The sequence below is a fragment of the Paracoccus sp. 08 genome (genome assembly GCF_024105395.1).
Lineage (GTDB): Bacteria > Pseudomonadota > Alphaproteobacteria > Rhodobacterales > Rhodobacteraceae > Paracoccus > Paracoccus marcusii.
On sequence record NZ_WEKR01000004.1, the window covers coordinates 55,792 to 109,175 of the forward strand.

The window sequence follows — 53,384 nt, forward strand, 5'->3', positions numbered from 1 at the left end:
GCTGATCCCCCTGACCCGCGACGAGATCGCCGCCGCGCTGGACGACGACGAGGCGGCCGAGGGGCGCGCGATCGACATGCTGGTCGGCCGGCTGCGTCAGAAGACCGACCCGGCGCTGATCCGGACCGAACGCGGGCTGGGCTATGTGCTGTCGGCCGAGGTCGCGCGTGACGCTGACTGACCGCCTGTCGCTGCGGGTGGTGGCAAGCCTGTGGGTCGTGCTGGCGATGCTGGCGGGCGGCGGGTCGGTCTGGCTGTGGACCGCCAGCGACGCGGCCTGGGACGCGCATCTGAACCGCGCCTATATCGCCGGTCTTGCGCTGGCCGACAGCCTGGAGGCGGGCAGCGCCCTGCCCCAGGGCCTGTCTCAGGTCCAGCTGCGCGCCGCGCCCGACCTGCCGCCCGGCTGGCGGCAGACGGTGATCACCCTGACCGGCGGCGGCAGGCCCGACCTGTCGCAGGGCGCGCGGCTGTCGGTGCGCATCCAGTCGCCCGACCTGACCTATCCCGCGGCCGAGGTGCAATCCGTCGGCGGCGGCAGCCAGGCCGCGGGCCTGGCCTCGATCACCCGCACCCTGGCACGGTTCTGCAGCGAGCCGCGGCTGTTCGTCCAGCAGGACACCGGCCCATGGATCCGCGTGGACGGTGCGCCCGTCTGGGGCTGCCAGGCCGCGCCGCCCGACCGCCGCCTTCTGGCTGGCGCGCTGGCCCTGGGGGCGCTGGCCCTGCTGCTGGGCTGGGTGGCGGGGGTCGCGGGGGCGTTCACCGCCTTTGCGGCCGCGCTGTGCTATCACCGCGCCCGCACCGCCGCCCTGCCCGTCGGCGGCGTGATCGAGCTGCGCCAGACCGCCGAGGCCGTGAACGCCTATGTCGCCCAGGACCGCGCCGCGCTGGAGAATCGGGCCCTGGTCCTGTCGGGGGTCAGCCACGACCTGGGCACTCCCGCCACCCGTCTGCGCCTGCGCAGCGCGATGATCGAGGATGCCGCCCTTCGCGACCGCCTGGACCGCGACATCGACGAGATGACGACGATGATCGACGGCGTCCTGACCTATACTCGTGCCGAGATCGGGGCCGAACCGTTCCGCCAGCTGTCCCTGACATCTCTGGCCGAGGCGGTCGTGGCCGATTACCAGGACGTGGGCCTGCCCGTGACGCTGCGCCAGTCGTCGCTGCCCCCTGCCCGCGCCGGCACGCTGTTTTCACGAACCACCAGCCGTCCGACGGTGGACAGCCACGCCCTGCTGATGCGCGGCCAGCCCACCGCGCTGCGCCGCGCGTTGTCCAACCTCATCGACAACGCGTTGAAATACGGGCGCGAGGCGCAGGTGCTGACCGGCGGCGACGCGGACGAGGCCTGGATCTCGGTCACCGACCGCGGATCGGTCCTGACCGAGGACGACTTGGCGCGCCTGACAGGGGCCTTTCAGCGCGGAGAGAATGCCGGCACCGCCAGCGGCGTCGGGCTGGGCCTGGCCATCGTGTCGACCATCGCCGCGCAGCATGGCGGACGGCTGGAATTCCACCGCGCGCCGCAGGGTCTGGAGGCCCGCCTGGCACTGGCGCGCAGTTGGGCGTAAGAGGGGCCGACGGAACTCTTGCGAACAAAACCGCGTTTTGTTGGGGAATTCGCAAGAAAGGCTATCATCATGACCCGTGCAGACCGCATCACCCGCCTTGGCTGCGCCGGCGTCGTGGCGCTGCTCAGCGTCACGCCGGCGTTGTCGGCCAGCCCCAATCAGCCGGTTCAGGGCTGGAGCGCGATGCAGGGCATCGAGCCTGCCGCCCTGCTGGAGGACATCCAGACCATGCCGGTGTCGGAAATGGCCGTCGACGACCAGCCCTATTGCGCCGATGATGCGGAAATCGCCGCGACGCTGGAACAGGATTTCGCGGAACATCCCGTCGACATGACGGGCGTGCAGGGCACGCAGCTGTGGGGGTCCGATCAGCTGGGGACATGGACACTGGTCGCGCCGCGCGATGATCAGACCAGCTGCATCATCGCCAGCGGCATCGGCTTCAGTGATGACCGCAGCACGCAGGCCTATTTCCAGGTAGGAGGGTTGTAATCAGCCCACGCGACGCAGGAAGGCCCGTGTGCGGTCGTCCTGCGGATTGCCGAAGATCTGCGCAGGCGGCCCCTGTTCCACGATCCGCCCACCTTCCATGAAAACCACCCTGTCCGCAATTTCGCGGGCAAATTGCATTTCATGGGTCACGATCAGCATGGTCTGGCGTCCATCAGCAATGCGGCGGATCAGGTCCAGAACCTCGCCCACCCATTCGGGATCCAACGCGCTGGTCGGTTCGTCGAACAGCATCAGGTCCGCGTCCAGCGCCATCGCGCGACCGATGCCGACGCGCTGCTGCTGACCGCCGGACATGGCCGCCGGATAGCTGTCGCCCCGATCCGCCAAGCCGATCTGGGCCAGAATGTCATCCGCCCGCGCCCGCGCCTTGTCGGCGGGCCAGCCGCGCACGGTGGTCAGCCCCTCGGTGATGTTCCCGCGGGCGGTCTTGTTGGCGAACAGCGCATAGTTCTGGAACACGAACCCCGTCCGCCGCCGCAGGCCCAGGATCTGCGCCTTGGTCGCGCGTGCGGCATCGACCGTCACGTCGCCCATGCGGATCGTGCCCTGATCGGGCGTGTCCAGCCAGTTCAGGCAGCGCAGCAGGGTCGATTTTCCTGTCCCGGACGGCCCGATAATCGCCACGCGTTCCCCCGGCTCCAGGCACAGGTCGATGCCGTCCAAGACGGTGTTGTCGCCAAAGCGCTTGACGAGTCCGGTGATCTCGATCTGACAGCTCATCGCGCGACGGCCTTTCCAAGGCTGGATTCCAGCCGGCGCTGGCCGACCGACAGGGTTTCGACGATCACCCAATAGAACAGCGCGACCACCAGGAACGCCTCCAGGTACAGAAAGCTGCCTGCGGCCTCCTTCTGGGCGGCGCCCATCATCTCGGTCACCCCCAGGGTGAAGGCCAGCGAGGTGCTTTTGATCATGTCGATGAAATAGTTCATCAGCGTCGGCGCCGCGGTCCGTGCGGCCTGGGGCAGGATGATCCGGCGCAGAAGCTGTCCCTGGGTCATGCCGATGGAGGCTGCGGCCTCCCACTGGCTGCGGTCGACGCCCAGGATGGCGCCGCGGATGCTCTCGGCCATATAGGCCGAGAAATGCAGCGTCAGGCCGATGATCGCGGCGGTGACGCCGTCGATGCCGGTCATCGCCGGCACGATCTGGGGCAGGCCGAAATAGAACAGGAACAGCTGCACCAGCAGCGGCGTGCCGCGGAAGAAGCTGATGAACACCGCCACGATGCGGTCCAGGGCCGGCACGCGCAGCACGCGCACGATGGCCAGCGCCGACCCCAGGGTCAGCGCCGCCACCATCGCGACGATCGCCATGAACAGCGTCAGCGGCACATAGCCGGCGATGACCGGGACCAGGTCCCACATGTAGGCGGTGTCCAGAGGCCGCATGTTACTGCGACACGGGCTGCGTCACGTCGGCATCCAGCCATTTCTGAGAGATCTCGGCCAGGGTGCCGTTCTCCTTCAGGGTGGTGATGGCCGCGTCAACGCGGTCGCGCAGCGCCTGACCGGCCTCGTCGTTGCGGAAGGGCAGGGCGTTCCTGATCTCCGAGAAGGGCTCTCCGGCCAGTTCCAGCGGCAGCGGGCTCTGCGCGATCACCTGGGCCGAGGACACGCGGTCCATGACGAAGGCATCGACCCGGCCCAGCGCCGTGTCCTGTTCGATGTTGCTTTCATAGGTGCGGATGTTGATCTGGTCGGCATTGGGCAGTTCGCGCAGCAGCTGTTCGAAGTTCGACCCCAGGTTCACCGCGACCGTCTTGCCGTCCAGGCTGTCCGGCCCCTCGATCGCGGCCGGGTTGCCCTCGCGCGTGACGATCTGGGCGCCGTCATAGACATAGGGCTGGGTGAAGGCGAATGCCGCCTCGCGTTCGGGGGTGATGGTGATCTGGTTGGCGATGGTGTCGATGCGGTTCGATTCCAGCGCGCCGATCAGGCCCGAAAAGGACATCGTGACGAATTCGACCTCGTCGCCGGTCTCTTCGGCGATGGCATTCAGGAAATCCACCTCGAAGCCCTGCAGTTCATCCGCACGGGTGAAGGTGAAGGGGAAGTAGCCGCCGGACATGCCGACGCGGATCGTGTCGGCCGCGGCGGGCAGGGCGGTGGTCAGGGCAAGGGCGGCGGTCAGGACAAGCGTGCGCACGGGAAATCTCCATAGGTTCTTGGACGTTAACTGCGATCTGGCAATGCGATCCGCAAGCGGGGCGGCGGCAGAAAAGGACAAAGATGCGGCAGGCCGCAGCACCGCGGAACAAGCCCTGCTGGCGCAACGGCGGGCGGGGAACTTCGTTCCATGACGGGTCCGGGGACCGCGATCAAGCGCGCGAAGGCCGCGTCATCGCCTTGATCGTGGCGACATGGGCGGGTTCGGCGGCCAGGGCATCGGTGGCCAGGGCGCGCGCGGCGTCCATCAGGTCGGTCGCGGGCAGGATGCGGTCGACCAGGCCCCAGGCCAGCGCCTCGGGCGCGTCGATCCGGGCGCCGGCCATCAGGATCATCCGCGCCCGCGCGGGCCCCACCAGCGCCACCAGGCGCGCCGGGTCGCTTGGCTGCGGCAGAAAGCCCAGCCGCATCACCGGATAGAAGAACCTTGCATCGGGCACCGCCAGGCGGATGTCGCAGGCCAGCGCCATGCCGAAGGCGCCCCCGGCCAGCGACCCGTTCAGCGCGGCGACGGTCAGGCAGGGCAGGGCGGCCAGCGCGGCGGACAGATCCTCCCATTCGGGGGCCGTGGCCAGGCCGGCGCGGGCCTGGTCCAGGTCCGCGCCGGCCGAAAAGACCCGGCCCGCCCCGGTCAGGATCAGCGCCCGCGCGCCGCTGTCCAGGGCCTGCGCCACACCGGCGCGCAGGTCGCGCAGCATGTCGGCCGTCAGGGCGTTCGCCTTGTCGGGGCGGTCGATCGTCAGCAGGGACAGGCCGTCCCGGTGGTGGCTGCGGATCACGACTTGTTCCCTTTCCCTTTCGGCGGCACTGTGTCAGGAATCCCCCCGATTTCAGGTTTGCGAAAGGTATCCGCCATGAACCGTCCCCTTGCAACCTCGGCGCTTGCGCTGATCCTGGGCGCGGGCCCGGCCCTTGCAGACGTCACCCCCGCCGAAGTCTGGCAGAGCCTGCAGGACAGCTATGAACAGATGGGCTATGCGGTCCAGGTCGGGTCCGAGGATGCCTCGGACGAGGCGATCACCCTGACCGACGTGGTCCTGACCGTCGACGGAGAGGCCGATGCCCCGGACATGGTCCTGACCCTGCCCGAAATCGTGCTGACCGCGGTCGGCGACGGCACCGTGCGGTCTGTCGTGGGCGGCCAGATGACGCTGGAGAGCAGCGCCGTGCCCGAGGGCGACGACGAGGCCGTGGGCTTTTCCATGACCATGGACGCCCCCGGCAACGAGACGATCAGCTCGGGCACGCCCGAGGCGCTGACCCATGACGTGACCATGCCCACGCTGACCATGTCGGGCCGCGCGCTGGACGACCAGAACGAGGTTCCGCTGACCGCCACGCTGACCGGCGTCACCGGCAGCCAGACCGTCACCACCGCCGCCGACGGCGCCAGCACCCAGACCTTCGAGGGTCGCGCCGATGCGCTGGAGGCGCAGATCACCGCCTCGGGGCCGTCTCTTGCCGCCACAGATGCGCCTGAAACCGCGCCCGACGCCACCGAGGCACCCGACGCCCCGGCGGCCACCGCAGAGACCGACGATTTTCAGGCCATGATCACCATCGCCGACCTGACCATGCAGGGCGACGGCACCAGCCCTGCGGGCGAGGTCAACTTTGGCAGCCAGCCCACGCAGGCGCTGCAGGCGGGCTTTGGCGGCAAGGGCAGCTTTGCGATGGGCGCGACCAGCGGCAGCTTCACCGCCAGCACCCTGACCGCGGATGGCAGCCGCAACGATTCCGAAGGCAGCTTTCAGGCGGCAAGCGGCACGCTGGCCGTCGGCATCTCCAAGGACGGCCTGTCCTATGAAGGGGGGCTGACGGACATGACGACCAACCTGACCGCCACGGACATGCCCTTCCCGATCGCCTATGGCGCGGCGGAGAACCGGTTCCGGCTGGCCATGCCGATCGTGGCATCCGATCAGGAGCAGCCCTTTGCGCTGACCTATGTGCTGGACGGGCTGACGCTGGACGACGCGATCTGGCAGGCGCTGGACCCCGAGGCGGCGCTGCCGCGCGATCCGGCCAGCCTGACCATCGACCTGGAAGGGACGGCCCTGCTGACGCAGAACTTCATGGATCCCGACTTTCCGCAGCCGGTGGAGCCCGGTCCGGACGGCGCCGCGCCCATGCCCCTGCAGCCGCGCAGCCTGACCATCAAGGAACTGGCCATGGACGCCGTAGGCGCCACCGCCGACCTGTCCGGTGCGCTGACCTTCGGCGAGGATCCCAGCCAGCCCCTGGGCAAGGTCGAGGGCACGTTCGGCGGCATCAACGGCCTGCTGGACACGCTGGTCGCGATGGGTGTCGTGCCGCAGGAGCAGCTGATGGGTCCGCGCATGATGATGGCAATGTTCGCCCGCCCGGTCGAGGGCAACCCCGACCAGCTGCAGACCGAGATCGAGTTCCGCGAGGGTGGCGCGATCTTTGCCAACGGCCAGCAGATCCAGTGATCTGCATTCCTTGACAGCGGGCCGGGGCATCCGTCCCGGCCTGATCCTTTCGCCTGTGAGGCCCGCATGACCGACGCCGCCGACCCCCTTCGCCTTCAGCGCCTGTCCGAGGCGCTGATCGATGCTGCGCGCCGTGCCGGGGCCGACCAGGCCGACGCGCTGGCCGTCGACGGGCGGTCCGTCAGCATCGACATGCGGGCCCGCGCGCTGGAACAGGCCGAACGCGCCGAAGGGCTGGAGATCGGGCTGCGCGTGCTGGTGGGCGGGCGCCAGGCGGCGGTGTCGTCGTCCGACCACCGCGACGCCGCCATCGTCGAGATGGCCGCCCGCGCCGTCGCCATGGCGCGCGAGGCGCCGGTGGACGATCATCTGGGCCTGGCCGATCCCGGCCAGCTGGCGCGCCATCGCGACGCCGCCGGCCTGGAACTGGCCGAGGACGCGCCCGAACCCGAACCCCAGCACCTGCAGGACCTGGCGCAGCGCGCCGAGGCCGCGGCGCTGGACGTGGCGGGGATCTCTCAGGTCGAGGCGGCCAATGCCAGCTACAGCCAGCGGCGCATGTGGCTGGCCGCGTCGAACGGGTTTTCGGGCGGCTATGCCCGGACCGGGCATTCGCTGTCGGTCGTGGCGATCACCGGCGAGGGGCTGCGGATGGAGCGCGATTATGCGGGCGAATCCCGCACCTTCGCCACCGACCTGCCCACCCCCGAGGAGATCGGCGCCCTGGCCGCGGAACGCACGCTGGCCCGCGCAGGCGGGCGCAAGCCGCCGACGGGCGCCTATCCCATCCTTTATGACCGCCGCGTGTCGGCCTCGCTGATCGGCCATCTGCTGTCGGCGGTGAACGGGTCGTCCATCGCGCGCGGGGCCAGCTGGCTGCGGCGCGACCTGGGCCAACCCGTCCTGCCCGCCGGCATGGACCTGGCCGAGGATCCGCTGCGCCCGCGCTATCCCTCGTCGCGCCCCTTCGATGCCGAGGGACTGCCCACGCGGGCGCGGATGATCGTGGCCGACGGCGTGCTGCAGGGCTGGACGCTGGACCTGGCCACGGCGCGCAAGCTGGGCATGGACAGCACCGCATCGGCGGCGCGGGGGCTGGCCTCCAGCCCGTCCCCCAGCCACAGCAACATCATCCTGACGCCGGGGCGCGTCAGCCGCCAGGACCTGATCGAACGGATGGGCACCGGCCTGATCGTGACGTCGATGCTGGGGGCGTCGGTGAATGGCACCACGGGCGATTATTCCCGCGGCGCGGCCGGGTTCTGGGTTCAGGACGGCCGCATCGCCTGGCCGGTGAACGAATGCACCATCGCGGGCAACCTGCGCGACATGCTGATGACGCTGGAGGCCGCCGACGACGCCCTGCCGTGGCGCGGAACCGAGGTGCCCAGCCTGCTGGTCCGGGGCATGACCGTTGCCGGGGGCTGAGGCCGACCTGGACCTGCTGACCGCCGCCGCGCGGGACGCGGGGCGGATCGCCCTGCGGTTCTGGCGGCGCGATCCGCAGGCCTGGGACAAGGGCGGCGGCGCGGGCCCGGTCACCGAGGCCGACCTGGCGGTCAACGACGCCCTGCACACGACCCTGACCGCCGCGCGTCCCGATTACGGCTGGCTGTCCGAGGAATCCGAGGCCGACCCCGCCCGCCTTGACGCCGAACATTGCTTCATCATCGACCCGATCGACGGCACCCGCGCCTTCATCGACGGGCAGGACGGGTTTTCCCATTCGCTGGCCGTGGCACGGGGCGACCGGATCGTGGCCGCGGTCGTCCACCTGCCGGTGCTGGACCTGACCTATGCCGCCCATGTCGACGGCCCCGCCACGCTGAACGGCGCCCCCATCGCCCCGACCGATGCAGCGATCGAGGGCGCACGGGTGCTGACCTATCGCGCGGTGGCCGATGCGCCGAACTGGCACAGCGGCATGCCCGGATTTCGGCGCGAGTTCCGGTCTTCGCTGGCGTGGCGGCTGTGCCTTGCGGCCGAGGGACGGTTCGACGCGGCGCTGTCGCTGCGCGCGGCGTGGGAATGGGACATCGCCGCCGGGGCGCTGATCGCGGAACGCGCGGGCGCCCGCGTGAGCGACCGGCGGGGCCAGCCGATGCGGTTCAACAGCGAGGCCGCGCAGGTGGACGGGCTGATCGTGGCGGGCTCGCGCCTGCACGGCGCGCTGCTGGCCGCGCTGCGCTAGATCAGCCGTGATCCCGCGACCTGCAGCAGGCCCAGCCTGCGCAGGCTGTCCACCGGGTATCCGTCGCTGCCCATCAGGTCCAGGCTGAAATCCGGCTCCAGCCTGCGCAGGGCCAGCAGGGCGCGGACGGTGCCTTCCTCGTCGCGCTGCGCATAGCGCAGGCCGGCCAGAAAGCGCAGGGCAGGGCGGTTGTCGGGGGCAAAGCGGTGCACGGCCTCCAGGTGGCGGGTGGCGGCGGACAGATCGCCCGCGCGCATCATCGCCACCCCGATTCCCAAGTGCCAATTGGCGGGGTTCAGGCTGGACAGCGCCTGGTCCAGCCCGGCCCGCGCATGCGCCGCGGAATCGGCAAAGCGGTCGACACCTGCCAGCGCGCGGGAATGGGCCAGCCGCGCCAGGGGGTTGCCCGGATCGGCCAGCACGGCCTGGCGCGACAGGTCGAAGGCGATCTGATCGCGGTCCAGATAGGCCTCGACCACCGATTGCACGGCCAGGGCGGTGGCGTGGAAGGGCGCGGCCCGACGGGCGCGGGCGGCAAGCTCTGCCGCCTCGGCGATGGCCTGGCGGGGATCGGGGGTCAGGCGTTCAAAGGCGTGGGTCGTGCGGATCCAGGCGCGCAGCGACAAGGTCACCGCCGGGGTGATGCTGTCGCCCAGCTGCGCCAAGACCTGATCGGCACGCGCCAGACGGGACGCGGAAAAGCTGAACACGTCCGCGAACGAGATTCCCATCGCCGCCCCAAGCGCCCGCCCCTGGTCCAGCACCTGCAGCATCCCCAGGCAACAGCGCGCGGCCAGGTCGTCCAGCCGTCCGTCCAGGCCGGCCAGCGGCGCCGTCAGCCGCTGTGACCACATCACCCGGCCCGACGGCTGGTGGATCAGCCGCACCAGCAGGCTGAAGACGCCGCCCTGCACGTTGACCATTGACGATACCCGCACATAGGCCCCCCGCGGCGCAGCCCCCGGCGAAAGGACCGCGATGGGCAGCAGGTCTGCGGCCCTGCCCGCGGCCTCGGACAGGATCATCGTGGCAAGCACCATCGCGTCCTGCCCGATGGACACCGGATCGGACAGCAGCAGGTCGGGCAGCGCATCCGCCGTGGCGACCTGGGGCGTACGGGCGGCCGCGGTCTGGCGCGCATCGCGCAGCCAGTCCTCGAACTCCGGGTCGGGGATGTCCAGGTCGGCCGCGAATTCGGGCACCTGGCCGTCTGGACCGGGGCGGGCGGCCAGATCCACCTGCACCCGGTCGGGGTCCAGCCCGACCCAGCCCGGCCCCGTGACCAGCGCGTCGCGGGCGGGGCCAAGGCCCTGGCGGATCTCTCTCAGCAGCTGGCGCAGGCTGGCATTGCCGTGATCGGGGTCGCGGTCACTGAACAGCAGGTCCTGCAGCCGCGCCCGCGTGACGCGCAGGCCCCGGGCCGTGCCCAGTACCGCCAGCGCCCCCCGGGCCCGCATGCCCCGCGGCGTCAGACGGCGGTCGCCCGGGCCGGTCATCTCGACCGGACCGATCAGGTGCAGGGTCAGACGGTCCATGGCGTTGTCCCAAAAGGCGATTTGCAAAAGGTTATCCAATCACGGCTTCGTGTGATAGGTTAATCGGGTCACCCGTTCCTGTTTTCCCTGGTGCATCATGTCCCTGTTCCACGCCAAACATGCCAAGCATGCCAAGTCCGACGACATGCCGGACGGCCAGGGGGCGCTTTTGTCCCTTGCCCTGATGCGCACGCGCGATGCGATCGCGGGGACCGAGGATCCGCAGGGCCGGGGTGGTTCCCCCGCCATGCTGGCGCCGGGTGCGCGGCTGGCGCGGCTGGACCCGGACCACCGCGCCGCAATCCTGTTGGCGGAACTGTCCGAGGACCTGCCCCTGTCGGCCGATGACGGGGTCGCCGGTGCATCATCCGCCAGCCTGCTGTGCCGCCAGGCGGACGGAACCTGCGCCTCGCTGGTGCGGATCGACCGGCCCGATCTGGTGCAGTTCCGCGAGGCTGCCGCGATGGTCGGGCATTACGCCGAACTGCGCCCCGACCGCGCCCCCGAGATCGAGGTCCAGACCCACGGCCTGATGCCGTTCTTTGCCGCGATCCGCCTCCTGGAGGCGTCGCGAAACCCCGCCACGCTGGAGATGCTGGCCCGTGCGATGGACCTGACCACCGCCGCGGTCATGCGTCTCAAGCTTGCGTTGGCATGCCCGCGCCCCACGCAATTCAGCGACCTGATCCAGCCGATGATCGCCTGTCCCAGCCATCCCACCCTGCCCAGCGGTCATGCGACCCAGGCCTTTTGCCTGGCCACGCTGCTGACGCGGCTGGACGACCCACAGGCGCCGCCGCGGGCCGACGACCCGCTGTTCCGACTGGCCTGTCGCATCGCGGTGAACCGGACGGTGGCCGGCGTGCATTTCCCCGCCGACAGCGCCGCGGGGGCGGTGCTGGGGATGCAGCTGGCGCATTACATGCTGGCCCGCGCCGATCCGGCCGCGACCGCCCACGGGGCGCAGTTCGACGGGCGGCTCTATCACGACGGCGGGGCCGTGCGCGATTTCCACTATGGCATCCTGGCCGAGATGCTGGACGACGCCGATCCCGCCACAAGGCTGCGGGGACCTGCACTGACCCCGCGCCCCGCACCGTTATGGGCCACGCTGGTCGCGCGCGCCCGGGACGAACGGGCGGACCGGTGGAGCTGACAGCCGCATGGAGCACCCCGGGTCCCGCCCCGGCGGGGCTGTCGCCCGCGCTGGTGGAGTGGTGCCGGCGACACCGGGCGCCCCTGCCCACGTCGGCGCCCGACCTTCCCGCGCTGATGGCGCGGGCGTTCGGGCGGATGGATCGGTCCTGGTTCCTGCCATCCGCGGTCCTGCCCCCGGACGCGGTGAACCGTGACCCGGCCCATGTCGGCGCCGGTCCGCTGATGGCTTCGGGCGCGCTGCCGGACCCGGACCGGGGCTGCATCATCGCCGTCATCGACGATGCCATTCCGTTCGCACATCAGCACCTGCGCCTGCCGGGGGCGCTGTCGCGGGTGGCGTCGCTGTGGGTCCAGGATGCCCGCGTCGATCCCGACGGTCCGGGCCGCGACCTGCCATGGGGAATCGAGCTGCGGGGCGCCAGGCTCGGCGGCTGGCTGGCGGGACTGGAATCGGGCGCGATCGCGGCCGAGGATGCCGTCTATCGCAGGGCCGGGGTCGTGGCGATGGACCGCCGCACGACGCACAGCGCGGCCTTTGCCGCGGGTCACGGCGCGGCGGTGGCGCTGTTGGCCGCGGGCTTTGCGCCGGACGATCCGCGTGCCCGCGATCATCCGGTGATCGGCGTGACGCTGGCCCCCAAGGTGATCGCGGACACCTCGGCCACGCTGGCCCAGGACCCGCTGCTGGCCGCCATCGTCTTCGTCATCACCCGCGCCCGGATGCTGTGCCGCCAGGTCGAGGTCGCGCATGGCCTGCCCGTGGACAGCGTGCGCCTGCCCGTGGTGCTGAACCTCAGCCTGGGGCTGACGGCGGGGCCGCGCGACGGCACGGGCCTTCCGGAACGCTTTCTGGATGCGCTGGCGACCCATGCGTCCACCGGACTGGGGCCGGTGCATGCGGTGCTGCCCACCGGCAATCATCGCATGGCGCGCCTGCGCGCGACCCTGCGTCCCCAGGGCAGGATCGGATGGCAACCGCCGCCCGACGACGCGACCCAGACCCCGCTGGAGATCTGGGGGCCGGTCCGTCCCACGCGACCGGACTGGCCCATGCGGATCGGGCTGACGCCACCCGGCGGCACCGAGGCCCGGACCCGCTTTTGCGCCCCGAACCAGTCCAGCACGCTGCGCGACGGGCGGGGGCGCGACCTGGGGCGGGCGTTCTATCGGGTGATGCCGCATCCCGACGGCTGGCGCGAATGCATGACGCTGATCATGGCGCCAACCTGCCCCGCGGCCGCGGGCGACAGCTGGGCGCCGCCCGGCCGGTGGGGGCTGGCGCTGGTGCAGGGGGACGGCGATCACGCGGTGTCGGTCCAGCGTGACGACGTCCTGCGCGGTTTCCCGCGAGAGGCGCGGCAAAGCTGGCTGTCCCAGCCAGCCTATGCCGACATGGACGCCCGGGGGTTTCCCGTCCTGCTGGACCCGCGGGCTGCTGGCCCCGCGCGGGTGCAGCGGGCGGACACGGTGAACGCCTATGCGACGGGGCGGCACGGCCTGCGGGTAGGCGCGGTGGACCGGTGCGGGCGGGGGCTGGCCTATGCCTCGTTGATCGGGGCGGCGCAGGGCGGTGATCTCTTGGCCTGCGTAAACCGGTCACAAGGCCGGCCCGGAATGATCGTGCGCGGCCGCACCAGCGGCAGCTTTGCCGTGATGAGCGGCAGCTCGATGGCGGCCCCTCAGGCGACACGCTGGCTGGCCGGACACCTGGCCGACGGGGCGCGGCCCGACAGCCGCGCGGCGATCATCCGGCTGGCGCACGGGGCGACAGATGTTCCTGTGCCGGTCCTGCCGACCGAACCGCCGCGGGACTGATCCTTTCACGCCGCTTTCACGGCGGCATGCGAATCACGATGCACAGGACGAACGGATCGTCCGCACGGGGGACAGGCGATGAAGGACAAGGACACCGCGGAATTCCAGGACATGTTGGCCGCCCTGCGGATGCTGGGCGCGGACCCGGCGCCCGGCGCGTCGGTCGGGCGGGCGATGGCGCGGATGCAGACCACCGGCACCGCCGACCGGCCCAGTTGGGCCGCGCTTCAGCGGCTGGAGCGCGAGAACGAGCTGTTGATCGATCACGCGGAGATGCTGGCCTGCGCGCTTGGCGCCTGTCCGAACTGTTGGGGCACGCTTGAGGATTGCGAGGAATGCGGCGGCGTCGGGCGGCCCGGCGCCTTCAACCCGGACCGCACGTGCTTTGACCATTTCGTGCTGCCGGTCATCATCCGGGTGCTGGGCCACGGGCCCACCGAGACATCCGGCGCCTGATCCGCGCCGGAAGGGATACCTGCAGGGCCGTCTGTCGTGAGCGGTGTGGTGGTATTGGTGCCCGTCCTGCGGGTGGATCGGCGGAAGGCCGTCTGGGGCGGCCTTCCGCCGATCTTTTTCAGAACAGCGGCGGCAGATCGAACGGATCGGACGCGGCCGGACGCGTGGTGGCGATGGTCGCCCCCGGCCCCGACAGCGTCGCGATCTGCTGCGCCAGGATCGAGATCGCCTGGCTGGCCGCGGCCGCCGTCGCGGCCGGCCCCTGCGCGGTCATCGGAACGCGGATGTCAAAGCTGCGCGCGTGGTTCGTGCCGCCCCCCGAAAGGCCGTCGTCGGATACGAAATACCGCCCCGACAGGCGATAGGTGGTGTCGGCCTGCGCCAGGGCGCGTTCGACGCGCACCTCCAGGATGCGGGCGGGGGGCTGGGCCAAGGGCCAGGGCTCGCTGATGACGGTGGCGCCGGACACGTCGCTGATCGCGCGGGCCAGCGTCGTGGTAAAGGACCGGGCCGGGTCGTCCGCCCACAGGTTGTCCGAATTGGACCGCACCGCACCGTCGCCGGTCTGGAACGCGACCTCTTGGTCGGCGGCGTATTCGGGCAGGGACACGTCCTTGAGTTCCGCGGTGCCAAGGCGGTTGGGCACCTGGACCCCGGCCACCGGGGGGTCGATCAGGAAACGCCCGGTCTTTTCCGGATTGGAACAGGCGCCCAGCAGGGACGCCCCGATCAGGACGGCGATGGGCAGGGCAGGCAGGCGCAGGGCGCGGTGGGGCAGCATCATGTCTATCGTCCCAGAATGAAGGCGCGGGGGTTGCGTTCGATCAGCCGGGCGACCGAGCCGATGGAGGAGGTGGCACGCCGCAGCTCGCGCAGCGCCCCGATCAGTTCGTTGTTGAAGGCCGACCGGTCGCCATAGCTGGCGAACAGCGTGTCGGCCCGCGCCGCGGTGACCTGCAGGCGCTGCAGCAGGTCGGGCAGCTGCTGGACCGAGGCCGCGATCTGGTCGGCGGCCTGGCTGGCGCTGTCCAGCGCGCTGTTCAGGCTGCCCACGGCGTTTCCGTCGCGCAGGTCGTCCAGCAGGCCCGTGGCCGATTCCAGCACGTTGGACAGGTTGCGCGGCAGCTGTTCGGCATCCTCGCTGCCCAGCATGGCGCGCAGGTCGGCCAGGATTCCCTCAGCCTGCAGGCTGATCTCGGCAAAGCCGAATTCCTCGACCGAGGCGGCGGCGCTGTCGATCTGTTCGACCATCTCGGGGACGCCCACGGCGGCCTCGGACACGGCGGTGAAGGCGGCGGAGGCCTCGTCCAGCATCCGGGCCAGGGTCTGGCCGCTTTCGGCCTGCCGCAGGTCGCCCGTGATGGCGCTGATGTCGGCCAAGGCAACGCTGCCCCCCTCGATCGCCTCGCGCAGCGCACCGGGGATCGCGCGGGTATCCTGCGAGGTCGCCAGCGCGGTGATCCCGTCCAGCGTGTCGCGGGCCGAGGTCAGCAGCTCCTCGATGGGCAGGTTGCCGATGCGGTTGACCAGCCCCTGGGCGCTGGCAGTGAAATCGTCCAGATCGCCGGGCACCGACGGGATCAGCGGGTTCGGACCCGTTTCCAGGTCGATCGTCGCCGGGCCCGCATCGGGCATGTCGACCAGTTCGACCATCAAGGTGGTGCCCAGAAATCCGGCGCTGGCCACGCGCGCGCGCAGGCCGTCGCCGACCTCCTCGGTCAGCAGGGCCAGCGCGTCGTCGGCGGTCGATCCGTCCGGCAGGCCCATGCGCCGCGGAGAGATCACCATGCTGACCAGCTGGCGCGGCACGGTGTTGCCCTGCTCATCCTCGGTCAGGCTGACGGCCAGGTCGGTCACGCGACCGACGCGCAGGCCCTGGAACTGGACATCGGCGCCGGTGGACAGGCCCTCGACGCTGTCGTCGATCAGGATCCCCACGCGCAGCAGGCGGGTGTCGTCATCCTCGAACCGGGCGGTGCGGGCGGTGCCCTCGTCCGGCTGAACGGCGAATTCCTGTCCGGGTTCGATGGGCGCGCCGCCGCTGACGAAGGTCTCGAAGGCCACGCCGCCCTGCAGGAGCGACGACAGCGAATTGACGTTCAGCGCCACCCCCTGCGTCCCAAGCGAGACCGAGAAGCCGGACGTGTCCCAGAAGACGGTCGCGCTGGTCAGCCGCGCGTCATGGGGCGCCTCGACAAAGGCGTCCACGATGACGCGGTCGGTGCCGGAATCCACGCGGATGTTCTCCAGCCGCCCGACCTGAACGCCGCGGAACAGGACCGGGGCCCCTTCGGAGAGGCCGTCGGCGGTCTCCATCGACAGGGTGACCCAGGTGCCGGGCTGATCGTTGCGGATCAGCGGCGGGCGGTCCAGTCCGGTGAAACGTGCGGCCGGCTCGGACACCTCGGCGTCCCAGTAACCCTCGATGAAGGCGCCGCTGAGGACCGTGTCCAGACGGGTGACCCCCTGGGCGCTGACCTGCGGGCGGACGATCCAGAAGGACGCGTCGGCATCGATGAACTGCGCCACGTCGGTGTCCACGCGGACCGACACCACGACCCGCGACAGATCGTCGGTGAACTTGACCCCCTCGACCCCGCCCACGGTGATCTCGCGAAAGCGCAGGGTGGTCTCTCCGGGCGTGATGCCGGTGGCGTCCGCGAATTCGATCTCGATCACGCTGCCCCGGTCGCGGAACGCGTTCCAGGCGATGCCAAGCGTCACGATCAGCGCCACGATGGGCACGATCCATATGACGTTGATACCGGCCTGGGCCGCGCGGGCGGCCGTCTTGCGCACCGGGCTGGCCGGCGTCAGGGGCGGGGGTGTGTCCGTCATGAGGTCGTGATCCTTGGGCGTTCGTACTGGAAATGCAGGTGGTCAGGGTTCGCGGCGGGTGCGCAAGGGCAGGCCGCGCCAGATCAATCGTGCGTCAAAGCTTTGCGCAGAAAGCATCGTGAAGGCAACCGACAGGGCAAAGGACACCGCGGCCGGTCCCGGCCGGATCGAGGCGACGAAGCCCAGCTGCACCAGCGCCGACAGGATGGCCACGACAAAGACGTCGATCATCGACCAGCGACCGATAAATTCGACGACCTCATAGACCTTCAGCCGCGAATGGGCCTGGTCCACGCTGGCCGGGCGGCCCGCGACGACGGCCAGCCAGGCGATGGCCAGGAACTTGCCCACCGGCACGATGACCGAGGCCACGAAGACGATCAGCGCGATGTCGTAATTGCCGTAATGCATCAGCTCGACCACGCCGCCCAGGATCGTCGCCTCGGAGTTGCCGGCCAGGCCCGCGAAGGTCTGGGTGCTCATCATCGGGAAGACGTTGGCGGGGATATAGGCGATCAGTCCGGCCAGCCACCATGCCCAGACCTTCTGCAGGCCGCGCCGGTCGGGCGCGACCAGATGCGCGCCGCAGCGGTGACAGCGGGCCTGATCCTGGGGCCAGACCCGGCCGCAGCGGTGGCACCCCGACAGCCCGGCGCGATGCGCGGTCAGGACGGGGGCATCGGACTGTCCGGCAGGCGCGCTCATGCGTCGCCGGGGGCGGTCAGGGGGGCGGGGGTCTTGGCCTGATACTCGGTCTTCATGCCGGCATCCTCGATCGCGTCCCAGATCGAGGTCTGGCACATGAAGGCGCGGCTGGCGAGGTTCACGAAGATCAGCGCGCAGAATGCCCAGAAGGCCGGGCCCAGATGGACGGTGGCAAGACCTGCGACCTTGATCAGCGCGACCGCGGTGCCGATGACAAAGATCTCGGCCATGGACCAGGGGCGCAGCAGTTCGGACCAGCGGAAGGCGACGGCCGCGTGGCGATGCGGCGGACGCCCCTGCGCCAGAGGAACCAGCGTATAGAGCAGCAGGAACGCCCGCAGGATCGGCAGGCCGATGATCATCGCCAGAACCGCCAAGACCAGCGGCAGCAGAACCCCGTCGGCAAAGGCCAGCGCCACGTCGAACAGCGAGCTGGCATTGCCGAAGCCCATCGCCGACACCTCCAGGAAGGGAAAGAACACCGCCCCCACCAGCAGCACCATCGAGGTGAAGGCCAGCGCGATCAGCTGCGCGAACGCGCCGTCGCGCGGCTTGGCCAGGACCGTGCCGCAACGGATGCAGCGCGCGGTCTCTCCGACGTCCAGATCCTCCTGGACATGCAGGGCGTCGCAGAGCGGGCAGGCAATCAGCCCTTCGCCGGTCGACAGATCATATGTTTGTTCGCGTTCCATGCGCCGAAGATAAGCCTGACGGCCTGCGGTGCAAGCATGGCGCGAGCGGGCCACGCAGAATTGCACGCAGGCGCGGCGCTAATGCCGCGATCCAGCCCGCGCCGCCGATGTCAGGACGACCTGTCGCGGGCTGTTACCGCCCGCGGAACCGGCCTGGCCAAGCCGGAAGGTCAGCGCCAGGCGATAGGCGCCGGGCTGGGAATCGGTGGTGACATCGCCCTCCAGCTGCATCGAGAACGCCTCGATCAGCTGGCTGCCCAGGCCGGTGCCGCCCGCGGCCTCGTCCGGGCCGGTGGAGTTCACCACTTCCAGAAGGCCCTGCCCCGGCGTGGGAGAGGTCAACGACACGCGCACCCACGGATTGCCGCCATCCGCCGGATTGCCCGCGTATTTCATGGCGTTGGTGAAGGCTTCGGTCGTCAGCAGGGTCAGCGGCACCGCCTGGTCGGGCAGCATCGTCAGCGGCTGGATGTCGGTCTGCACCTGCAGGTGACGGCCTGCGCTGGCCGATGCGGTGGTCAGCTGGGCGATGATGTCGGTGATCAGCCGGTCGGCATAGACCTGATCCAGCTGTTCGGCCTGATACAGGTTGCGATAAATCGTGGCCAGCGCCGCCACCCGGTCCTGGACCGAGCGTAGCACGCGCTTGGCGTCCCGGTCGTCGATCAGGCGGCTTTGCATATTGATGATCGAGGCGATCAACTGAAGGTTGTTCTTGACCCGGTGATGGACCTCCTTGAGGAGGACGGTCTTTTCGGCGACGGCCTGCTCCATCGCCTCTTCGTCGCGGATCAGGATGCGGGCCATGTTGTGAAAGGTCTGGCTGACATCGGCGATCTCGGTCGGCGCATCGGCCAGGACTGGGGGCGGGCTGTCGCGATTGCCGATGGCGAAACGACGCATCTGTCCGCGCAGGACGGTGATGTGACGCAGGACCAGTCGGAACACCGCGAAATAGGCGACCGCCAGCGACACCACCCACAGCGCCACCGGCAGCATGACCGCGCCAAAGCGCGACAGCTGGAACAGACCGACGCCGGCGATGCTGGGGCTCCAGCTGCCAAGGGCATAGACCAGGCCGGGGACCACCGGCACGACGGTGAAGACGCGCATCTCTCCGCTGTTGGCGCGGGTGCGGAAGGTCGCCTCTCCCTGTCCGGGCAGGCTGACCAGGGGCACGTCGCGGGGCAGCAGTTGCGCCGGGTCGTCGCCTTGGCTGGTATCCGCGATCAGCACGCGGCCGGAATTGTTGAAGGTCAGGATACGCGCGCCTTCGGTCCCGAAATCCATCGCGTGGGTCGAACGCAGCAGCTCCTGCGTCAGGGACAGGGCGGTCAGGCCCAGGAATTCGCGGTCGCGATACAGGGGCTGCAGCACCACAACGACGGGTTCCCGGCTGACCGGCCCCTGGGCCATGGCGGTCACGGCGGTCATCGGGTTCTGCATAAAATCGCGGACCATGTCGCTGTTCGACAGGTCCAGCTGCGGGTCGTCCGGCCCGGCGGAACTGCATTCGACGCGCCCGTCCACCGGCACGAAGGCCGCATGGCGATAGGTGCCGCTGCGCTGCACGAAATTGCGCAGCAGATCCGAACACATGCCGGGCTGGCCCGCGCTTTCCAGGATCGCGGGGCCCAGGGCGTCGGCGGCCCCCAATGCGCTTTGCAGCAGAGCCCGCTCTCCGGCGGCGGCCGATGCGGTCCGGCCCAGCAGCGCGATTTCGGCGCTGCGTTCCGCCTCGCGCGACAGGTGTAGGTTCTGGACAAGAGAGATCAGGCCGATCGGAAGGATCGCGATGGACAACAGCGCCCCGAGCCGAAACCCGAGACGCCGCGTGAATTCCATCCGTTGGGTGATCCGCCTCAGCACACCGCCCGCCTCAGCGAGAACTGTAGTTGTTCTGCGCCATGACGGCCAGGGTCGCCTGGTCTGTCATGCTCAACTCCTCACCCTGTTCCAGGTGCAGCAGTTCAGCCAGCTTCCGGCGCCCGCGATTGGCGCGCGACTTGACCGTGCCGACGGCGACCTTGGTCATCTCGGCCGCTTCCTCGTAGGAAAAGCCCGATGCGCCGACCAGAATCAGTGCCTCGCGCTGTTCGTCGGGCAGCTTGTCGAAGGCCGCGCGGAAGTCGCGAAGGGCAAGGCGCCCGTCATGGTCGGGCCGCGTCGCCTGGCGGGCGGCATGGATGCCGTCACTGTCGCTGACCTCGCGTTTTGTCTTGCGGCGCGACGAATAGAACGTGTTGCGCAGGATGGTGAACAGCCAGGCGCGCAGGTTCGTTCCGGCCTGGAACTTGTCCATGTTCGTCCATGCCTTAACGATGGTGTCCTGCACCAGATCGTCGGCCGACGCCCCCTCGCGGGTCAGCGACAGCGCAAAGGCCCGCAATGCGGGCAGGTGGTCGACCAACTGGTCGCGCGGATGAACCGAAGGGGAATTGGTCATGGAAATGAAACACCGGAAAGCTTGGGGATCGAGGAACGCCGGGCCGGGAAACGGATCATTCCTGTTCCTTCAACTTCTTCAGCAGTTCCAGAAACCGATCGGGGATCTGGTCAGTTGCATCCTGCTCATAGACGCGTTTCAGGTTCTCATCGATCTGTTTTTCCACAGCCGCTCTCCTGCGGTCGTCTCGCTTTGGTGTCATATTCGTGTCAGTCCCGACAAACTTGTGCGCACAGCATGCAACCGATAGGGGGTTCAGTTGGTTCCCTGCAATACGCGATTTAAGAGGACTGTGTAATGACTGTTGCCGATCTGGCCCAATCCATCGGGCGCGAGCTTCCGTTTCTGCGTCGCTATGCGCGCGCCCTGACCGGCAGCCAGCGCGCCGGCGACAATTATGCAGCCGCCACGCTGGAGGCGATCCTGACCGATCGCAGCGTCCTGGACGGCGAAGACGACCTGCGCATCGCGCTGTTCAAGACGTTCCACGTGATCTGGCAAAGCTCGGGCCAGCCGGTGGACGATGCCGAGATGTCCGAACGTGAACGCCGGGCCCAAGGCCATCTGCGCGACCTGACGCCAAACTCGCGCGAGGCATTGCTGCTGCGCACGATCGAGGAGCTGCGCGCCGACCAGATCGCCCGCGTGATGCAGATCGAGGCTGCCGAGGCGGAGGAACTGGTCCAGATCGCGCTGAACGAGATGGGCCAGGCGCTGCGCGGCAAGGTCATGGTCATCGAGGATGAGATGATCATCGCGATGGACCTGAAGGGCATCGTCCAGGCAATGGGCCATGACGTCACCGGCGTCGCCCGCACCCACACCGCCGCGATCGAACTGGCCGGCAAGCACCGTCCCGACCTGATCCTGGCCGACATCCAGCTGGCCGACGGATCGTCGGGCGTCGATGCCGTCAACGAGCTGCTGGGCAGCATGGGCGACATCCCTGTGATCTTCATCACCGCCTTCCCGGAACGCTTGCTGACGGGCGACCGACCGGAGCCGGCCTTCCTGATCTCCAAGCCCTACAGCGAGGAGCAGGTGCGTTCGGCGGTCAGCCAGGCGATGTTCTTCGCCTCGACCGAGGGCCTGAACGCCTGAGGATAAGGACAGGGGCGCCCCGGACCGGGCGCCCCTTTCACTTTGCCTTCTCGGCCAGCAGTTCGTCAAAGCCGCGCCGTGCCTCGCGTGCCGCACGCATCCGGCGACGCCGTGCCAGTTCGACATTGATCAGCGCACCCAACAGCACCGAGAACCCCGCCAGATAGAACCACATCAACAGTGCCACCACGGTCCCGATCGAGCCGTAGATGCGGTTGTAGCTGTTAAAGCTGCCCAGATAGGCGGAAAAGGCGATCGACCCCGCCGACCACAGCACGGCCGCGAACAGCGCCCCCCAGGTGAAGATCGGCGTCCGCGGCGTCTTGACGTTGGGACCATAGCGATACAGCACCCCGATGGTCACGATCACCAGCAGGAACATCCCCGCCCAAGGCAGCACCGTCAGCAGCGATGCCCGCACGGGCGCAAAGACCAGGAAGTTCAGCAGCACCGGCACCACGACGATCGTCGCCAGCCCTGCAAGGGAGATCCCGACGATCACCAACGTCAGCGCATAGGCCAGCACGAAGCCGAAGATCGTCGAATGCGCCCGCACCCCATAGGCGGCGTTCAAGCCGCGGATCAGGGCGTCCACCCCCGCCCGCGCCGCGACGGTGGCGATCATGAACGACACGAACGACGTCCACCCGACCGATGTTTGGCCATTTTGCGTCAGCGTGGTCACCTGGTCGTCGACGATGTCGGACGCGCCGTCCGGCAGGAATTCATGCGCGACGTCCAGATAGGTCAGGACGACCATCGGGTCGAACCACAGGCTCCACAGCGCGATGATCGCGGCCAGTCCGGGAAACACCGCGAACATCGCATAGAACGCGACGCCCGCCGCGATCAGCGTCATGTGGGTCTTGTCCATCCGTTCGAAGATGGCGCCCCAGAATGATCCCAGATCCCGCAGCCAGTCCAGCATCCCGCCCCGCATCCCTTTTCGTCAGCATGGTCCGCGAAACCGGCCCGCGCAAGACTGCCGTCAGGTCGTGGCGAAACGCGCCCAGACCGAATCCTCGCCCAGCTTGGCCACGAATTCGGCATGGGCCTGCGCCTCGTCCTGGGTCAGGCGGGGCGGCAGGGGGCGGGGACGCGCGGCGCGTGGGCGCATCTGGCCATCGGGGCTGCGGGCAGCGTCGTCCTGTGCACCGGGCTTGTCCAGGACCAGGTCAGGCTGGCGGCCACCGATCAGTTCCAGATAGACCTCGGCCAGCAGTTCGCTGTCCAGCAAGGCGCCGTGCAGCTCGCGACCCGAATTGTCCACGCCGAAGCGGCGGCACAGCGCATCCAGCGTCGCGGGCGATCCGGGAAACTTCTCGCGTGCCAGCATCAGCGTGTCCAGCGCCCGCGACCATGGCAGCGGCTTGTGCCCCGCGCGTTTCAGTTCGGCGTTCAGGAATTTCATGTCGAAGCTGGCATTGTGGATCACCAGCTTGGCGTCGTCGGCGATGAAGTCCATGAAATCACTGACGATCGCCGCGAATTTCGGCTTGTCGCGCAGAAAGTCGTCGCCCAGGCCGTGGACGTCGAACGCCTCCTTGGGCATCGACCGTTCGGGGTTGATGTAGACGTGGAAGGTGCGCCCGGTGGGCAGGTGGTTCATCAGTTCCAGCGCGCCGATCTCGACGATGCGGTCGGCACCCTCGGCGTCGAAGCCGGTGGTTTCGGTGTCCAGGACGATCTCACGCATGGGGGGCAACCTCGTTCACGATGCGGGCGACGGCGGCACGGGCGCCATCCAGGCTGTCGGTCGGAATGATCCAGTCGGCGCGCGCACGCTTGTCCGCGTCGGGCATCTGGCGCGCCAGGATCATGGCCAGCGTATCGCGCGTCATGCCCGGACGCGCAAGCACGCGGGCCGCCTGAGTGGCAGGATCGGTGGACACCACCGCGACCCCGTCCAGATCGGGGGGATGCGCGCTTTCGAACAGCAGGGGGATGTCCAGGACAACCAGGGGTGCGCCCACATGTCGCGCCAGGAAATCCTGCCTGTCCCGTGCGACCAGGGGGTGGACGATCCCCTCCAGCCGCGCCAGTCCAGCAGGGTCGGCGGCAAGCGCGGTCTTCAGCGCGCCCCGGTCGATTCCGCCCTGAGCCAAGGCCGCGGGAAAGGCGGCGGCGACCGGCGCCACGGCCAATCCGCCCGGGGCATACAGACGATGGACGGCCTGATCCGCGTCCCAGACCGGGTGACCAAGATCGCGGAACATCTGTGCCGTGGTGGATTTGCCCATGCCGATGCTGCCGGTCAGGCCAAGACGAAAGGTCATTCCAGCGCGACCCGCCGCGCCTCGTCGTCGACATCGGGGCGCTGGCCGAACCAGCGTTCAAAGCCTGGGGCCGCCTGGTGCAGCAGCATTCCCAGACCATCGACCACGCGGCATCCGCGGGCCTGCGCCTCGGTCAGGAAGGGGGTCATCAGCGGGGTATAGACCAGGTCTGTGACCAAGGCGCCGGGCGACAGCGCGTCCAGCGGCACCCGCAGCGGCTGTTTTCCATCCATCCCAAGCGAGGTGGCGTTGACGACGGTGGATGCGCCTTCCAACATGTTGCCGACCTGGGCCCAGTCATAGACGACCAGCCGCGCCCCGAACTCTGCCTTTATCTGTTCCGCCCGCAGCCGCGTCCGGTTGACGATGCGCAACTCCTTGACGCCGCTGTCTAGCAGGGAGGCGACCACCGCGCGTGCCGCACCCCCCGCACCGATCACCGCGGCAGGGCCCAGATCGGGCTGCCAGTCGGGTTCGTTCTGCCGCAGGTTCGCGATGAAGCCATAGCCGTCGGTATTGTCGGCATGGATCTTGCCGTCGGGGCGAAAGATCAGCGTGTTGGCGGCACCGATCAGGGCCGCGCGGTCCGTGACCGTGTCCGCCAGCGTTAGGACCGCCTCCTTGTGGGGAATGGTGACATTGGCGCCGACGAAACCGGCACGCGGCAGGATGCGCAGAACTTCGGCCAGATGTTCGGGCATTACCGGGATCGGCACGTAATGGCCGGGCAGGCCATAGCGGGCCAACCAATGTCCGTGCAGGCGCGGAGAGCGCGAATGCGCAATGGGCATGCCGATCACGCCGGCCAGGGGCGCGTGGGTGATCTGGCTGGCGGGCAGGTCGTCTTGCATCGGCTTGATCATCACATGGCGTCTTTCGGTGCAGACTAGGCACACGGACGGCGTGGCGAAAGCCCCTGTCGGCATGTGGCGGCATATCCGTGGCGGATCGGGGCGGGCACGCTGTGGACAAATCCTCGGAGGAATCGGCGCCGGGGTTGGTGGCAACCCGCGTCAATCCCCTGCCTGTCCTGATTTGCCCTTGGAACAAAGCAGAAACAGCAGGGCGTTTTCCACAAGGGGACGAATCGGGCGTCCCGATCGGGCGGCCTGTGAAGGAATCGGCGGCCAAATCATTATCCGCAAAGTTATCCACATATGATCGCTTTGTTTACAAACGGTTTTCAGGTCGGCTTGCCGCTTTCGCACATGCTTGTCCACAACGCCTGATTCTGAGGAAATCCCGGTGAACAGAGTCCAATTCCTGCTATCCACAGGCCCTACTTCAACAACATTCCTTTCTTTATCTTTCTTATTTAAGAGAAGACCGAAGAGAGGTTTCGCGATGATCGACGGACTGGCCCTGATTTATCCCTATGCGAAGGCGTTCCACGTCATGGCCGTCATTTCGTGGATGGCGGGCCTGTTCTACCTGCCCAGGCTGTTCGTCTATCACGCCGAACGCAGTAGGGAATCGGCCGAACCGGTCGCAAGCTTCGTAATCATGGAACAGAAGCTGCTGCGGCTGATCATGAACCCGGCGATGATCGCCACGTGGGTCAGCGGATTGGCCCTGGTGATGACGCCGGGCATCGTCAGCTGGGACATGACCTGGCCGTGGGTCAAGGCGGCCTGCGTGATCGCGATGACCGTGTTTCACATGTGGTGCGCGCGCGAACGACGGCATCTGTCGGCCGGAATGGCCCGTGCCGGGCGGTCCTATCGGATGATGAACGAGGTCCCGACCCTGCTGATGGTCGGGATCGTGACCGCCGTGATCGTCAAGTTCTGATCGAAAAGATTGACTCGTGACCGGCGCGGCCTTATCTGCGCCCCAACCCCGGCCGTCCGGTACGGGATTCCCTTGAACACCTGTCTGCTCCGTCCGATACGTCGCGCGGCCGAAAGTTTGCATCAGAATGACCGAAGAACGCCTGAATCTGTCCGACCTCAAGGCAAAGAGCCCCGCCGACCTGCTGTCGATGGCGGAGGAGTGGGAGATCGAGAACGCCTCGACCATGCGCAAGGGCGAGATGATGTTCTCGATCCTCAAGGAGCATGCCGAGGAGGGCTGGGAGATCGGCGGCGAGGGCGTGCTGGAGGTCGTCCAGGACGGCTTCGGCTTTCTGCGGTCGACCGAGGCGAACTATCTGCCCGGACCGGACGACATCTATGTCAGCCCCGACATGATCCGTCAGCACTCGCTGCGCACGGGCGACACGGTGGACGGCGTCATCCGTGCGCCTGGCGACAACGAACGGTATTTTGCGCTGACGAAGGTCGAGAAGATCAACTTTGAGGAGCCGGAAAAGGCCCGTCACAAGGTCGCATTCGACAACCTGACGCCGCTTTACCCGGACGAACGCCTGAACATGGAGATCGAGGATCCCACCGTGAAGGATCGCAGTGCCCGGATCATCGATCTGGTGGCGCCGATCGGCAAGGGTCAGCGGTCGCTGATCGTGGCACCGCCGCGGACGGGCAAGACGGTTCTGCTGCAGAACATCGCCCATTCGATCGAGAAGAACCATCCGGAATGCTATCTGATCGTCCTGCTGATCGACGAGCGCCCCGAGGAAGTGACCGACATGCAGCGCAGCGTGCGCGGCGAGGTCGTGTCCTCGACCTTCGATGAACCGGCCAGCCGCCACGTTGCGGTGTCCGAGATGGTCATCGAAAAGGCAAAGCGTCTGGTCGAGCACAAGCGAGATGTTGTGATTCTTTTGGACTCTATCACAAGACTTGGTAGAGCGTTCAACACCGTTGTCCCCAGCTCGGGCAAGGTGTTGACCGGTGGTGTCGATGCGAATGCATTGCAGCGGCCAAAGCGGTTCTTCGGCGCGGCACGCAATATCGAGGAAGGCGGAAGTCTAACAATCATCGCCACGGCGCTGATCGACACCGGATCGCGCATGGACGAAGTGATTTTCGAGGAGTTCAAGGGTACGGGCAACAGCGAGATCGTCCTGGACCGCAAGGTTGCAGACAAGCGCGTCTTCCCGGCCATGGACATCCTGAAATCCGGTACGCGGAAAGAGGAACTGCTGGTCGACAGCAAGGACCTGCAGAAGACATATCTGCTGCGTCGCATCCTGAACCCGATGGGCACGACCGATGCCGTAGAGTTCCTGATTTCCAAGATGAAACAGACCAAGAGCAACGCCGAGTTCTTCGACTCGATGAACGCCTGACGAGGCAGCCATGGACCTGATCTTTGCAGAAGCCACCCCGCCTGGGCGGGGGGGAGTTTCTGTCATCCGTCTGAGCGGCACGAATGCTCGGCTGACTGCCGAGCGTCTTGTCGGCCAAATGCCTGACGCGCGTCATGCGTATTTTCGGACCTTGAGGCACGACGACGAGCCAATCGATCAGGTTTTGGCAATGTGGTTCCCAGAGGGTCAGAGTTTTACCGGCGACGAAGTGGCAGAACTGCATCTGCATGGTGCACCTGTGATCTCACGACGAGTCGGGTCCGCGCTGCTGTCCATGGGTGCCAGACCAGCGGAAGCCGGTGAGTTCACACGGCGGGCCTTTCTGAACGGCCGGATGGATCTTGCCGAAATCGAGGGGCTGGGTGATCTCCTTTCAGCAGAGACGGAGGCTCAGCGTAAGCTGGCCTTGCGCACCGCGAGCGGCGAGCTGGCCCAAAAGGCGTTGGAATGGCGGCAACTTCTGATCGAAGCTGGCGCTTTGGTCGAGGTCAGTGTTGATTTCGCGGACGAAGACGTTCCTGATGAGGTCCCCAATCGGGTTTTCGAAGCAATCGCCGAACTGCGCGAAGCGCTGCAGCGCGAATTGGCGGGATTTTCGTCGGCCGAACGGATCAGGATGGGGTTCGAAGTCGCTATCATCGGACCGCCAAATGCCGGAAAATCGAGTCTCCTGAACCGGTTGGCCCAGAGAGATGTGGCGATCGTATCTGATCGGGAGGGAACGACGAGAGATGTGATTGAACTTAAGTTCGATCTGAACGGGTTGCCCGTGACGTTTCTTGATACGGCAGGTTTGCGGGAATCCGAGGATGCCGTTGAGAGGATTGGGATAGATCGTGCATTGAACCGCGCTAAAAGTGCTGATCTGCGTATCCATCTTTCGCGTGACGGGGATATCGTCCAGGAACTTTGGCACCCTGATGACGTCATTGCGGTCAGCCATGCGGACATCCATGAAAGTGACGCTGATCTGACACTATCCGCAGTGACCGGGCATGGTATTAATAAAATGCTTGGTATAATCGGGGAAATACTGAGAGACCGTGTTTCATCTGCAGGTCTGATCAGTCATGAGCGGCAGCGTTTAGAAATCATTACCGCACTTGAGGCGGTTGAAGGTGTAGGGGGAGTGCCCGCAGAACTTATTGCGGAGAAGCTTCGTCTATCTGCAGCATCGTTAGATCGTTTACTTGGAAGAATCGGTGCGGACGACTATCTTGATGTTATCTTTTCGTCGTTTTGCATCGGCAAGTAGGAGTTGTTTCACGTGAAACATTACGACGTCGCAGTCATCGGTGGGGGGCACGCAGGCTTGGAAGCAGCTACCGCTGCGGCGCGCCTTGGTGCAACCGTAGCCCTGATCACCATGCGCCGCGAGGACATCGGTACGTTATCCTGCAATCCTGCTATCGGTGGACTTGGTAAAGGTCATCTGGTCCGCGAAGTTGACGCGATGGACGGTGTGATGGGACGGCTGGCTGATCAAGCCGGTATTCAGTTTAGACTTCTGAATCGTCGAAAGGGGCCTGCAGTTCAAGGGCCTAGGGCTCAGATGGATAGAGATCTTTATCGCGCCGCCGCTTGGGAGCTTATCTCCAGCTACGTTGGCGTTGATATCATGTTCGGCGAGGCTGTTGAATTTCTTGGCGATGCAAAAGTTGTCGAAGGTGTAAGCCTATCCGACGGAAGAGACGTGCGTGCTAAATCGGTTGTCTTGACAACAGGCACGTTCCTCAATGGCATGATACATATTGGCGACGTTAGCCGTCCTGCCGGTCGTTGGGGGGATAGGGCGGCAAGCAGGCTTGGTGAAAGCCTTGCCAAGTTTGCCCTGCCACTGGGTCGGCTGAAAACTGGAACGCCGCCGCGGATCAGAAAATCGTCAATCGATTGGGATAGTCTTGAATCTCAACCAGGTGACGAAACGCCGGTCACCTTCTCTTATCTTCCTGCCGTGTCGTTAGTTCAGCAGATCGATTGCAAGATCACACATACAAATGCGACGACACATCGAATCATCAACGATAATATTCAGAAATCTGCGATGTATGGCGGTCACATCAGTGGTCGCGGACCCAGATATTGCCCCTCTATAGAGGATAAAATAATTCGCTTTGCCGACAAAGATTCCCACCAGGTATTTCTGGAGCCGGAGGGATTGGATAGCGATATCGTTTACCCAAACGGCATTTCAACTTCTCTGCCTGAGGATGTGCAGCTAGCTTATGTTCGGTCCATCCGGGGGATGGAGAACGCGGAGATCACTCAGCCAGGGTATGCGGTCGAGTATGATTATATCGACCCCACGTCCCTAGATACGACGCTCGCAGTCAGATCAGTTCGCGGGCTGTTCTTGGCAGGTCAAATTAACGGAACGACAGGATACGAGGAAGCAGCTGCCCAAGGACTCGTTGCTGGCTTGAATGCCGCACTTAAGGCGGCAGACAAGGCACCTGTGACCTTTAGTCGGACAAACAGCTATATCGGTGTGATGATCGATGATCTGGTCACGAGAGGCGTGACAGAACCCTATCGTATGTTTACATCCCGCGCCGAGTTCAGATTGACCTTACGTGCGGACAATGCAGATCAACGTCTTACCCCGATGGCAATAGAGATAGGGTGCATTTCGAATGAACGGTCTGTGTCGTTTCAGGCGCGTCAATCGAAATACACTTATGCACGCGACCGTCTTAGCTCTGTTTTCTTATCACCGAATGATCTGAGCAATGCCGGATTCCACGTCTCGAGGGACGGGCAAAGAAGGACTGTCTTTAGCTTGCTCGGTCATAGCGATATCAATCCGGACAAACTCGCAGATATTGTTCCTGAACTGGCTGCTGTCTCCAGTGAAACATTGGTGCAACTGCGGAACGATGCTTTGTACGAGCAGTATACTGATCGGCAAAATAAAGATGCTGAGTTAATTAGAGCTAATGAGACTACATCTCTCGACCCTGATATTGACTACAGCGGCTTAGGTGGTCTCTCGTCGGAATTGCGTGGAAAGCTGTCGGATCGTCAACCTAAAACTGTGTTCGAGGCTTCAAAGATTGAAGGAATGACGCCAGCCGCTTTGACGCTATTGATCGTCGCTTCGAAGACAAGCGTGCGTCGTACTGCATGATTGTTTCACGTGAAACACATGAGAGGCTTATCGCATACGAAGCTCTCGTTCGGAAATGGAATGCGAAAATAAACTTGGTTGCGCCTTCGACACTTCCGGAGTTCAACTCAAGACATATTCAGGACAGCATTCAGATCTTCGATCACGTACAATTTCTGCAAGGGAATTGGGTGGACCTTGGAAGCGGCGGCGGACTTCCTGGAATAGTTATATCTATATATGCTCAGAAGGCCCCGCTGACAGTGTCCTTAGTTGAAAGCGATCAGCGGAAGTCGGCGTTTTTGCGCACAGTCATTCGAGAGCTATCGTTGCAAAATGTATCGATCCTGACAGGTCGTATAGAAAATGTTCCCCCACTCGCCGCAAACTTTGTTTCTGCTCGCGCGCTTGCTCCGTTGTCGGTCCTTCTTCCGATGGTGCGAAGGCACATGAACCCGGAGGGCACAGCAATATTCCTGAAAGGCCGTTCGTGGAAAGCGGAATGCAACAAAGCAAGGAAGGAATGGCGATTTGACGTTACCAGCTTTCCAAGTAAAACAGATCCAGACGCAGCCATTCTGAAAATTACCGGAGTCTCGCATGCCTGAACAGCATATTGTGGCAATCGCGAACCAAAAGGGCGGCGTTGGCAAGACGACGACCGCTGTTAACTTGGGTGCTGCCCTGGCGCAAGCAGGCTATCCGACAATACTTGTTGACTTGGACCCTCAAGGAAACGCGTCAACGGGACTGGGGATTGGGACCGGAGACCGTGATTTCACGGTCTATGACCTTTTGACCGGCGATGCGGATCTCATGACTGCAGCCGTCGACACTGCGGTTCCGAACCTGCGGGTTGTCCCATCGACATCCGATCTTGCGTCTGCCGATGTACAACTGTCCCAAGTTGCTGATCGCACACGTCTTTTGGAACGCCAGCTATCTGATGCACCACATGGAACGATCGTGCTGATCGACTGTCCTCCGGCCTTGGGTCTGTTGACGGTTAATGCGATGGTCGCGGCGTCCAGTGTTCTTGTTCCGCTTCAGGCGGAATTCTATGCCTTGGAGGGTTTGTCGCAGTTGCTGGGTACGGTGAAGCAGGTCCGCCAAGGCGCCAATCCCAAGCTCCGCATCAATGGCATTCTTCTTACGATGTCAGATTATCGGAACAACTTGTCGCAGCAGGTAGAGGCAGACGCGCGCGAGACGCTTGGCGATCTTGTGTATCCCACGGTCATTCCCAGAAACGTCCGCGTGTCCGAGGCCCCGTCACATGCGCAGCCGGTGTTGATCTATGATCCGTCGTCAAAGGGTAGCCACGCATATCGTCAATTCGCGACCGAATTCACGGCGCGCCTGAAACTGATCCCGGAGATTGCGTGATGTCGGACAGCAAAATTGCGAAACGTGGCCTCGGCCGGGGTCTGTCCGCATTGATGGCCGACATGGACTTGGGCGACAGCGCAGGTCCTGCGCAATCGCGAGACCGCATGATGCTCCCAATTGAGCAGATCACCGCTAATCCTGACCAGCCGCGTCGGACCTTCGATCCGGATGCGTTACAGGAGCTTGCCGCCTCCCTGCGACAGCGCGGTGTGCTTCAGCCCCTTATCGTGCGTCCCCACCCACAGGACAAGGATCTCTATCAGATCGTCGCGGGCGAACGGCGCTGGCGTGCGGGCCAAATGGCGCAACTGCATGAGATGCCGGTCATCATCCGCGACATGTCGGATACCGAGGTTCTTGAAGTCGCCATCATCGAGAACATTCAGCGTGCCGACCTGAATGCGATCGAAGAAGCGGCATCGTTCCGGCAACTGATGGACCGTTTCGGTCATACGCAGGAAAAACTGGCCGAAGCGCTGAACAAGAGCCGCAGTCACATCGCAAACCTCCTCAGGCTGCTGTCATTGCCCGATTCTGTCCAGGATATGGTCAAGGACGGCAAGCTCAGTGCGGGGCACGCCCGCGCCTTGATCACGGCTCCCAACGCCGCGCAGTTGGCCCGTAGGGTCAGTGAAAAAGGCCTGTCGGTCCGTGATACCGAAGAGATGGTGCGAAAGCTGTCGCAGGACGGCGGTGAAAAGCCGCGCAAGGCCTCGCGAAGCGCTGCAAAGGATGCCGATACCAAGGCGCTGGAGGCAGATCTGGGTGCTCATCTGAAGATGCGCGTGCAGATTTCACATGGCGGTGCAGACGGGGGGCAGTTGACGATCACCTATCGTGATCTGGACCAACTGGATCAGCTGTGCCAGCTTCTTGGAGGTAATCGCTGACCATATATAGTATATGGTAAGGGAGTTGCTGCCAAATCCTGATTATTGGCTGGGTCGCGTTATAAGAAACAGCGCGACCAGTCCACAGATCGCCGCCTGAGTCGCAACGACCCAAGGCGGCATCCCCACCCACCACGAAATGCCGACCCCGGAGCTCATCGCGGTGATGGCCCAGATCTTGGCCAATCGCCCGACGACACCACGTTCCTGCCACGCACGCACGGGTGGTCCGTAGGTGGGGTGATCCAGGATCCGGCGCTCCAATGTCGGAGAGGATCGTGCAAAGGCCCACGCGGCCACCAGAAGGAAGGGGACCGTCGGCACCACCGGCAAGGCGACACCGATGATCCCGCACAGGGCAAACAGCCATCCCAAGACCAGCCACATCCGGCGCCGCATCGGTCAGGCCGCCAGTTCGCGCAGAACCGCGTTCAGCACCGGCCGGCCCTGCGCGGTTGCCCGGATGCGCCCATCACGGCGGTCGATCATCCCCATGTCGATCAGTGACGTCACCGCATGCTCCTCCAGCGGCTTGCCGGACAAGGCCGCATAGCGCGCTTCGTCCAGGCCTTCGGTCAGGCGCAGGGACATCAACAGGTACTCGGTCGCCTGCTCATGTGCGGGAATGGCGTCGCGCGGCACCTCTCCGGTTCCGGTTGTTTCCACCGCCTGAAGCCAGGCTCCGGGCATGCGATGCGCCTCGGTCGCCATGCGTCCGTTGGGCAGGGTCAGCCGTCCATGCGCACCGGGACCGACGGCCGCCCAGTCCCCTTGGCGCCAATAGACCAGATTGTGACGGCTCTGCGCGCCGGGGCGGGCGTGGTTCGAAATCTCATAGCATCCCATGCCGGCAGCCTCGCACAGGTCCTGGGTGTCGAAATACATGTCGGCCGACAGGTCGTCATCGGGCAGGTCGCGCAGCTTGCCCGCCTCGGCCCGTGCGCCAAACGCCGTGCCGGGCTCGATCGTCAGCTGATACAACGACAGATGATCTACGGCCATGGACAGCGCCTCGCGCAGTTCCGCCCGCCAAGCGGTGCGATCCTGGCCCTGTCTGGCATAGATCAGGTCGAAACTGACCCTGTCGAAGACGCTGCGCGCGACGTCGAATGCCGTGCGCGCCTCGGCCACGGAATGCATGCGGCCAAGCCGGTGCAGGTCGGTGTCGTTCAGTGCCTGTATCCCCATCGACAGGCGGTTCACACCCGCATCGGCAAATCCGCGAAAGCGGCCCTTTTCGACGCTGGTCGGATTGGCTTCCAGCGATATCTCGATATCGTTGGCAAAGCCCCACCCGGCCTGGGCGGCGCGGATCACCGCATCGACCGTCTCGGGCAGCATCAGCGATGGGGTACCGCCGCCAAAGAAGATGCTGCCCAGATGCCGGTCCGGCGTTTCGGCGGCAAGGCGCACGATCTCGGCGGACAGGGCGTCTGCCCATCGGCGCTGATCGACATGGGCCACGACATGGCTGTTGAAATCGCAATAGGGGCACTTGGCCGCGCAGAAGGGCCAATGCACATAAAGGCCGAACCCCCCGGCACGCCAATCCTCGCCCGCGACCGTCATCCGCGGAACGCCGTGACTTCGATCTCGACGCGCATCTCGGGCCGGATCAGGCCCGCGACCACCATCGTGGCCGCAGGCCGGATGTCGCCAAGCGCATCGGACAGGGCGGGGGCGATGACGTCGACCAGCGCGGCATCGGTGATCGTGTACTGCACCCGAACGATGTCGGCAGGCGCAAAGCCCGCCTGCTCCAGCACTAGAAAGATCGTCGTGAAACAGTTGCGCGCCTGCTGGCAGGCATCCTCTGGCATGGTCATGTCGGCATAGTCGTAGCCGGTGACACCCGACACGAAGCACCAGTCGCCCTTGACCACGGCGCGGCTGTAGGCCAGCCGCGCCTCGAAGGGCGATCCGGTGGTCAGCCTATGCAAAGCAGGCCTCGATCATGCGCGACACGGCACGGGCGCGATGGCTGAGGCTGTTCTTGGTCTTGGCGGGCATCTCTCCCAAGGTGACGGGGTGTCCGTCGGGCTGGAAGATCGGGTCATAGCCGTGACCCTCGGCCCCGCGCGGCGGCCAGACGACCTGGCCCGGCAGAACGCCCTCGAACACCTCCTCGTGGCCGTCGGGCCACATCAGCACCAGCGTGCAGCGGAACTGCGCACGACGCGGGGCAGGGGCGTCCACGGCCTCCAATTCGCGCCAGGTGCGCTCCATGGCCATGGCGAAATCGCGGCCCTGGGGCGTTTCGGCCCAGTCCGCGGTCTGGACGCCCGGCGCGCCGCCCAGGGCATCGACGCAGATGCCGCTGTCGTCCGACAGGACGGGCAGGCCGGTCGCCTGCATGGCGGCGCGTGCCTTGATGCGGGCATTGCCGACGAAGCTGTCCTCGGTTTCGGCGGGTTCGGCCAGACCCATCTGGGCCGCGCCGACCACCTCGACGCCATAGGGCGCCAGCAGGGCGCGCATCTCGTCGAGCTTGCCGGCGTTGTGCGTCGCGACCAGCAGCCGCTTGTCGGTGAACTGCCTCATGCCACGGCCGCCTTCTGCGCGGCGACCAGATCGGCCATCCCGGCCTCGGCCAGGTCCAGCAGACGTCCCATCTCGTCGCGCGAGAAGGTCGCGCCTTCGGCCGACATCTGCACCTCGATCAGGCGGCCCGCACCGGTCAGCACGAAGTTGCCGTCGGTCCCGGCCTCGCTGTCCTCGGCATAGTCCAGGTCCAGAAGCGGCTGACCCGCATAGATGCCGCAGCTGACGGCCGCCACGTGGTCCAGGATCGGGTCGCTGGAGATCGCGCCGGCCTTCAGCAGCTTGTTCACCGCCAGCCGCAGCGCCACCCAGCCCCCGGTGATGGACGCACAGCGCGTGCCGCCGTCCGCTTGGATCACGTCGCAGTCGATGCTGATCTGGCGTTCGCCCAGGACGCTGCGGTCGATGCCCGCGCGCAGGCTGCGGCCGATCAGGCGCTGGATCTCCTGCGTGCGGCCCGACTGCTTGCCCTGGGCTGCCTCACGGCGGTTGCGCGTGTTCGTGGCGCGTGGCAGCATGCCGTATTCGGCCGTGACCCAGCCCAGGCCGGTGCCTTTCAGGAAACGCGGCGGGTTGTCCTCGATGGTGGCGGTGCACAGGACATGCGTGTCGCCGCACCGGATCAGACAGGACCCCTCGGCGTGGCGCATCACCCCGGTTTCAATTGAAATCGGACGCATTTGGGCTAGATTCCGGCCGGACGGGCGCATGACTGTTCCTTTTCGTGAGGTTAGGATGCCCATACCGTCCGGGGGCACCATCACGCAACCCCACCGAGGGTCACAAGACGGGGCGCATGAACCAGGAATCGCTGCTGCACGAGATGAACGACCGGTCCCGCGAGGTGTTTCGCCGGGTCGTCGAATCCTATCTGGAGACCGGAGAGCCGGTGGGCTCTCGCACCCTGACCCGCGCGCTGTCCGAAAAGGTCAGCGCCGCGACCATCCGAAACGTGATGCAGGACCTGGAATTCATGGGCCTGCTAGACAGCCCGCATGCATCCGCAGGGCGCCTGCCGTCGCAGATGGGCCTGCGCCTGTTCGTCGACGGCATGATGGAGATCGATGCCGTCAATTCGACCGACCGTGCCGCCATCGACCAGACGCTTGGCAATGACGACCCCGAGACCGGGGTGCTGCTGGACCGTGTCAGCACGGCGCTGTCCTCGATCACGCGCGGCGCGTCGCTGGTCCTGATGCCCAAGCACGAAGCGCCGATCCGCCATATCGAATTCGTCAGCCTGGGTCCGGATCGGGCGCTGGTGGTTCTGGTCTTTGCCGACGGCCATGTCGAGAACCGCATCTTTACCCCCCCGCCCGGCCAGACCCCGTCATCGATGCGCGAGGCCGGCAATTTCCTGAACGCCATGGCCGAGGGCAAGACATTGGCCGAACTGCGCGGCCATCTGTCCCAGCAGATCAACGCCCGCAGGCGCGAACTGGACGTGCTGGCCGCAGAGCTGGTGGAATCGGGCATCGCGCTGTGGGGCGCCGAGGCCACCGACCCGCGCCTGATCGTGCGGGGACGCGCGAACCTGCTGGACCGCGAGGCCGCCGACCTGGACCGCATCCGCGTGCTGTTCGACGACCTGGAACGCAAGCGCGACATCGTCGAGTTCCTGGAACTGACCGAACGGGGCGAGGGTGTGCGCATTTTCATCGGCTCCGAGAATAAGCTTTTTTCACTTTCGGGTTCCGCTCTGGTGGTTTCACCCTATATGAATGCCGACCGGAAAATTGTGGGTGCGGTGGGTGTCATCGGGCCGACCCGGCTGAATTACGGCCGGATCGTGCCGATCGTCGATTATACCGCGCAGCTGGTCGGGCGGGTGCTGTCCGGCCGGAAAGGATGAAGTGAAATGACCGAGCAGAACGAACAGCCCATGGACGAATTCATGGATGACCCCCTGGCAGAGCCCGATGACGCGCTGGCCCAGCTGACCGCCGAGCGCGACGAGCTGCGCGACAAGTGGATGCGCGCGTTGGCCGATGCCGAAAACTCGCGCAAGCGGGCCGACAAGGACCGCCGCGACGCCGAGAATTACGGCGGATCGCGCCTGGCACGCGATCTGCTGCCCGTGCATGACGCCCTGACCCGCGCGCTGGACGCCGCGGGAGAGGAGCAGCGCACCGCCGCCGCCGCCCTGATCGAGGGGGTCGAACTGACCCTGCGCGAGCTGTCCAACGTGTTCACCAAGCACGGCGTGACCATCATCCGCCCCGAGGCCGGCGACAAGTTCGACCCCACCCACCACGAGGCGATGTTCGAGGCCGCGGTCCCCGGCACCGTCGCGGGCCACATCATCCAGGTGATGGATAACGGCTTCATGCTGCACGACCGCCTGCTGCGCCCGGCCAAGGTCGGCGTGTCCTCGACCCCCGCCAGCTGACCGATTCGCAGCCCGGTCCGTGGGCCGGGCTGCTACCTTCCGCTGACTTGCCGAATGTTCCCGATGGCGCGACGCTTGGTCACACCGGTCAGCCAGAGGAGGGGATGATGACCAGCACTCAGGGGGTGCATATCCACCCTGCCGTCGATCACGGCATCGCGAAAGGCAGCCCGGGCTTCTCGGGCGGGGTCCTGACGTGTCACTGCGCGACCAACCCGGTCAAGGTCCGGGTCAGCGCGCAGACCGCCCACAACCATGTCTGCGGCTGCACCAAGTGCTGGAAACCCGACGATGCGGTGTTCAGCCAGATCGCCGTGGTGTCCCGCGATTCCGTCGAGGTCCTGGAGGGCGCCGACAAGCTGGAGGTCGTGGACGCTGGGGCCGCCATCCAGCGCCACCGCTGCCGCGAGTGCGGCGTGCACATGTACGGCCGGATCGAGAACAAGGACCATCCGTTCTACGGGCTGGACTTCGTGCATACCGAACTGTCGGGGGAACAGGGTTGGTCGGCGCCGGAATTCGCGGCATTCGTCAGCTCCGTCATCGAATCGGGGGTCGAACCAAGCCGCATGGACGGCATTCGTTCGCGCCTGCGCGAACTGGGGCTGGAGCCCTATGACGCACTGTCCCCGCCGTTGATGGACGCGATCGCCACCAGCATCGCCAAGCGCTCCGGTGCGCTGCCCGCTTGACGGGGATGCGCATTAGACTGGAAGAACAGCCAAGGGGCCGCTTGTCGGCCCCTTAGACCTGACTGAAACGCCCGACCGACAAGCCCGTGAGGGAACAGGAGAATAGTCATGAGAACCCGTGCCGCCGTGGCCCTAGAGGCCGGCAAACCGCTGGAAGTGATGGAGGTCAACCTGGAAGGCCCCAAGGCCGGCGAGGTCATGATTGAAATCAAGGCCACCGGTATCTGCCATACCGACGAATTCACCCGTTCGGGCGACGACCCGGAAGGCATCTTCCCCGCCATCCTGGGCCATGAGGGCGCGGGCGTCGTGGTCGAGGTCGGCCCCGGCGTCACCTCGCTGAAGGTCGGCGATCACGTCATCCCGCTCTACACGCCCGAATGCCGCGAATGCCCGTCCTGCCTGTCGGGCAAGACGAACCTGTGCACCAAGATCCGCGCGACCCAGGGCAAGGGCCTGATGCCCGACGGCACGACCCGCTTCAGCATGCTGGATGGCACGCCGATCTATCACTACATGGGCTGCTCGACCTTCGCCAACCACACGGTCCTGCCCGAGATCGCGGTCGCCAAGGTCCGCGAGGACGCACCCTTCGACAAGATCTGCTATATCGGCTGCGGCGTGACCACCGGCATCGGCGCGGTCATCAACACTGCCAAGGTCGAGATCGGCGCCAAAGCGGTGGTCTTTGGCCTGGGCGGCATCGGCCTGAACGTCGTGCAGGGCCTGCGGCTGGCGGGCGCGGACATGATCATCGGCGTCGATCTGAACAACGACCGCCGCGAGATGGCCGAACGCTTCGGCATGACGCATTTCGTCAATCCCAAGGAAATCGATGGCGGCATCGTCCAGCACATCGTCGAGATGACCAAGACCCCCTTCGACCAGATCGGCGGCGCCGATTACAGCTTTGACGCGACCGGCAGCACCAAGGTGATGCGCGACGCGCTGGAATGCACCCATCGGGGCTGGGGCGTGTCGGTGATCATCGGCGTGGCCGCGGCGGGCGCCGAGATCAGCACCCGCCCGTTCCAGCTGGTCACCGGCCGGGTCTGGAAGGGCACGGCCTTCGGCGGCGCGCGCGGGCGGACCGACGTGCCCAAGATCGTCGACTGGTACATGGACGGCAAGATCGAGATCGACCCGATGATCACCCACACGATGCCGCTCGACGACATCAACAAGGGCTTCGATCTGATGCATCACGGTGAATCGATCCGCTCGGTCGTCCTTTACTGATCCTTCATGGCTGCTTAGGTAAAAGAACGGCGGGGCCCCGGTCCCGCCGTCGCCATGAGAGAGAACAAGGAGCAGGCCGATGCGTCACCAGTGGCTGGACGATGACGACGACGAACCGCAAGAAGACGACCGCCGCCACAAGGAAGAGGGCGGGCTGGGCCTGCCCGAAGGCGACAAGATCGGCAAGCTGTACTTCAAGTCGCGCACGGTGATCGTCGCCGGCGCCATCAACGACAAGCTGGCGCAGCGCACCGTGGCCCACCTTCTGGCCTTGGCCGAGGAAAGCGACAAGCCGATCAACATGCTGATCTCGTCCCCCGGCGGGCATGTGGAATCGGGCGACATGATCCACGACGTGGTCAAGTTCATCCGTCCCACCGTGCGCACCATCGGGTCGGGCTGGGTCGCCAGCGCCGGCGCGCTGATCTTCGTCGCGGCGAAGAAGGAAAACCGCTACTGCCTGCCCAACACCCGCTTCCTGATCCACCAGCCCTCGGGCGGGATCGGCGGCACGTCCTCGGACATGATGATCCAGGCGGAACAGGTGCGCCTGATGCGCGATCGCCTGAACCAGATCTTCGCCGAGGCGACCGGTCAGAAGGTCGAGCGGATCGAGAAGGACACGCAGCGCGATTTCTGGCTGAACACGCAGGAGGCGCTGGATTACGGCCTGCTGGGCCAGGTGATCCGCAGCGCGGACGACCTGAAATGACGGCAGGGGGCGGATTGACCATCCGCCCGGCCMCCCCCGCCGATCACGACGCGATCTGGGCCATCCTGGAGCCCGTCTATCGTGCCGGAGAAACCTATTGCATCCCCCGCGACATCACCCGCCCCGAGGCGATCGCCGACTGGTTCGGGCATCCCTTCACGGCCTTCGTCGCGGTGCTGGACGGCCGCATCCTGGGGACCAGCCATGTGGGCGCGAACCGCCCCGCAGGCGGGTCGCATGTCGCCAACGCGTCCTTTGCGACCCATCCGGACGCGCGGGGCCGGGGCGTCGCCCGCGGGCTGGTCGAACATGCCAAATCATGGACCGCCGCGCAGGGATTCGCCGCGATGCAGTTCAATTTCGTGGTGTCGACCAATGCCGATGCCGTCCATTTGTGGCAGAAGGCCGGATTTTCCATTGTCGGCCGGCTGCCGGGGGCGTTTCGTCATCCCCAGCTTGGACCGGTCGATGGGCTGGTCATGTTCCACACCCTGAAGGGAGAGCCCGATGAGCCTTGAGACCCTGTCCGAAACCCGCAGCTTCGGCGGCACCCAAGGCGTCTATCGCCACAAGTCGCAGGCCACCGACACCGACATGACCTTTGCCGTCTACCTGCCGGAGATGGCGCTGCACGGGCGCGTACCGGTTCTGTGGTACCTGTCCGGCCTGACCTGCACTCACGACAACGCGATGACCAAGGCCGCCGCCCAGCAATGGTGCGACGAGGCCGGCATCGCGATCATCTTTCCCGACACCTCGCCCCGCGGCGAGGGTGTGGCCAACGACGAGGCCTATGACCTGGGCCAGGGTGCGGGCTTTTACGTGAACGCCACGCAGGACCCGTGGAAGCCGCATTTCCAGATGTGGCATTACATCGTCCATGAACTGCCCGAACTGGTGTCCGACAATTTCGCCATCGACCGCGATGCGATGGGCATCACCGGCCATTCGATGGGCGGGCACGGCGCGCTGACCATCGCGATGACCCATCCCGACCGCTACAAGTCGGTGTCGGCCTTCTCTCCGATCGCGAACCCGACGGAATCGGACTGGGGCCGCAAGCAGTTCACGGCCTATCTGGGCGAGGATCGCGCCACGTGGCGGGCCCATGACGCGACGCTGCTGATGACCGAGAAAGGCTATCCCGGAGAGGTGCTGATCGACCAGGGCGCCAACGACCAGTTTCTGGACCTGCTGCGTCCCGAATCGTTGGCCCATGCGATGATGGCGCGCCGCCAGCCCGGTCAGTTCCGCATGCATCCGGGCTATGACCACAGCTACTTCTTCGTCCAGAGCTTCATGGCCGACCATGTCTTCTGGCATGCCGAACGGCTGGTCTGAACCGATTGCCGAACATTCCCGACGCCCCTGCCGTTTTCCCATAAGACTTTAGGGGCAAAGGGCAGGGGCCGCGATTGACGCAAGGGGGTGCCCGACCAACTACTTGGACATGGAATGCCGCGGGGGGAGGAAATCCGCGGCGCTTATCCGGGGAGCGGAGGAGCACTCGATGAAACATCTCTTGAACAGCGCGGCTGTCGCGCTGCTTTTGACCGGCGCATCGGCTTACGCGAATGAAAGCGTCCTGACCGAGACCGCCGAGGCCGGACAATGGGCCATCCAGACCGGCGACTATGCCAACACCCGGTATTCCGAATTGGACCAGATCACCCGTGAGAACGTCGGCGATCTGCGCGTCGCCTGGACCTTCTCGACCGGCGTGCTGCGCGGACACGAGGGCGGACCGCTGGTCGTGGACAACGTAATGTATGTCCACACGCCCTTTCCGAACAACATCTTCGCGCTGGACCTGAACGACAATGGCAAGATCCTGTGGCGCTATACGCCCCAGCAGGACCCCGAGGTCATCGCGGTCATGTGCTGCGACACCGTCTATCGCGGTCCGGCCTATGCAGACGGACTGATCCTGTCGCACCAGGCCGACACGACGCTGGTGGCGCTTGACGCCAAGACCGGCGAGGTCAAGTGGTCGGTCAAGACCGGTGACCCGGCCATCGGCGAGACGAACACCGCGACCGTGCTGCCAGTGGGCGACAAGGTGATCGTGGGCGTGTCGGGAGGCGAATACGGCGTGCGCGGCCGCATCACTGCCTACAGTCTGGCCGACGGGTCCGAAGTCTGGAAAGCTTATTCGACCGGCCCCGACGAGGAGATGCTGGTTGATCCGGAAACCACTATGCACTTGGGCAAGCCCATCGGCGCCGACAGCTCGCTGAACAGCTGGGAAGGCGATCAGTGGAAGATCGGCGGCGGTTCGACTTGGGGCTGGTATTCCTATGACCCGGACCTGAACCTGGTCTATTACGGCACCGGCAACCCGTCGACCTGGAACCCGTCGCAGCGTCCCGGCGACAACCGCTGGTCCATGACCATCATGGCCCGCGACGCCGATACCGGCATGGCCAAGTGGTTCTACCAGAAGACGCCCCATGACGAATGGGACTATGACGGCGTGAACGAGAACATCCTGGTCGACAAGGAAATCGACGGCCAGATGCGCAAGCTGCTGGTGAACTTCGACCGCAACGGCTTCGGCTACACGCTGGACCGCGAGACGGGCGAACTGCTGGTGGCCGAAAAGTTCGACCCGGCCGTCAACTGGGCGACCGAAGTCGACATGAACAAGGACTCCGAGACCTACGGCCGTCCGCTGGTCGTGTCGGAATACTCGACCGCCCAGAACGGCGAGGACACCAACACCACCGGCGTCTGCCCGGCGGCGCTGGGCTCCAAGGACCAGCAGCCGGCGTCCTATTCGCCGAAGACCGGCCTGTTCTATGTGCCGACCAACCACGTCTGCATGGACTATGAACCCTTCCGCGTCGCCTATACCGCGGGTCAGCCCTATGTCGGCGCGACGCTGTCGATGTATCCGGCCCCCGAAAGCCATGGCGGCATGGGCAACTTCATCGCTTGGGACGCCGTCGCGGGCGAGATCAAGTGGTCGCTGCCGGAGCAGTTCTCGGTCTGGTCGGGCGCCCTGGCGACCGCGGGCGACGTGGTCTTCTACGGCACGCTGGAAGGTTACCTGAAGGCTGTCGACGCCGAGACGGGCGAGGAGCTCTACAGCTTCAAGACGCCGTCGGGCATCATCGGCAACACCATGACCTACGAGAACAACGGCAAGCAGTATGTCGCGGTTCTGTCGGGTGTCGGCGGATGGGCGGGCATCGGTCTGGCGGCCGGTCTGACCAATCCCAATGACGGTCTGGGTGCCGTGGGCGGCTATGCGGCCCTCAGCGACTATACCGAACTGGGCGGTCAGCTGACCGTGTTCGAACTGCCGGACTGATCTGCCGGCCGCGGGGCGTCTCATACTTTCGTTCCGCATACGCAAGCGTGACCTATGACGGCGCCGCCCCAGCACTAGACTGGGGCGGAACCGTCTGAGGAGACAGACGACTTTGGGAGGACTTCCGACATGAAAGCCATCACCAGCCTCACGGCGCTGGTCCTGGGCGCGTCTTTGGCCGGCATGGCTTGGGCGCAGACCGAAACGACGCCCCCGGCGGACGCGGGCGCTGGTGCGGCCGCCGCCGTGTCGGGTGATGCCGCGGCAGAGGCCCCCGCCGATGCCGCAGCCGCCGAACCTGCAGCCGACGCAGCCGCCGAAGGGACCGAGACCGCAGCGGCAGGCGCCCATGTCCTGCCCAACGGCCAGGACATGACCCCGGTCGAGGAGCTGGACGGCCGCTGGCGCAATGACGAGGGCATTCCGACCTTCAAGGTCGAGGATGGCGTCGTCGATTTCGCGACCTTCAACGGTTTCCGCCGCTATCACGCGGAATGCCATGTCTGCCACGGTCCTGACGGCGAGGGGTCGACCTATGCCCCCGCGCTGAAGGAATCGGTGTTGCGCATGGATTATTACGACTTCATGCAGACCGTGGCGTCGGGCCGGCAGGGCACGAACTCGGTCATGCCCGCCTTCGGCACCAACAAGAACGTCTGGTGCTATATCGACGACATCTATGTCTATCTGCTGGCGCATGGCACCGGCGAGATCGGTCGCGGTCGTCCGGCGGAACGCGCCGACAAGTCAGAAGAGTATACCGCGCAGGAAGATTCCTGCATGTCCAGTTGACGGCCCTAGGACGCCTTGCCGGGCTGGTGCTGGCGGTGGGGGTGCTGTCCACCCCGGCCGCGGCCCAGGTGGCGGATCTGCGCTCCACCACCCAGTTCCGGGTCTGCGCCGACCCCGCGAACGCGCCGATGTCCAGCCGCGACGGCAGCGGGTTCGAGAACAAGCTGGCCGAGTTCTTTGGCCAGCAGCTTGGACTGCCGGTGACCTATTTCTGGTTCCCGTCGGGCATGGGGTTCGTGCAACGCACCCTGCGGGAGGGCAATTGCGACGTGGTGATCGGCTACGCCCAAGGGGACGAACTGGTCCAGAACACCAACCACTACTACACCTCGGTCTATGGCATCGTGACGCGCAAGGACGGTCCGCTGGCCAAGGTTGACCGCCTCAGCGACCCGGCGCTGAAGGAGGTCGGCATCGGCGTCGTGGCGGGCACGCCTCCTGCCACGCATCTGGCGCGGGCGGGTCTGGCGCCCAACATGCGCGGCGCGGATCTGTTCGTCGACCGCCGGGTCGAGGATCCGATGGGCGATCTGCTGGAGGATGTCCGCAGCGGTGCGACGGGCGCCGCCGTGCTGTGGGGCCCCTTGGCCGGACCTCGCGTCAAGGACGACCCCGACCTGCAGTTCACGCCCCTGCTGCACGAGGAGGCGTCGCCGCGCCTGTTCTTCCGCATCACCATGGGCGTGCGCCCCGAGGAGCAGGAATGGAAGCGCGAGCTGAACAGCTTGATCCGTCGCAATCAGGACGGCATCAACCAGATCCTGCACGATGCCGGGGTGCCGCTGGTCGACGACTATGGCAAGGAAGTGCTGCCGTGATCCGCCTGCTGGTGCTGGCGCTGCTGCTGGCACCTGCGGCGCGGGCCGAAACCGTGCCCGAGCCCGACACCTATCACGGCGAACCCTATCGCTCTGCGGTTCCTGCAACGCTGGTCGGGGCGCAGGTCATCGACGTGGGTCAGGCCATCGCCCTGCAGGGGCAGGCGGCGTTTCTGGACGTGCTACCGCGGCCCAAGGCCAAGCCCGCGGGCCTTCCAGAAGGGACGATCTGGAACGAGCCGCCCCACCGCTCGATTCCCGGCGCCGAATGGTTGTGGGACACCGGGTACGAAGCCCTGTCCCCTGCCGAGGAAGCGCGCCTGCGCGATGGGCTGACCCGCGCCAAGGCTGGCGATCCCGATCGCCCCGTGGTGATCTTTTGCCGGTCCGACTGCTGGATGAGCTGGAACGCCGCGCGGCGGGCGGTCGAATGGGGCTTTGACCCGGTGATCTGGTTTCCCGGCGGCACGGATGCCTGGGAACAGGCCGGCCAGCCGCTGGTCACCGTGGAGCCTGTCGCCCCGTAAAGCTGCCGAAGGCGCGGGGACCTGACGGCACGTCGATGCTGTGCGTCACCACCAGCGTCTTGGCATCCAGAATCGTAAGCGTGTCCGAATCCCAGTTCGCGACGGCGACGCCGCTGCCGTCGGGCAGGGTCGCGATTCCTTCGGGATAATCGCCCATGGTGACGGTCGTCACCGGGTCCAGCGTGGCTGCGTCGAACACGGTGACGGTGCCGTCATACTGGTCGGTGACGAAACCCCGCCCCCCGGCAAAGGCGACGGCATAGGGATGGCTGCCGGTCGGCACCCGGCCCGTCAGCCGCCCCGCGACCGGATCGATGACCGACACCACATCCCCTTGTACATCGGCTGAAAACAGCTGTCCGTCATGGAAGGTCACGCCGAAGGGATGCGCCCCGGCCGTCGCCACGCGATGCAGCAGCGCCCCGGTCCCGGCGTCGAATATGCTGACCTGATCCGAATCACGATCGGCCGTCGCCACCAGGCCCATACCGTCGGTCGCCACGCCTGCCGGCGCGTCGCCGGTGGGCGCGCTCCATACCGGCTGCAGGTCGGCGTCCAGCCGGGTCAGCCGCGCACCGTACCAGTTGGTGACGAAGACCCCGCCATCGCCCGCCGCGGCCAATCCGAAGGCCCCGGCGCCCAGGTCCCGATGGGCCAAGGGCAAGGCGTCTTCGTCCAACACGTGCAGGCGTCCGCTGTCGGCGGCAATGACATAGACGCGTCCGACCTGCGGGTCATAGGCTACAGGCGCAGGGGCATCTGGAATGTCGGCCGTCGCAATGATCGCGCCCGTCCCCAGGTCGATCACCGACAACGCATCGGCGTTCTGCGAGGTCACGAACGCAAGATCCCCGGCCAAGACCGGGGACCCTGTCAGCAGCAGCGCCAAGAACGCGCCCCGCACCTATTCGACGCGGCCAAAGCGTTCCGCCAGGGCGTCCAGCCCGGCCTGATAGACGCCGTCGACCGCTGCGATGGCGGCATCGTCGTTCAGTTCGGCCGGGGGTTCGTTGTTCGGGAAACCGCGATAGAAGCCGCCCTTCCACAGGACCTCGGCCTTGCCGTCCTTGTCGCTGACCTGCAGCGTCGAGGAGTAGTTGGTCACCGGCAGGACCGCCGTGTCGACCTCGGTGATCATGTACTTGTACATCATCTTGTCGTTGTCGATGGCCATCAGCTGTTCGGTGATGGTGGGCGCCCCGTCGCCGTTCAGTGTCAGCACGCGGGTCGATTCGTCGGGAACGTCCGCTGCCGCACCCTCGGGCGTCATCGCGGTCGAGGCGACCACCGGATGCCAGCTCATGTCGTCGAAGCGGCCGATCACCTCCCATACCTCGGCGGGGGTGGCATCCAGCGTCACGGTCTTTTCCGTCTTCAGGCGCGACGGGCCATGCGCCCCCGCCATCCCCGTCAGGGCCAGCACCGCACCAAGCGCGCCCGCCAGAACTGTCGTCGTCCTCATTCCTTCCGTTCCTCCCGAAAGATCACATTTCTCAGCAGATAGCTGTAGCCGCGCCGAAACGCGTCATCGGTGTTGCCGCGGATCTCGACCGATCCGGCGCGCACGGTCTCTCCGGTTTCGGCATCGCGCAGGGTCAGATTGACCGACTGGATCAGGTTGGAGACCTTCTGCACCTCTCCGGCGATGGCATAGTCCGATCCCATCCCGCGGGCGATCTTGGTATCGGCGCCGTTCGACCGGACCGGGTTCAGGATGCCCGCCACCGCCTCGGCCGGGGGCGGGGTCAGGGCAAAGCCGCGTCCGGTCAGGTCTTCGGCGATGAAATCCTCGACCATGGCGATGCGCGCGGTCTCGTCCGCGCGGACGCCGTTGATGGCTCCCTCGGTCGAGGTGTCGATGTAATGCAGGCCGAACCAGGTCGCGGTCCCCGGGGGCGGTGCCGGCTGGGCAAGGGCGGCCATGGGGGCCAGCAGCAAGGTCGATATCAGGCCGAAACGGGTCATTCCCCGACCATGCGCCGGGGTCGGGCAGGCGTCCATTAAGACAAAAGGTGCAGCCGCCCCCGACTTTGGGTTGAGGGAAAAGTTCCCGGACGAAACGGGAACAATAACCGGCTTGCCGCATCCCGGATCACCCCCCACCATGCCTGCAGGGAGAGACGAAATGTTCAAAGGAATCATGGGACTTTTGGCTGGTGCCGTGGCACTGGCCCAGCCTGTCGCGGCCCAGACCCCGGACCCGGTGCAGATCCGCACGGCCGTGCTGCGGGTCGACGACCCTGGCCTGCCGCCGATCTCGCGGCTGGACCTGATGCCCGCCGATCTGGGTTTTGCGGGCGCGCGCCTGGCGATCGAGGACAACGACACCACCGGCCGCTTCATGGGCCAGGACTTCGAGGCCGAGGAGGTGGCTGCCACCCCCGAGACCGCCGAGGCCGAGATGGCACGCCTGCTGGACGAGGGGGTGCAGTTCATCGTGCTTCTGGCCGATGACGCGACGACCCTGGCCCTGGCCGACCAGGCGGGGGACCGGGCGATGGTCTTCAATGCGATGGCGCGCGGCGACAACCTGCGCGGGACCGATTGCCGGTTCAACACGATCCACGTCGCGCCAAGCCGCGCGATGCTGACCGACGCCATGACGCAGTTCCTGATGTGGAAGAACTGGCCCCGCTGGTTCCTGATCCACGGCAGCCATCCCGAGGACCAGGCGCTGGCCCAGGCCTGGCGCACCAGCGCCGCCAAGTTCGGCGCCCAGATCGTCGAGGAGCGTGAATACACCGATACCGGCGGCGCGCGCCGCACCGACAGCGGTCACGTACAGGTCCAGGCGCAGATGCCCGTCTTTACGCAGCGCGCCGCGGACCATGACGTGGTCATCGCCGCGGACGAGGCGGACGTCTTCGCCGCCTATCTGCCCTATCTGACCTGGGACGCGCGCCCGGTGGCGGGATCCGCCGGGCTGGTGCCGCGCAGCTGGCATCCGGCGATGGAGGCCTGGGGCGGCACCCAGTTCCAGAACCGCTTCGAGAAGCTGGCCGCCCGCCCGATCCGCGAGGAGGATTACCAGACCTGGCTGTCGCTGCGCATCGTCGGAGAGGCGGCGACCCGCACCAATTCCGGCGACCCCGCCGCGCTGAAGGAGTTCATCCTGTCCCCCGATTTCGACGTCGCGGGGTTCAAGGGCCAGGCCCTGACGGTGCGCGACTGGGACCACCAGGTGCGCCAACCCATCCTGCTGACCACCGGCGTGCTGACCACCTCGGTCAGCCCGCAGGACCAGTACCTGCATCAGACCAGCCAGCTGGACACGCTGGGCGTCGACCGCCCCGAAACCCAATGCCAATTCTGAGAGGCCGCATGCGACATCTTCTGAGTGCCACCACCGGGCTTGCGCTGATGCTTGCCGCCGGACCCGCCCTGGCGAACCGTGTCTTCGTCACCAACGAACGCAGCAACGACGTCACCGTCCTGGACGGAGAGACGTTCGAGGTCATCGGAACCTATCCCGTGGGCAACCGCCCCCGCGGCATCACCATCAGCCCCGACGGGACCGAGCTGTATGTCTGCGCGTCGGACGACAACCTGGTGCGCGTCTTCAACCCCGAGACGATGGAGGAGATGCACACCCTGCCGTCGGGTCCGGACCCGGAGCTGTTCGTGCTGCATCCGTCGGGCAACCCGCTGTTCATCGCCAACGAGGACGACAACATCGTCACCGTGGTCGACACCAAGACCCACCAGATGCTGGCCGAGGTGCCGGTCGGCGTCGAGCCCGAGGGCATGGGCGTCAGCCCCGATGGCAAGGTCGTGATCAACACGTCGGAAACGACGAACATGGCGCATTTCATCGACACCGAGACGTTCCAGATCACCGCCAACGTGCTGGTCGACAGCCGCCCGCGCTTTGCCCAGTACACGGCCGACGGAACCAAGCTATACGTAACGTCCGAGATCGGCGGCACGGTCAGCGTGATCGACCCGGCCACGCAGACGATCACCAAGAAGATCAGTTTCGACATCCCCGGCGTCCTGCCCGAGGCGATCCAGCCGGTCGGCGCGCGCGTGACGTCCGACGGGTCCAAGCTGTTCGTGGCCCTGGGGCCGGCCAACCGGGTCGCCGTGATCGACGCCACCACTGATGAGGTGACTGATTACCTGCTGGTCGGGCAGCGGGTCTGGCAGCTGGCCTTCAGCCCGGACGAGAAATACCTCTATACCACCAACGGCAATTCCAACGACGTGTCGATCATCGACGTGGCCGCCAACGAGGTCGTTCGCTCGGTTCCCGTGGGGCAGCAGCCCTGGGGTGTCGTCGTCGCCCCGGACTGATCCGGCATCCCTGCATATCCTGAGGAGGAGAGATTCCATGACCACGCTGACGAAACTGATGTCCGGTGCCGCCTTGGCCCTGATCCTGGCGGTGCCCGCCAACGCCCAGGATGCCGCGGCCCCCGACGCCTCTACCGAGCAGGCACCCGGCGGCGATGCCGTGGTGGGCGAACCCGCCGAGGCGGGCACCCAATCGGGCGAGGCCGTCGAGGCGGACGAGGATGATGACGACGAGGAGGAGGAGGCGCCGTCCGAGGGGACCTATGACGCGACCGGCATGTTCGATTACGGCTTCTCGGGCCTTCTGGCGCGGGAAAATCGTACCGACCTGGCGCCCCTGACGCTGGCATCCGGCCAGCCCGTCGCGGGCGGCGAATACACGATCAAGTCGGGCGGCTACTATCGCATCAACATCGTGGCCGACGGCAGCCAGGAGCTGGCCCTGTCGGGCGGCGACTTCTTCCGCGCGATCTGGATCAACGAGATCGTCATCGGCGACACCGAGATCCGGCCGATGGGCGTGCACAGCATCGAATTCGATGCCGACGGCACGGCGGTCCTCAGCTTTGTCGCGGTGCTGCCCGGTCGATACACCTTGTCAGTGCCGGGTTCTTCGGGCGACAGTCTGCAAGCCGTATTCAACATCCAGTAGGGTTCATTGACCGCCGCGTTGCAGATCGACCATGTCAGCCACAATTTCGGTGCCGTGCAGGCACTGGACGATGTGTCGCTGACGGTGCCGCGCGGCGGATTCACCGCCCTTCTGGGGGTGAATGGCGCGGGCAAGACCACGCTGTTCTCGCTTGTGACGCGGCTCTACAACAACCGGTCGGGGATGATCCGCGTGGCGGGGCACGACCTGCGGCGCGAACCGTCGCAGGCGCTGGCCCGTCTGGGCGTGGTCTTTCAAAGCCGCGCGATGGATGCCGACCTGACGATCCGCCAGAACCTGATCTATCACGCCAGCCTGCACGGGATACCCGGCAGGCTGGCGCGGCCACGCATCGACCAGGTGCTGGGCCAGGTCGATCTGGCCGACAAGGCCGACACCCGCGTCACCGCCCTGTCCGGCGGCCAGTCGCGCCGGGCCGAGATCGCGCGCGCCCTGATCCACAGCCCCGACCTGCTGCTGCTGGACGAGGCGACGGTGGGCCTGGACGTGAAGTCGCGGGCCGAGGTGCTGGCACTGACCCGCCGCCTGATCGCCCGCGMCGGCGTGTCCGCCCTGTGGGCCACCCATATCATGGACGAGATCGACCCCGCCGACGACCTGGTGATCCTGCATCGCGGCAGGGTGCTGCGCCAGGGTCGCGCTGCCGACATCGCCGGGCCGCACGGGCTGACGCGCGCCTTCCTGGACCTGACCGGAGTCGCGCCATGACCGCACCCACCGACCGCCCCCGCGGCTGGCTGACCGCCTTTCTGGGCATCGCGCGCCGCGAGACGCTGCGCTTCGTCAACCAGCGCGGGCGCTTCCTGGCGGCACTGGTGCGCCCGCTGGTCTGGCTGTTCATCTTTGCCGCCGGGTTCCGCGCCGTGCTGGGTCTGTCGATCACGCCGCCCTATCAGACCTATGTCCTGTACGAGGTCTACGTGACCCCTGGCCTGGTCGCGATGATCCAGCTCTTCAACGGCATGCAGTCGTCGTTGTCGATGGTCTACGACCGAGAGACCGGGGCCATGCGCACGCTGCTGGTCAGCCCGTTTCCGCGTTGGTACCTGCTGGGATCCAAGCTGATCGCGGGGGTGATCGTGTCGATCATCCAGGTGTTCACCTTCCTGGCCATCGCGTATTGGTGGGGCATCCGCCCGCCCGTCTGGGGCTATGTCACCGTGATCCCGGCGCTGATCCTGTCGGGGCTGATGCTGGGCGCGATGGGTCTGTTCCTGTCCAGCGCGATCCGCCAGCTGGAGAATTTCGCGGGTGTCATGAACTTCGTGATCTTCCCGATGTTCTTTGCCTCGTCCGCGCTGTACCCGCTGTGGCGGATGCGCGAAAGCAGCCCGCTGTTGCACGACATCTGCGCCGTCAATCCCTTCACCCACGCGGTCGAGCTGATCCGGTTTGCGCTGTACATGCAGGTGAACTGGACCGCCCTGGCGGTGGTCCTAGGATGTTTGGCGGGGTTCTTCGGCGCGGCGGTCTTCATGTATGATCCGCAAAAGGGCCTGTGGGCCCGGCGGAAAGGAGGTCCCGCATGATCCGCATCACCCTGGCCCTGGCGCTGCTGGCCGGTCCCGCCTTCGGCGCGGCGGGGACCGATCCCGACTGGCCCTGCATCCAGCGCAAGCAGCCGCATCTGTCGATGGGCCAGGTCTGGACCGGCCCCATCCCGGACGACGAGACGCTGGCCCTTGCCCGCGATCCCGACATCGCCCGCCTGGCCGAACGTCTGGAACAGCGCCGCCTGCCGATCGAGGAGGCCGAGACGGAGATCGCCGAATTCGGAGCCGAGGCCCCAGACACGCATCTGGTCGCACTGATGCAGGCAATCTTCGACCGGATCGACAGTGACCGCAGCGCGCTGATCGCGGGCATCGCGCGCTATGGCCGGTCGCAGGTGGACCTGTCCGAACGGATCGAGGAACGCCGCGCCCGCATGGCCGAAATGGAGGCCGCCGAGGCCCCCGATTTCGACGCCATCGACGCCGAGGAAAAGGCCCTGGACTGGGATCAGCGTATCTTCACCGAACGCCAGCAGTCGCTGACCTATGTGTGCGAGACGCCGGTGATCCTGGAACAGCGCATCTTCACGCTGGGCCGTGCCATCGCCGGCCAGCTGGACTAGGGCGCGTCGCTGCGCGACAGTCGCAGGATGTCGTCATGGCTGCGGTCCAGCCGGCCCGCCAGCCCGTCGCGCACCGCCTGATCCAGGATGGTCCGAAACAGGGCGGCGTCGGGGCCATAATCGCCGGCCTTGCGCCGCCACTTGCGCAGCAGCACCGGGACCAGTGGCCAGAACCACGGTCCCGCCGCCACCCGATAGGCCATCAGCGCATTGCGATACATGTAGAACACCTTCCACATCGGCCTCAGCACGACACCACCCTGCGCCTGCAGGGCCGTGGTGTCGTGATCGAACCGCACCTGCGGCGCGAACCCGATGCGCAGTCCGGCACGGCGCATCTGCAGCGTGTACAGCTGGTCGTCGCCATAGATGAACAGGCGCGGGTCGGGCAGCCCGGCCCGCTGCAGCGCCGCGTGCGACAGGAACAGGCCGACGAAGCTGCTCATGTCCACCCGCACGACCGGCGACCCGGTCCGGTAATCACCATCGCCCAGATGGAACCCGGCACGGCCGCGGCCCAGGGGCATCCGCGCCAGGGTGCGCAGGAAGGCCCCCGGATTCCAGAACGGATTGCGATAGGGGCGGTTCATCTCGCAGATGCGGCCGTCGGGGTGATGCACCGCGGCGCCGATCGCGTCCCATTCCGACAGATCCATCGCCCGGAAGGCTTCGATGGCGCCGGGCGCGGGGCGACCGTCATCGTCCATGACCACGGTCCAGTCGGCCTGCGCCTCGTCTCGCGCAAGCTGCATGCCG

59 protein-coding genes (1 of these 59 running past the window's edge) are annotated in these 53,384 nt (G+C 66.2%); 34 read left to right on the forward strand and 25 right to left on the reverse strand.

Annotation, left to right across the window (positions count from 1 at the left end; all coding sequences use genetic code 11):
• The 3 genes from GBO37_RS01840 to GBO37_RS01850 all read left to right on the forward strand — a co-directional run.
• Window positions 1-181: the 3' end of a response regulator transcription factor gene (locus tag GBO37_RS01840; protein ID WP_045981924.1), read on the forward strand. Its footprint begins 524 nt before the window's first position; 181 of the gene's 705 nt are visible here — the last part of the coding sequence; the start codon falls outside the window, past its left edge; it ends in the stop codon at window positions 179-181.
• Complete coding sequence (locus tag GBO37_RS01845) at window positions 168-1,580, forward strand: ATP-binding protein (RefSeq protein WP_252926740.1); 1,413 nt, start codon at window positions 168-170, stop codon at window positions 1,578-1,580. The genes GBO37_RS01840 and GBO37_RS01845 overlap by 14 nt, the downstream gene beginning before the upstream one ends.
• Window positions 1,581-1,649: 69 nt before the next feature.
• A complete protein-coding gene (locus GBO37_RS01850) occupies window positions 1,650-2,072 on the forward strand; it encodes a hypothetical protein (RefSeq protein ID WP_252926741.1) in 423 nt (140 codons plus the stop codon).
• Here the strand turns inward: GBO37_RS01850 and GBO37_RS01855 are convergent, their stop codons facing one another.
• From GBO37_RS01855 to GBO37_RS01870, 4 genes are all read right to left on the reverse strand, one after another.
• The gene (locus tag GBO37_RS01855; RefSeq protein WP_045981921.1) at window positions 2,073-2,813 is read right to left on the reverse strand and encodes an amino acid ABC transporter ATP-binding protein; all 741 of its coding nucleotides are present in this window, start codon (window positions 2,811-2,813) and stop codon (window positions 2,073-2,075) included.
• Window positions 2,810-3,484 (reverse strand): amino acid ABC transporter permease, encoded by a 675-nt coding sequence (locus GBO37_RS01860; protein WP_252926742.1) that lies wholly within the window; start codon window positions 3,482-3,484, stop codon window positions 2,810-2,812. Before GBO37_RS01860 ends, GBO37_RS01855 begins: the two co-directional genes overlap by 4 nt.
• 1 nt (window position 3,485) lies before the next feature.
• Window positions 3,486-4,241, reverse strand: a complete 756-nt coding sequence (locus GBO37_RS01865) for a transporter substrate-binding domain-containing protein (RefSeq protein WP_252926743.1) — start codon at window positions 4,239-4,241, stop codon at window positions 3,486-3,488.
• A gap of 172 nt (window positions 4,242-4,413) precedes the next feature.
• Window positions 4,414-5,040: an enoyl-CoA hydratase-related protein gene (locus tag GBO37_RS01870; protein WP_252926744.1), complete on the reverse strand. Its 627-nt coding sequence runs from the start codon at window positions 5,038-5,040 to the stop codon at window positions 4,414-4,416.
• Between the two features lie 75 nt (window positions 5,041-5,115).
• On the opposite strand from GBO37_RS01870, the gene GBO37_RS01875 reads away from it, so the two are divergent.
• From GBO37_RS01875 to GBO37_RS01885, 3 genes are all read left to right on the forward strand, one after another.
• On the forward strand, window positions 5,116-6,714 hold the full coding sequence (locus GBO37_RS01875) for a DUF2125 domain-containing protein (RefSeq protein WP_252926745.1): 1,599 nt from the start codon (window positions 5,116-5,118) through the stop codon (window positions 6,712-6,714).
• Between the two features lie 66 nt (window positions 6,715-6,780).
• Entirely contained in the window at window positions 6,781-8,142 is a 1,362-nt protein-coding gene (locus tag GBO37_RS01880; protein ID WP_252926747.1) for a TldD/PmbA family protein, read from the forward strand.
• Window positions 8,129-8,905, forward strand: a complete 777-nt coding sequence (locus tag GBO37_RS01885) for a 3'(2'),5'-bisphosphate nucleotidase CysQ (protein ID WP_252926750.1) — start codon at window positions 8,129-8,131, stop codon at window positions 8,903-8,905. Before GBO37_RS01880 ends, GBO37_RS01885 begins: the two co-directional genes overlap by 14 nt.
• Here GBO37_RS01885 and GBO37_RS01890 read toward each other — a convergent pair.
• Entirely contained in the window at window positions 8,902-10,440 is a 1,539-nt protein-coding gene (locus tag GBO37_RS01890; protein ID WP_252926752.1) for an SARP family transcriptional regulator, read from the reverse strand. The genes GBO37_RS01885 and GBO37_RS01890 overlap by 4 nt on opposite strands.
• 97 nt (window positions 10,441-10,537) lie before the next feature.
• Here GBO37_RS01890 and GBO37_RS01895 point away from each other — a divergent pair, with 97 nt between their 5' ends.
• The 3 genes from GBO37_RS01895 (at window position 10,538) to GBO37_RS01905 (ending at window position 13,869) form a co-directional block, all read left to right on the forward strand.
• Window positions 10,538-11,596 (forward strand): phosphatase PAP2 family protein, encoded by a 1,059-nt coding sequence (locus tag GBO37_RS01895; protein WP_252926755.1) that lies wholly within the window; start codon window positions 10,538-10,540, stop codon window positions 11,594-11,596.
• Window positions 11,587-13,413 carry a hypothetical protein gene (locus GBO37_RS01900; protein WP_252926757.1) on the forward strand — a complete coding sequence of 609 codons (1,827 nt, stop codon included), beginning with the start codon at window positions 11,587-11,589 and terminating at the stop codon, window positions 13,411-13,413. Before GBO37_RS01895 ends, GBO37_RS01900 begins: the two co-directional genes overlap by 10 nt.
• Before the next feature lie 78 nt (window positions 13,414-13,491).
• Window positions 13,492-13,869: a hypothetical protein gene (locus tag GBO37_RS01905; RefSeq protein WP_045981913.1), complete on the forward strand. Its 378-nt coding sequence runs from the start codon at window positions 13,492-13,494 to the stop codon at window positions 13,867-13,869.
• A gap of 118 nt (window positions 13,870-13,987) precedes the next feature.
• On the opposite strand, the gene GBO37_RS01910 is transcribed toward GBO37_RS01905, so the two are convergent.
• From GBO37_RS01910 to GBO37_RS01940, 7 genes are all read right to left on the reverse strand, one after another.
• Window positions 13,988-14,653 (reverse strand): membrane integrity-associated transporter subunit PqiC, encoded by a 666-nt coding sequence (locus tag GBO37_RS01910; protein ID WP_252926761.1) that lies wholly within the window; start codon window positions 14,651-14,653, stop codon window positions 13,988-13,990.
• Window positions 14,654-14,655: 2 nt separating this feature from the next.
• Entirely contained in the window at window positions 14,656-16,707 is a 2,052-nt protein-coding gene (locus tag GBO37_RS01915; protein ID WP_252926764.1) for an intermembrane transport protein PqiB, read from the reverse strand.
• Between the two features lie 42 nt (window positions 16,708-16,749).
• The gene (locus GBO37_RS01920; protein ID WP_045981912.1) at window positions 16,750-17,412 is read right to left on the reverse strand and encodes a paraquat-inducible protein A; all 663 of its coding nucleotides are present in this window, start codon (window positions 17,410-17,412) and stop codon (window positions 16,750-16,752) included.
• Window positions 17,409-18,104 carry a paraquat-inducible protein A gene (locus GBO37_RS01925; RefSeq protein WP_252926766.1) on the reverse strand — a complete coding sequence of 232 codons (696 nt, stop codon included), beginning with the start codon at window positions 18,102-18,104 and terminating at the stop codon, window positions 17,409-17,411. The genes GBO37_RS01920 and GBO37_RS01925 overlap by 4 nt, the downstream gene beginning before the upstream one ends.
• Before the next feature lie 78 nt (window positions 18,105-18,182).
• On the reverse strand, window positions 18,183-19,907 hold the full coding sequence (locus tag GBO37_RS01930) for a sensor histidine kinase (RefSeq protein ID WP_252926770.1): 1,725 nt from the start codon (window positions 19,905-19,907) through the stop codon (window positions 18,183-18,185).
• Window positions 19,908-19,983: 76 nt separating this feature from the next.
• Window positions 19,984-20,550: an RNA polymerase sigma factor gene (locus GBO37_RS01935; protein WP_045981909.1), complete on the reverse strand. Its 567-nt coding sequence runs from the start codon at window positions 20,548-20,550 to the stop codon at window positions 19,984-19,986.
• 55 nt (window positions 20,551-20,605) lie between these two features.
• Window positions 20,606-20,716: a NepR family anti-sigma factor gene (locus GBO37_RS01940; RefSeq protein ID WP_231558891.1), complete on the reverse strand. Its 111-nt coding sequence runs from the start codon at window positions 20,714-20,716 to the stop codon at window positions 20,606-20,608.
• Window positions 20,717-20,847: 131 nt separating this feature from the next.
• Here GBO37_RS01940 and GBO37_RS01945 point away from each other — a divergent pair, with 131 nt between their 5' ends.
• On the forward strand, window positions 20,848-21,651 hold the full coding sequence (locus tag GBO37_RS01945) for a response regulator (RefSeq protein ID WP_252926772.1): 804 nt from the start codon (window positions 20,848-20,850) through the stop codon (window positions 21,649-21,651).
• Window positions 21,652-21,688: 37 nt separating this feature from the next.
• Here the strand turns inward: GBO37_RS01945 and GBO37_RS01950 are convergent, their stop codons facing one another.
• From GBO37_RS01950 to GBO37_RS01965, 4 genes are read right to left on the reverse strand one after another with little or no spacing between them, the layout of a single operon-like run.
• Window positions 21,689-22,579 (reverse strand): YihY/virulence factor BrkB family protein, encoded by an 891-nt coding sequence (locus tag GBO37_RS01950; RefSeq protein ID WP_232303326.1) that lies wholly within the window; start codon window positions 22,577-22,579, stop codon window positions 21,689-21,691.
• Window positions 22,580-22,639: 60 nt separating this feature from the next.
• A complete protein-coding gene (gene dnaQ / locus GBO37_RS01955; protein ID WP_148910815.1) occupies window positions 22,640-23,347 on the reverse strand; it encodes a DNA polymerase III subunit epsilon in 708 nt (235 codons plus the stop codon).
• Window positions 23,340-23,927, reverse strand: coding sequence for a dephospho-CoA kinase (coaE, locus tag GBO37_RS01960; protein ID WP_252926775.1), 588 nt, complete (start codon window positions 23,925-23,927; stop codon window positions 23,340-23,342). The genes dnaQ and coaE overlap by 8 nt, the downstream gene beginning before the upstream one ends.
• Window positions 23,924-24,778, reverse strand: a complete 855-nt coding sequence (locus GBO37_RS01965; protein ID WP_252926827.1) for a shikimate dehydrogenase — start codon at window positions 24,776-24,778, stop codon at window positions 23,924-23,926. Before GBO37_RS01965 ends, coaE begins: the two co-directional genes overlap by 4 nt.
• 493 nt (window positions 24,779-25,271) lie before the next feature.
• Here GBO37_RS01965 and GBO37_RS01970 point away from each other — a divergent pair, with 493 nt between their 5' ends.
• The 7 genes from GBO37_RS01970 to GBO37_RS02000 all read left to right on the forward strand — a co-directional run bounded on the left by GBO37_RS01970 (window position 25,272) and on the right by GBO37_RS02000 (window position 32,523).
• Entirely contained in the window at window positions 25,272-25,718 is a 447-nt protein-coding gene (locus GBO37_RS01970; RefSeq protein WP_252926778.1) for a CopD family protein, read from the forward strand.
• Window positions 25,719-25,845: 127 nt separating this feature from the next.
• A complete protein-coding gene (gene rho / locus GBO37_RS01975; protein ID WP_045981904.1) occupies window positions 25,846-27,117 on the forward strand; it encodes a transcription termination factor Rho in 1,272 nt (423 codons plus the stop codon).
• 10 nt (window positions 27,118-27,127) lie between these two features.
• Window positions 27,128-28,393, forward strand: coding sequence for a tRNA uridine-5-carboxymethylaminomethyl(34) synthesis GTPase MnmE (gene mnmE, locus GBO37_RS01980; protein ID WP_252926781.1), 1,266 nt, complete (start codon window positions 27,128-27,130; stop codon window positions 28,391-28,393).
• A gap of 12 nt (window positions 28,394-28,405) precedes the next feature.
• Window positions 28,406-30,265: a tRNA uridine-5-carboxymethylaminomethyl(34) synthesis enzyme MnmG gene (gene mnmG / locus GBO37_RS01985; protein WP_252926787.1), complete on the forward strand. Its 1,860-nt coding sequence runs from the start codon at window positions 28,406-28,408 to the stop codon at window positions 30,263-30,265.
• Window positions 30,262-30,852 carry a 16S rRNA (guanine(527)-N(7))-methyltransferase RsmG gene (rsmG, locus tag GBO37_RS01990; protein WP_252926790.1) on the forward strand — a complete coding sequence of 197 codons (591 nt, stop codon included), beginning with the start codon at window positions 30,262-30,264 and terminating at the stop codon, window positions 30,850-30,852. Before mnmG ends, rsmG begins: the two co-directional genes overlap by 4 nt.
• Window positions 30,845-31,630, forward strand: coding sequence for a ParA family protein (locus GBO37_RS01995; protein ID WP_252926793.1), 786 nt, complete (start codon window positions 30,845-30,847; stop codon window positions 31,628-31,630). Before rsmG ends, GBO37_RS01995 begins: the two co-directional genes overlap by 8 nt.
• Complete coding sequence (locus tag GBO37_RS02000; protein WP_045981901.1) at window positions 31,630-32,523, forward strand: ParB/RepB/Spo0J family partition protein; 894 nt, start codon at window positions 31,630-31,632, stop codon at window positions 32,521-32,523. Before GBO37_RS01995 ends, GBO37_RS02000 begins: the two co-directional genes overlap by 1 nt.
• Window positions 32,524-32,565: 42 nt before the next feature.
• On the opposite strand, the gene GBO37_RS02005 is transcribed toward GBO37_RS02000, so the two are convergent.
• The 5 genes from GBO37_RS02005 to rph are packed head-to-tail and all read right to left on the reverse strand — an operon-like array spanning window position 32,566 to window position 35,774.
• Entirely contained in the window at window positions 32,566-32,910 is a 345-nt protein-coding gene (locus GBO37_RS02005) for a YbaN family protein (RefSeq protein ID WP_252926796.1), read from the reverse strand.
• 15 nt (window positions 32,911-32,925) lie between these two features.
• Complete coding sequence (gene hemW, locus GBO37_RS02010; protein WP_252926799.1) at window positions 32,926-34,092, reverse strand: radical SAM family heme chaperone HemW; 1,167 nt, start codon at window positions 34,090-34,092, stop codon at window positions 32,926-32,928.
• Window positions 34,089-34,463, reverse strand: coding sequence for a RidA family protein (locus GBO37_RS02015; RefSeq protein ID WP_148910807.1), 375 nt, complete (start codon window positions 34,461-34,463; stop codon window positions 34,089-34,091). The genes hemW and GBO37_RS02015 overlap by 4 nt, the downstream gene beginning before the upstream one ends.
• A complete protein-coding gene (locus GBO37_RS02020) occupies window positions 34,456-35,064 on the reverse strand; it encodes a non-canonical purine NTP pyrophosphatase (protein WP_045981897.1) in 609 nt (202 codons plus the stop codon). Before GBO37_RS02020 ends, GBO37_RS02015 begins: the two co-directional genes overlap by 8 nt.
• The gene (rph, locus tag GBO37_RS02025; protein WP_045981896.1) at window positions 35,061-35,774 is read right to left on the reverse strand and encodes a ribonuclease PH; all 714 of its coding nucleotides are present in this window, start codon (window positions 35,772-35,774) and stop codon (window positions 35,061-35,063) included. Before rph ends, GBO37_RS02020 begins: the two co-directional genes overlap by 4 nt.
• 86 nt (window positions 35,775-35,860) lie before the next feature.
• On the opposite strand from rph, the gene hrcA reads away from it, so the two are divergent.
• The 11 genes from hrcA (at window position 35,861) to GBO37_RS02080 (ending at window position 45,546) form a co-directional block, all read left to right on the forward strand.
• Window positions 35,861-36,916 (forward strand): heat-inducible transcriptional repressor HrcA, encoded by a 1,056-nt coding sequence (hrcA, locus tag GBO37_RS02030; RefSeq protein ID WP_045981895.1) that lies wholly within the window; start codon window positions 35,861-35,863, stop codon window positions 36,914-36,916.
• Window positions 36,917-36,922: 6 nt separating this feature from the next.
• A complete protein-coding gene (locus GBO37_RS02035; protein ID WP_045981894.1) occupies window positions 36,923-37,453 on the forward strand; it encodes a nucleotide exchange factor GrpE in 531 nt (176 codons plus the stop codon).
• A gap of 107 nt (window positions 37,454-37,560) precedes the next feature.
• Window positions 37,561-38,145 carry an S-(hydroxymethyl)glutathione synthase gene (gfa, locus tag GBO37_RS02040; protein ID WP_139598320.1) on the forward strand — a complete coding sequence of 195 codons (585 nt, stop codon included), beginning with the start codon at window positions 37,561-37,563 and terminating at the stop codon, window positions 38,143-38,145.
• Between the two features lie 108 nt (window positions 38,146-38,253).
• Window positions 38,254-39,384, forward strand: coding sequence for an S-(hydroxymethyl)glutathione dehydrogenase/class III alcohol dehydrogenase (locus GBO37_RS02045; protein WP_252926802.1), 1,131 nt, complete (start codon window positions 38,254-38,256; stop codon window positions 39,382-39,384).
• Window positions 39,385-39,463: 79 nt separating this feature from the next.
• Window positions 39,464-40,096, forward strand: coding sequence for an ATP-dependent Clp protease proteolytic subunit (locus GBO37_RS02050; RefSeq protein WP_045981891.1), 633 nt, complete (start codon window positions 39,464-39,466; stop codon window positions 40,094-40,096).
• Between the two features lie 14 nt (window positions 40,097-40,110).
• The gene (locus GBO37_RS02055) at window positions 40,111-40,614 is read left to right on the forward strand and encodes an N-acetyltransferase family protein (protein WP_371927453.1); all 504 of its coding nucleotides are present in this window, start codon (window positions 40,111-40,113) and stop codon (window positions 40,612-40,614) included.
• Window positions 40,604-41,437 carry an S-formylglutathione hydrolase gene (fghA, locus tag GBO37_RS02060; protein WP_252926808.1) on the forward strand — a complete coding sequence of 278 codons (834 nt, stop codon included), beginning with the start codon at window positions 40,604-40,606 and terminating at the stop codon, window positions 41,435-41,437. Before GBO37_RS02055 ends, fghA begins: the two co-directional genes overlap by 11 nt.
• Before the next feature lie 169 nt (window positions 41,438-41,606).
• Complete coding sequence (locus tag GBO37_RS02065) at window positions 41,607-43,409, forward strand: methanol/ethanol family PQQ-dependent dehydrogenase (protein WP_252926810.1); 1,803 nt, start codon at window positions 41,607-41,609, stop codon at window positions 43,407-43,409.
• A 129-nt stretch (window positions 43,410-43,538) separates the two neighbouring features.
• On the forward strand, window positions 43,539-44,201 hold the full coding sequence (locus GBO37_RS02070; RefSeq protein ID WP_252926812.1) for a c-type cytochrome, methanol metabolism-related: 663 nt from the start codon (window positions 43,539-43,541) through the stop codon (window positions 44,199-44,201).
• Window positions 44,198-45,019: a quinoprotein dehydrogenase-associated putative ABC transporter substrate-binding protein gene (locus GBO37_RS02075; RefSeq protein WP_252926813.1), complete on the forward strand. Its 822-nt coding sequence runs from the start codon at window positions 44,198-44,200 to the stop codon at window positions 45,017-45,019. The genes GBO37_RS02070 and GBO37_RS02075 overlap by 4 nt, the downstream gene beginning before the upstream one ends.
• Window positions 45,016-45,546: a PQQ-dependent catabolism-associated CXXCW motif protein gene (locus GBO37_RS02080; RefSeq protein WP_252926814.1), complete on the forward strand. Its 531-nt coding sequence runs from the start codon at window positions 45,016-45,018 to the stop codon at window positions 45,544-45,546. The genes GBO37_RS02075 and GBO37_RS02080 overlap by 4 nt, the downstream gene beginning before the upstream one ends.
• Here GBO37_RS02080 and GBO37_RS21535 read toward each other — a convergent pair.
• The 3 genes from GBO37_RS21535 to GBO37_RS02095 form a co-directional block, all read right to left on the reverse strand.
• Window positions 45,521-46,384: a YncE family protein gene (locus GBO37_RS21535; protein ID WP_252926815.1), complete on the reverse strand. Its 864-nt coding sequence runs from the start codon at window positions 46,382-46,384 to the stop codon at window positions 45,521-45,523. The two genes, GBO37_RS02080 and GBO37_RS21535, sit on opposite strands and share 26 nt — an antisense overlap.
• A 66-nt stretch (window positions 46,385-46,450) precedes the next feature.
• Complete coding sequence (locus tag GBO37_RS02090; protein WP_045981884.1) at window positions 46,451-47,008, reverse strand: SRPBCC family protein; 558 nt, start codon at window positions 47,006-47,008, stop codon at window positions 46,451-46,453.
• Window positions 47,005-47,511 carry a DUF3280 domain-containing protein gene (locus tag GBO37_RS02095; RefSeq protein ID WP_252926816.1) on the reverse strand — a complete coding sequence of 169 codons (507 nt, stop codon included), beginning with the start codon at window positions 47,509-47,511 and terminating at the stop codon, window positions 47,005-47,007. The genes GBO37_RS02090 and GBO37_RS02095 overlap by 4 nt, the downstream gene beginning before the upstream one ends.
• 175 nt (window positions 47,512-47,686) lie before the next feature.
• Here GBO37_RS02095 and GBO37_RS02100 point away from each other — a divergent pair, with 175 nt between their 5' ends.
• The 6 genes from GBO37_RS02100 to GBO37_RS02125 are packed head-to-tail and all read left to right on the forward strand — an operon-like array spanning window position 47,687 to window position 52,628.
• A complete protein-coding gene (locus tag GBO37_RS02100; RefSeq protein WP_045981882.1) occupies window positions 47,687-48,859 on the forward strand; it encodes an ABC transporter substrate-binding protein in 1,173 nt (390 codons plus the stop codon).
• A gap of 8 nt (window positions 48,860-48,867) precedes the next feature.
• Window positions 48,868-49,839: a YVTN family beta-propeller repeat protein gene (locus tag GBO37_RS02105; protein WP_252926818.1), complete on the forward strand. Its 972-nt coding sequence runs from the start codon at window positions 48,868-48,870 to the stop codon at window positions 49,837-49,839.
• Between the two features lie 37 nt (window positions 49,840-49,876).
• Window positions 49,877-50,491, forward strand: a complete 615-nt coding sequence (locus tag GBO37_RS02110) for a hypothetical protein (protein WP_252926820.1) — start codon at window positions 49,877-49,879, stop codon at window positions 50,489-50,491.
• 6 nt (window positions 50,492-50,497) lie between these two features.
• On the forward strand, window positions 50,498-51,220 hold the full coding sequence (locus GBO37_RS02115) for an ABC transporter ATP-binding protein (protein ID WP_252926822.1): 723 nt from the start codon (window positions 50,498-50,500) through the stop codon (window positions 51,218-51,220).
• A complete protein-coding gene (locus tag GBO37_RS02120; RefSeq protein WP_045981879.1) occupies window positions 51,217-52,041 on the forward strand; it encodes an ABC transporter permease in 825 nt (274 codons plus the stop codon). Before GBO37_RS02115 ends, GBO37_RS02120 begins: the two co-directional genes overlap by 4 nt.
• Window positions 52,038-52,628, forward strand: a complete 591-nt coding sequence (locus GBO37_RS02125; RefSeq protein ID WP_045981878.1) for a hypothetical protein — start codon at window positions 52,038-52,040, stop codon at window positions 52,626-52,628. The genes GBO37_RS02120 and GBO37_RS02125 overlap by 4 nt, the downstream gene beginning before the upstream one ends.
• On the opposite strand, the gene GBO37_RS02130 is transcribed toward GBO37_RS02125, so the two are convergent.
• Window positions 52,625-53,384, reverse strand: a 760-nt coding sequence (locus GBO37_RS02130; RefSeq protein WP_252926823.1) for a glycosyltransferase, incomplete at its 5' end; no start/stop codon positions are given. The genes GBO37_RS02125 and GBO37_RS02130 overlap by 4 nt on opposite strands.

Excerpts from the sequence above, each read along its gene's own strand:
- GBO37_RS01995 (WP_252926793.1), top strand. The coding sequence starts at position 30,845 with ATGCCTGAACAGCATATTGTGGCAATCGCGAACCAAAAGGGCGGCGTT.
- GBO37_RS01850 (WP_252926741.1), top strand. The coding sequence starts at position 1,650 with ATGACCCGTGCAGACCGCATCACCCGCCTTGGCTGCGCCGGCGTCGTG.
- fghA (WP_252926808.1), top strand. The coding sequence starts at position 40,604 with ATGAGCCTTGAGACCCTGTCCGAAACCCGCAGCTTCGGCGGCACCCAA.
- GBO37_RS02105 (WP_252926818.1), top strand. The coding sequence starts at position 48,868 with ATGCGACATCTTCTGAGTGCCACCACCGGGCTTGCGCTGATGCTTGCC.
- dnaQ (WP_148910815.1), bottom strand. The coding sequence starts at position 23,347 with ATGCGTGAGATCGTCCTGGACACCGAAACCACCGGCTTCGACGCCGAG.
- GBO37_RS01920 (WP_045981912.1), bottom strand. The coding sequence starts at position 17,412 with ATGAGCGCGCCTGCCGGACAGTCCGATGCCCCCGTCCTGACCGCGCAT.
- GBO37_RS02100 (WP_045981882.1), top strand. The coding sequence starts at position 47,687 with ATGGGACTTTTGGCTGGTGCCGTGGCACTGGCCCAGCCTGTCGCGGCC.
- GBO37_RS02095 (WP_252926816.1), bottom strand. The coding sequence starts at position 47,511 with ATGACCCGTTTCGGCCTGATATCGACCTTGCTGCTGGCCCCCATGGCC.
- rph (WP_045981896.1), bottom strand. The coding sequence starts at position 35,774 with ATGCGCCCGTCCGGCCGGAATCTAGCCCAAATGCGTCCGATTTCAATT.
- rsmG (WP_252926790.1), top strand. The coding sequence starts at position 30,262 with ATGATTGTTTCACGTGAAACACATGAGAGGCTTATCGCATACGAAGCT.
- GBO37_RS02125 (WP_045981878.1), top strand. The coding sequence starts at position 52,038 with ATGATCCGCATCACCCTGGCCCTGGCGCTGCTGGCCGGTCCCGCCTTC.
- GBO37_RS01860 (WP_252926742.1), bottom strand. The coding sequence starts at position 3,484 with ATGCGGCCTCTGGACACCGCCTACATGTGGGACCTGGTCCCGGTCATC.
- GBO37_RS01965 (WP_252926827.1), bottom strand. The coding sequence starts at position 24,778 with ATGCAAGACGACCTGCCCGCCAGCCAGATCACCCACGCGCCCCTGGCC.
- GBO37_RS01910 (WP_252926761.1), bottom strand. The coding sequence starts at position 14,653 with ATGATGCTGCCCCACCGCGCCCTGCGCCTGCCTGCCCTGCCCATCGCC.
- GBO37_RS02005 (WP_252926796.1), bottom strand. The coding sequence starts at position 32,910 with ATGTGGCTGGTCTTGGGATGGCTGTTTGCCCTGTGCGGGATCATCGGT.
- GBO37_RS01950 (WP_232303326.1), bottom strand. The coding sequence starts at position 22,579 with ATGCTGGACTGGCTGCGGGATCTGGGATCATTCTGGGGCGCCATCTTC.
- GBO37_RS01880 (WP_252926747.1), top strand. The coding sequence starts at position 6,781 with ATGACCGACGCCGCCGACCCCCTTCGCCTTCAGCGCCTGTCCGAGGCG.
- hemW (WP_252926799.1), bottom strand. The coding sequence starts at position 34,092 with ATGACGGTCGCGGGCGAGGATTGGCGTGCCGGGGGGTTCGGCCTTTAT.
- mnmE (WP_252926781.1), top strand. The coding sequence starts at position 27,128 with ATGGACCTGATCTTTGCAGAAGCCACCCCGCCTGGGCGGGGGGGAGTT.
- GBO37_RS02120 (WP_045981879.1), top strand. The coding sequence starts at position 51,217 with ATGACCGCACCCACCGACCGCCCCCGCGGCTGGCTGACCGCCTTTCTG.
- GBO37_RS02020 (WP_045981897.1), bottom strand. The coding sequence starts at position 35,064 with ATGAGGCAGTTCACCGACAAGCGGCTGCTGGTCGCGACGCACAACGCC.
- GBO37_RS01915 (WP_252926764.1), bottom strand. The coding sequence starts at position 16,707 with ATGACGGACACACCCCCGCCCCTGACGCCGGCCAGCCCGGTGCGCAAG.
- GBO37_RS01935 (WP_045981909.1), bottom strand. The coding sequence starts at position 20,550 with ATGACCAATTCCCCTTCGGTTCATCCGCGCGACCAGTTGGTCGACCAC.
- GBO37_RS01895 (WP_252926755.1), top strand. The coding sequence starts at position 10,538 with ATGTCCCTGTTCCACGCCAAACATGCCAAGCATGCCAAGTCCGACGAC.
- coaE (WP_252926775.1), bottom strand. The coding sequence starts at position 23,927 with ATGACCTTTCGTCTTGGCCTGACCGGCAGCATCGGCATGGGCAAATCC.
- GBO37_RS01855 (WP_045981921.1), bottom strand. The coding sequence starts at position 2,813 with ATGAGCTGTCAGATCGAGATCACCGGACTCGTCAAGCGCTTTGGCGAC.
- GBO37_RS01905 (WP_045981913.1), top strand. The coding sequence starts at position 13,492 with ATGAAGGACAAGGACACCGCGGAATTCCAGGACATGTTGGCCGCCCTG.
- GBO37_RS02000 (WP_045981901.1), top strand. The coding sequence starts at position 31,630 with ATGTCGGACAGCAAAATTGCGAAACGTGGCCTCGGCCGGGGTCTGTCC.
- GBO37_RS02035 (WP_045981894.1), top strand. The coding sequence starts at position 36,923 with ATGACCGAGCAGAACGAACAGCCCATGGACGAATTCATGGATGACCCC.
- hrcA (WP_045981895.1), top strand. The coding sequence starts at position 35,861 with ATGAACCAGGAATCGCTGCTGCACGAGATGAACGACCGGTCCCGCGAG.
- GBO37_RS02050 (WP_045981891.1), top strand. The coding sequence starts at position 39,464 with ATGCGTCACCAGTGGCTGGACGATGACGACGACGAACCGCAAGAAGAC.
- GBO37_RS02090 (WP_045981884.1), bottom strand. The coding sequence starts at position 47,008 with ATGAGGACGACGACAGTTCTGGCGGGCGCGCTTGGTGCGGTGCTGGCC.
- GBO37_RS01945 (WP_252926772.1), top strand. The coding sequence starts at position 20,848 with ATGACTGTTGCCGATCTGGCCCAATCCATCGGGCGCGAGCTTCCGTTT.
- GBO37_RS01925 (WP_252926766.1), bottom strand. The coding sequence starts at position 18,104 with ATGGAACGCGAACAAACATATGATCTGTCGACCGGCGAAGGGCTGATT.
- GBO37_RS02065 (WP_252926810.1), top strand. The coding sequence starts at position 41,607 with ATGAAACATCTCTTGAACAGCGCGGCTGTCGCGCTGCTTTTGACCGGC.
- gfa (WP_139598320.1), top strand. The coding sequence starts at position 37,561 with ATGACCAGCACTCAGGGGGTGCATATCCACCCTGCCGTCGATCACGGC.
- GBO37_RS01890 (WP_252926752.1), bottom strand. The coding sequence starts at position 10,440 with ATGGACCGTCTGACCCTGCACCTGATCGGTCCGGTCGAGATGACCGGC.
- GBO37_RS01970 (WP_252926778.1), top strand. The coding sequence starts at position 25,272 with ATGATCGACGGACTGGCCCTGATTTATCCCTATGCGAAGGCGTTCCAC.
- rho (WP_045981904.1), top strand. The coding sequence starts at position 25,846 with ATGACCGAAGAACGCCTGAATCTGTCCGACCTCAAGGCAAAGAGCCCC.
- GBO37_RS02110 (WP_252926820.1), top strand. The coding sequence starts at position 49,877 with ATGACCACGCTGACGAAACTGATGTCCGGTGCCGCCTTGGCCCTGATC.
- GBO37_RS02070 (WP_252926812.1), top strand. The coding sequence starts at position 43,539 with ATGAAAGCCATCACCAGCCTCACGGCGCTGGTCCTGGGCGCGTCTTTG.
- GBO37_RS02045 (WP_252926802.1), top strand. The coding sequence starts at position 38,254 with ATGAGAACCCGTGCCGCCGTGGCCCTAGAGGCCGGCAAACCGCTGGAA.
- GBO37_RS01875 (WP_252926745.1), top strand. The coding sequence starts at position 5,116 with ATGAACCGTCCCCTTGCAACCTCGGCGCTTGCGCTGATCCTGGGCGCG.